The sequence below is a fragment of the Streptomyces sp. NPDC058674 genome, from assembly GCF_042716505.1.
Taxonomy (GTDB): domain Bacteria; phylum Actinomycetota; class Actinomycetes; order Streptomycetales; family Streptomycetaceae; genus Streptomyces.
In genome coordinates, this window is the sequence record NZ_JBHXSC010000008.1 from 1 (window position 1) to 57,234 (window position 57,234).

The following is a 57,234-nucleotide window of genomic DNA, read 5'->3' on the forward strand; positions in this document are numbered from 1 at the left end:
CCGCGGGGCACGCGGGGCCGGCCACCCCACCTCCCCGCGTGGTCGGGCGGCCCGAGTACGTCCAGTACTCGGGCGCCCCTCCGCCTTGCGATGCACGGCGCCGGACACCGCGGGCCTGACCGGCGCTACTTCGACGACAGGACCCAGGAGGCCGTTCTCAGCCGAGGCGGGGCAGGACTTCGGTGCCGAGGCGCCGAACGTTCTCCTCCGTCGCGGCGAGATCGCCCGACCCCTCCGTCAGGAGGGCGAAGCGGGTGATGCCGGTCCGTTCCGAGGTGGCCGCCAGCCGGTCCGCCGCCAAGGCCGGCGTGCCCACCGGGTGCAGGTCGCACAGCAGCTCCGTGTACGCCACCGGGTCCCGCATCGGGCGCGTGCGGCCGTCCACCGTCACGTGCGCGTCGAGACCCTGCCTGAACCAGCCCGGCATCGCCTTGAGCAGGGCCTCGCGGGCGTCCGCCGTGCGGTCCGCCAGCTGGCACACCCCGGCGGAGACGTGCCCCGCCCCCGCCACGTCCTGCGGGGGGTGTCCCGCCGCCAGCGCCGTGCGGCGCCACAGGCCGACCATCTCCGCCTTCTCCTCGTCCCCGCAGTGCATCCCCAGGAGCATCGGCAGCCCCCGCTCCGCGGCGGTCCGCACCGACGAGGGCGACGTGCAGGCCACGATCACCTCCGGGCCCGGCCCGTCCCCGTCCAGGGCCTCCGACGGCCGCGGTACGACGGCCACCTCGCGGAAGCCGTAGCGCTCGCCGGCCGCGCCGACCCGCGCCCGGCTCAGCCAGCTGCGCAGCAGGTCGAGCCCCTCCGGGAAGCCGTTCTCGTACGCGTCCAGACCGCCCCCGAACACCTCCAGGTCGACCCACGGCCCGCCGCGGCCCACCCCGAGGGTGAAGCGGCCCCCCGACGTGAGGTGGAGCAGCGCCGTCTGCTCCCCGAGGGCCACCGGATGCGTGCTCGGCAGCACGCTCACCGCGGTGCCCACCCGCAGCCGCCGGGTCCGGCCCAGCAGCAGGGCCGCCAGGGTCACCGCCGAGGGGCACACCCCGTACGGGACGAAGTGGTGCTCGGCGAGCCAGACCGAGTCGAGCCCGGCCTCCTCCGCCACCTCCGCCGTGCGCACCGCCCGGTGCAGTGCCTCGCCCGCTCCCTGGCCCGGGAACTGGGCCGCCAGTACAAATGCTCCTACGCGCATCGCCTTTAGCCTCCTCGCGGCTGACGCGGCCTCCCCCAGGTGGACCGGTTCTTCCTATGGCAACAACGTCCGACACGTGCCAAAGGCACGGGCTGACACGAAAGTTATTGGGATTGTCGGGCCAGTCGCCGCAGTGCCGTCCGCCGTCGTCAGCAACCCTGCGGGTACCCGTGGCCGCGGCGCGTAGTCTGGAGGAAAGTCACTGCCGACCGCCCTTCCGTGAGGTATACGTGTCACCGCGCCACAACCGCCCCAGAGGCGGCGAGACTCCGGGCGAACGCCCCGCCACCAACCTCGACCGGTACGGGCTGGAGCGCACGGAGGAGTACCAGGGCGAGGAGTGGAGGATCCGGCACGTCGCGGGCGCGAGCGCGGCGGGCAAGCGCTACCGCTGCCCCGGCTGCGACCAGGAGATCCCCTCCGGCATCCCGCACCTCGTGGCCTGGCCGGAGTACGGCGGGGTGGACGACCGGCGGCACTGGCACAAGGCCTGCTGGAACGCGAAGGACCGCCGCACCACGAAGGTGCAGCGGTCCCGGAACGCCCCCAGGTACTAGCCCGTTCCCCCCTACCGGCCCGTCCCCCGCCGGACCGGACCGTGAACGGGTCCGCCGTCACACGTCCCGGCGCCCGACCACCACGTACGAGGCGGCCACGGCGGCGCCGGTGACCACCACGATGATCAGCATGTGGGTCAGCGACGAGGGCATCGCGGAGCCGCTGCCGCTCTGCTCCATGCCGAACAGCGTCATCAGGGCCACCGGGGCGTTGTGCTCCAGGACCAGCCTCCCGGCGGGGGCGGCCGCCTCCCAGATGCCGAGCATCGCGCCCGTCACGGGCGGCAGCGTCACCACCCCGAGCATGACGGCGATCGCCCCGGCGGAGTGCCGGATCAGCGCGCCGACGGCGAGCGCGAGCACGCCGAGCAGGGTGACGTACACGCAGCCGAGCAGCGCGCCGTTCCACTCGCCCGCCGGGTGCCTCCCGGCGGCGCTCCCGCCGTGCAGGATCTGCGCGACCAGCCCGATCACGAAGACGGAGCCGCTGGTGACGACGAAGGCAGAGGTGGCGAAGACGAGGTACTTGGCGGTCAGGACCCGGTGCCGCTCCGGGGCGGCGGTGAAGGTCGTGCGGACCAGCCCGGTGGCGTGCTCGGAGGTGATCGTCAGGACGCCGAGCACCAGCACCGCGATCTGCCCGATCAGCAGGCCGAAGAGGGCCGGGGTGGTGTAGGTGATCCCGGTGTACTCCTGGTCCGTGGTCTGGAGCACGAAGAGCATGCCGATGCCGACGACGGTCAGCACGAGCGACCCGAGCGTCCACAGGGTCGAGCGGACGGAGACCATCTTGGTCCACTCCGAGGCCAGGGCGTGGCCCAGGTGGGGGCGGCGGGCGGGCAGTGCGGAGCCGTGGTCCGCCGGCAGGGGCGCGGTCGTCGCGCCGAGGGGCGTGGGGCCGGTCATCGGGTGTCCTCGGGGTCGTTCCTCGCCGCCCCGGCGAGCTCGCCGGGGCTCGCGGGCATCAGGAAGGGCCGGCCGCCCGCTCCGGGCGGCGGAGGGGCGTAGAAGGCGGCCGCGGGGGCCTGCGGGGCCTCCTCCTCGTCCTCCCACGCCGGGACGCCCGGGGGTTCGGGCTCCCACAGCTCCGCGCGCGGGTCATCGGTGGAGGTGTACTCGACGGAGGACCGGGTCATCCGCATGTACGCCTCCTCCAGCGAGGCCCGGTGCGGCGACAGCTCCCACAGCCGTACGCCCGCCCCGTGCGCCAGGTCCGAGATGCGGGACAGCTCCAGCCCGGTCACGCGCAGTGCTCCGTCGGGCTCCTGGAGCACCCGGGCGCCCGCGCGGACGAGGGCGGCACCCAGTGCGTCCCGGCCATCCGGACGGGTGTCGGCCGTGCGGACCCGAGCGAATCCGGCCGAGTTGTGCGTGATGAACTCCTGGGTGCCCATTTCGGCCAGCAGCCGGCCCCGGCCGATCACGATCAGGTGGTCGGCGGTCAGGGCCATCTCGCTCATCAGGTGCGAGGAGACGAAGACGGTACGGCCTTCGGAGGCGAGCTGCCGCATGAGGTTGCGGACCCACAGGATGCCCTCGGGGTCGAGCCCGTTGACCGGTTCGTCGAAGAGGAGCACCTGCGGGTCGCCGAGCAGGGCGGTGGCGATGCCGAGCCGCTGCCCCATGCCGAGCGAGAAGCCCTTCGTGCGCTGCCGGGCCACGTCCTGGAGGCCGACCACGGCCAGCACCTCGTCCACCCGCTTCTCGGGGATGCCGGAGAGCTGGGCGACGGAGAGCAGGTGGGTGCGGGCCCGGCGGCCGCCGTGGACCGCCTTGGCGTCGAGCAGGGCGCCGACGTGCCGCTGGGCGTTCGGCAGGTCCCGGAAGGGGTGGCCGTTGATCGTGACGTGCCCGGACGTGGGCCGGTCCAGGCCCAGGATCATGCGCATGGTGGTGGACTTCCCGGAGCCGTTGGGCCCCAGGAATCCGGTGACGTGACCCGGCTTGACCTGGAAGGACAACTGGTCGACAGCGGTCTTCGCGCCGTAGCGCTTCGTCAGTCCGACTGCCTCGATCATCTTGCTGCCCCTTACCAGGCCGGGACGAATTTCGCCCGCGTAAGGATTAAGAGGATATCGAGTCCCGTGCGGTTCCGTCCCGGGTGTGATCCCTGAGCCGCCCCTGAGGCCGGCCCGGGGATCACCCGTAGTACGTCAGGAGGAGCCGGTGCTCACGCGTCCCTCTTCTTGAGGACGAGGTAGCCGCCGAGCACCGCGGCGGCCGCCCACAGGACCATGATGCCGAAGCCGCCCCACGGTCCGTAGGGGGCGGTGCCGCTGTCCATGGCGCCCGGGACCACCTGCATGATCTTCGAGCCCGCCTGGTCCGGGAAGTACTGGGCCACCTTCCGGGTGGCCTCGACCGCCCCGAGGATGTTGGAGACCAGGAAGAAGAACGGCATCAGGATGCCGAGCGCCAGGATCGAGCTGCGCAGGATCGCGGCGACGCCCATGGAGAACAGGGCGATCACGGCCATGTAGAGGCCGGCGCCGATCACCGCGCGCAGCACGTTGTCCGCGCCGATGCCGATGGACCGGTCGCCGAGGATGGCCTGCCCCAGGAAGAAGGACAGGAAGCTGGTGGCGAGGCCCACGACCAGCGCCAGCGCGGTGGCGACCGTCAGCTTGCCGAAGAGGAAGCCCGCACGGCCGGGCACGGCGGCCAGCGAGGTGCGGATCATGCCCGAGCTGTACTCGCTGCCGACCACCAGCACGCCGAAGACGATCATCGCGAGCTGGCCGAGGCTCATCCCGGCGAAGCTGGCGAGCGTGGGGTCGAAGGTGAGCCGCTGCTCCGCGGGCATGTCGTCGAAGGAGGCCTTGAAGAACGCGCACAGGGCGGCGCTCAGGCCGACCGTGACCACCAGGGCGGCGACCAGGGTCCAGATCGTGGAGGCGACCGTGCGGATCTTGGTCCACTCGGACTTGAGGACGGCGGGGAAGGAGGCCACGGTCACTCGCCGCCCTTGCGCGTCGCGTCGAAGCCGGCGCCCCAGGCGGGGACGTCGGCGGGCCGGGCCGGGTTGTCGAGGGCCGGGCCGGCCACCGCGGGTCCGCCGGGGAGGCCGGCGCCCGGGGCGTGGGCGTGGTACTCGACGGAGTCCGCCGTCATGCGCATGAACGCTTCCTCCAGTGAAGCCCGTTGCGGGCTGAGTTCGTGCAGGACGATCTGGTGCTGGGCGGCCAGTTCGCCGAGCCGCTCCGCTTCCACACCGTCGATCTCCAGCGCGCCGGTGGCCGGGACGCTGATGGCGTTGATCCCGGCCTCGTGCAGGACGTCCTTGAGCCGCTCCTGCTGCGGTGAGCGCAGCCGGACGAAACTGCGGGAGTTCTGCTGGATGAAATCGGCCATCGACAGGTCCGCCAGCAGCCTTCCCTGCCCGATGACCACCAAATGGTCTGCGGTCAAAGCCATTTCGCTCATCAGGTGGGAGGAGACGAAGATCGTCCTCCCCTCCGCGGCCAGCCCCTTCATCAGATTGCGGATCCAGAGAATTCCCTCGGGGTCCAGACCATTGACGGGTTCGTCGAACATCAGGATTTTCGGATCACCGAGCAGGGCGGAGGCGATTCCCAGCCGCTGTCCCATGCCGAGCGAAAATCCTTTCGACTTCTTTTTTGCCACGGCCGTCAGTCCGACCAGGTCCAGCACCTCGGCGACCCGCCGCTCCGGGATGCGGTTCGACTGGGCCAGGCAGAGCAGGTTGTTGTAGGCGCTGCGTCCGCCGTTCATGGCTTTCGCGTCCAGCAGCGCTCCGATGTACTTCAGCGGTTCCGGCAGTTCCCGGTAGCGCTTGCCGTCGATCCGCACCGAACCACTGGTCGGGTTGTCGAGGTCGAGCATCATGCGCATGGTCGTGGACTTCCCCGCCCCGTTGGGGCCGAGGAAGCCGGTCACCACCCCCGGTCTGACCTGGAAGCTGAGGTGGTCCACGGCGGTCTTCGCGCCGAATCGTTTCGTAAGGCCCTCAAGCTCGATCATGCGGGCCACGCTAGAGCGCCGAAGGGCCGTACGCCACCTCGAACAGGTGACATACGGCCCTGGACGGTACGTTTCGCTCCCGGACGGGCGGAGCCGTCGTCCTAGCGGCTCTGCTGCGCGGGGACGCCGCGCGAGACCGGCTCGTCGTCGACGATCGGGGTGGCCGCCGCGACGGCCGCACCGGTCAGCGTCGCCAGCATCTCGCGGACGTTGGTCAGCTGCGCGTTGATCGAGTCGCGGCGGTTGGTGAGCGCCGCCAGCTCGCGCTCGGACTCGCTGCGGATGCGGTCCGCCTTCGCGTTGGCGTCGGCCACGATGTCCTCGGCCTGGCGCTGCGCGGTCTCCACCGTCTGGCGGGCGCGGCGCTCGGCGTCCGTGCGGAGCTTCTCGGCCTCCAGGCGCAGCTGCTCCGCGCGGTGCTCGATCTCCGCGAGGCGCTTCTCGGCCTTGGCCTGACGGCCGGCGAGGTCGCGCTCGGACTGCTCGCGGCGCTTGGCCAGATTCGTCTCGAAGTCCGCGGCGGCCTGGGCCGCCTTGGCGCGGGTCTCCTCGAAGAGGGCGTCTGCCTCCTCGCGCTTGGAGGCCGCGTCCTTCTGGGCCTCGGCGCGCAGGGTGGAGGCGTCGCCCTTGGCCTTCTCGACGATGCGGACGCCCTCGTCCTCCGCCTTCGACTTGCGGTCGGAGGCGAACGACTCGGCGTCGTTGCGCACCTGCTGGGCCGCCGACTCGGCCAGCTCACGGTGCTGCTCGGCCGCGCGGCGGGCCTCCTCGCGCAGGTCCTTCGCCTCCTCCTCGGCCAGCCGCAGGATCTTCTCGACCCGGGCGCCGAGACCGGCGTACGACGGCTCGGCGTCGTTCACCTGGGCCTGGGCGTTCTGCGTCTCGAGGTGCAGCTCCTCGATGCGCTTTTCCAGAGAGTTGATGCGTCCAAGTGCGCTGTCGCGGTCGGAGACCAGCTTGGTAATGCGGTCGTCCACCTGACCGCGGTCGTAACCACGCCGCACGAGCTCGAAGCCGAAGGGGGAGGAAGTGTCGCTCATGGGGTTCCTGTCGAATGAGACCGATGAGGTGCTACGTGAGGTGTTAAGGGGAATCCTAGGCGCCCGGACGGCGTGTCATCGAGTCAATCCGCGTTTGATCCGGACAATGACACCCCTTTTGAGTGGCAAGGCGACAGAATGCTTGTCACCCGTTCGCCTGAACATCCATCAGGAGCACACATCACGGCGCCTTGGCTAGCCCTCTGACGCCTTGCCACCCGAACGAGTAGATCCCGCTGCCGCCCCGGCCTTCACGCCCCCCGCACCCTGGCCGCCGATCGCGGGCTTCACGCCGCCCGAAGGCGCCTCGAATGATTCCAACGCCTCGAGAACGTCCTGGACACGGGAGATCTCCGCCTGAATGTCCTCGCGCCGGCGCACCAGGACCTCCAGCTCACGACGGCCCTCCTCGACGAGCCGCTCGGCCTCCGCCTTCGCCTCCGCAAGGGCCTTTTCGGCCTCCCGCGCCAACTCGGCCTTCTTCTGCTCGGCCTCCTTCAGCAGAGCCTCCGCCTTGCGCACCGCGGCGATCCGGACCTTGCTCGCCTCGCTGCTCGCGTCCGACACCAGCTCCTTGGCCTTCGACTCGGCCTCGACGCTCTGCTCGGTCGCCGCCCGCACCAGCTTGTCCACCCGCTCACCGGCCGACTTCATCTGCTCGGCCGACTCCCGGCGGGCCCGCTCGTGCAGCTCCTCGACCTCCGCCTCGACCCGGGCGCGCAGCTCCTCCGCCCGCTCCCTTATGGCCGACGCGTCCGTGCGCGCGCCGACCAGCAGCTCGTCCGCGTCCGTACGGGCCTTCTCCACCAGGGAGTTGCCCTCGACGGTCGCCTCCGAAGCGATCCGCGCCGCCTCCTTGCGGGCCGCGTCCACCATCGCGTCGGCCTGCTCCTCGGCCGCCGTGGTGGCGGCGAGGGCCTGCTTCTGCGCGTCGGAGGTGAGCTTGTCCGCTTCCCCCACGGCCTCGGTGATGAGCCGGTCGACCTGCTCCGCGGCCTCGCTGCGGCGCTTGTTGGCCTCCTCGCGGGCCTCGTCCAGCAGCCGCTCGGACTCCGCCCGGGCCCGGGCCCGGGTGCGCTCCGCCTCCGTCGCCGCGTCCGCCTTGACCCGCTCGGCCTCGGACCGGGTACGGGTCGCGTGCTCCTGCGCCGAGGACAGCGCCTGTGCCGCCTCCGTACGCAGCCGCTCCGCCTCGCTGGCCGCCTCGCCGACGGTGCGCTCGTTGTCCTTGCGGGTCCGCTCGGTGAGCTTCGCCGACTCCGACGAGGCCTCCGCGACGAGCCGGTCCGCCTGCTCGGCGGCCTCGCTCCGCAGCCGGCCCGCCTCGGCGCGCGCCTCGTCCAGCGCCTGCTCGGACTCCCGCTCCGCGGTCGCCAGGGTCTCGTTCGCCGCAGCCGTGACGCGGTCCGCCTCCGCGGCGGCCTCGCCGATGATCCGGCCGCCCTCCGTCCGGGCCTCGTCCAGGACCCGGGCCGCCTCGGCCCGCAGCCGCTCGGCCTCGTCCGCCGCCTCGCCGACCGCCAGCGCGTTGGCCGCGCGGGTCTCTTCCACGAGCCGGTCGCCCTCGGTACGGGAGTCGACCAGGATGCGCGCCGCGTCGCGCTCGGCTCCGGCCAGCGTCGCCGCCGCCTGCGCCGTGAGCTTCTCGGCCTCCGACGCCGCCTCGCGGATGAGCCGGTCCGCCTGCTCGGCGGCCTCGCTCCGCAGCCGGTTCGCCTCCGCGCGGGCCTCGTCCAGGGACCCGGCCGCCTCGGCGCGCAGCGCCTCGGCCGCGGCCTCCGCCTCGGCGACCGCGGCGGCGTTCGCCGCGCGGGTCTCCTCGGTGATCCGCTCCGCCTCCGCCGCCGCCTCGGCGGTGATCAGCGCGCCCTCGCTGCGGGAGGTCTCCAGGGCCTCCGCCGCCTCGCCGCGGATGCGGTTGGCGTCGTCCCGGGCGTCCGCCCGGGTACGGGCCGCGTCCCGCTCGGAGGCCGCCAGCGCATCCGTGGCCTCCGTACGCAACCGCTGCGCGTACTCGGCGGTGTCGCCGCGCAACTGCTCCGCCTCGGCGATGGCGTCGCCGACGGTCCGCTCCGCCAGGGCCTTCGCCGCGTCCGTCTCGGCCCGCGCCTCGGTACGGATGCGGTTGGCGTCCTCGGCCGCCCGCTCCCGCTCCTCGTAGGCGTCCTTGCGGACGCGTGCGGCCTCCTCCTCGGCCTCGGTCCTCGTCCGCTGCGCCGCGTGCTCGGCGACGCTGCGCAGTCCGGCGACCTCCTCCTCGGCCTGCTCGTGCAGACCCGCCACGGAGTCCCGTACCTGCTGGGCGGTGGCCTCCGCCGCCGCCACGACCTCCGAGGCGCGCCGCTCGGCCTCCTCCGTCAGCCAGACCGCCTCGGCCTGTGCCTCCTCGGAGCGCTTGCGCGCCTGCGCCAGCAGTTCCTCGCTCTGCTCGCGGGCCTGCGCGCGCTCGCTCTCGGCCTCGGTCCGCGCCGACGCCAGGGTCTCCTCGGACTCCCGGCGGCGCCGGGCGGCCTCCTCCTGCGCGGCGGCCAGCGCCTCGGCGGCCTCCGCGGCGACCCGCTCGGCGGCGGCCTTCGCCTCCGCGCGCAGCCGGTCCGCGGTCTCCTGCGCCTCGGAGCGCACCCGCTCCGCCTCGGCCTCGGCCTCGCCGGTCAGCCGTACGGCGATCTGCTCGGCCTCCGCCCGCACCCGCCCGGCGTCCTGCGCCGCGTCCGTGCGCAGCTGGTCGGCCTCGGCCTCCGACTGCGCCTGGAGGGTGCGGATGCGCTCCGCCGCCTCGGCGCGCAGCCGCTCGGTCTCCTCGGAGGTCTCCCGGCGGACGCCCTCCGCGGCCGTCCGGGCGTCGCGCAGCGTCTGCTCGGCCGCGGAGAGCCGGCCCTCGGCCTCCGTGTGCAGCCGTACGAGCTCCTCGTCGGCCTCCGCCCGCTTCGCGGCCAGCGCCTGCTCGGTCTCCTCGCGCCGCACGCGGGCCGCCGCGTCCGCCTCGGCCCGCACGGCCTCCGCCTGCTCCTCGGCCTCGGCGCGCAGCCGTTCGGCCTCGGCGCGGGTGCGCTCCAGGGTGTCCTCGGCCTGCTTGCGCAAGGTGGTGGCACGCTCGACCGCCTCGCCGCGGACCCGCTCGCTCTCGGTGTTGGCGCTGCCGCGCAGCTCGTCCGCGTCGGACCGTGCCTTGCCGAGGAGCTCCTCGGCGGTCCGGGCCGCCTCCTCGATCTGCTGGACCGCCTCGCGGCGGGCCTCGCCGCGGATCCGCTCGCCCTCGGCGACGGCCTCCGCGCGCAACTGCTCGGCCTCGCCGCGCAGCCGCCGCGCCTCCTCCTGGAGCTCGACGGTACGGGCCCGGTACTCCTCGGTGTCGTCCTTCGCGGCGCCCTTGAGCTCGTCGGCCGTGGTCGCCGCCTGGAGGCGCAGCCGGTCCGCCTCCGCCTCGGCCTCCCGGCGGATGCGCTCGGCCTCCTCGGACGCGGCCCGGGTGGTGGCGCGGGCGTCCTCGGACGCCTTGTTCAGCACGTCCTCCGCGGTCCGCGCGGCCTTCGCCAGCTGCGCCGCGGTGTCCTCGGCGGCGGCGGTACGGGCCTGCTCGGCGGCCTCGGCGCGCAGCCGCTCGGCCTCGCCCCGGGCGTCGGCGAGCGCCTGCTCGGCCTCCGCCTTGAGGGCCTCGGACTCCTTGGTGGCCTCGCCGACGAGGCGGGCGACCTGCTCCTTGGCGGTGCGCGTGCGCTGCTCGTTGACGGACTCCGCGGACGCGAGCTGGCGGGCCGCGCTCTCCTTGGCCTCGGCGAGGACCTTCTCGGCGGCGGCACGGGCCTCGCGCAGCGCGTGGTCGGCCTCCTGCACGCGGGACTCGGCCACCCGGCCGAGGTCCATGGTCTGCTGCCGGGTCTGCTCGGCCTCGGCGGAGGTGGTGGAGCGCAGCCGCTCCGCGTGCTCGGTGGCCTCCTGGGCCTGGGCGGACGCGGCGGCGAGCAGCCGCTCGGCCTCCTTGCGGGCGCGCAGCAGCGTGGCCTCGGCCTCGGCGCGGCCGGCCTCGGACGCCTCCGCGAGCCTGCGGCGGGTCTCCTCGGCGACGCGCGCGGCTTCGGCGCGGGCGGCGTTGAGGGACTGCTCGGCCTCGGCGCGGGACTCCTCCAGGAGCCGGCGGGCCTGGGCCTCCGTACGGGCGCGCAGCTGCTCGGCCCAGGCCACGTTCTCGTTGACGTGGGCCTCAACCGTCTGGCGGCGCTCGTTGAGCTCCTGGTCCAGCCGTTGGCGGCGGTTGACGGCCTCGGCGTGCAGTTCCGCCTGGAGGCGCGACTGGTGCTCCGCGTGCTCCTGGAGGATGCGCTGGGTCTGGGCCCGGGCGTCACGCAGCTCGCGCTCGGCGTCGGAGCGCATCTGGTCGGCCTGGATCTGGGCATTGCGGAGCAGCTGCTCCGCCTGGTAGCCCATGTCCGCACCGTCGTAGGCGGGGCGGGACGCCAGAGACCGGCGTACCTCGTGGAGCTTGGCGCGCAGCACCTCGACCTGGTATCCCAGGTCCTCGGCGTGCTGGACGGCCTTCCCGCGTTCCTTCTTCAGCCGCTCCATCTCGGCCTCGAAGAGCGAGAGATGGTCGGCCTCGGCCTGATGGCTCTCCTGGCTTTCGTAGCCCCGCACAGCGCGGTCCCATCCGTCCCCTGGTCGCAAGCTCACTCCCAATTGAGCATCGTCCGCCCGCTGAACGACGCCCCCGGGGAATGGTGTCAGAACCGGGGCAGGGCTGAGAGGCCCCGACCCCGTCTCCGCACCGAAACCCCGGCCGAGCCACCGTCACTCTACCGGCCGGGGAATCGGGACATCAGTGCTCAGGGTTGGACGTGACGAGTTCGGTGAGTACGCCGTGGCAGTCCTTGGGGTGCAGGAAGGTGATCGAGGACCCCATGGAACCGGTGCGGGGCTGGTCGTACAGGACGCGGACGCCCTTGCCGCGGATGGCCTCGGAGTCCCCCAGCACGTCTTCGGTGCCGAAGGCGATGTGGTGGACCCCCTCGCCGTTCTTGGCCAGCCATTTGCCCACCGCGGAGTCCTCGCGGGTCGGTTCCAGGAGCTGGAGGTAGGAGGCGCCGCCGTCGGACGTCTCGTTGATCTTCAACATGGCCTCGCGAACGCCCTGCTCCTCGTTGACCTCGGTGTGGAACACCTCGAAGCCGTACGTGGCACGGTAGAACTCGACGGTCTTGTCGAGGTCGAAGCAGGCGATCCCGATGTGGTCGATTCTTGTCAGCATGGGACCAGTGCACCGCCGAGGAGGGGTGTCACGCAACGTGCCAGCGATCACACCGACAGCCCGGTGACGGAGCCGGTACCGCTCAGTACATTCAGGTAAACCCTCGTTCACTCCTCATCCTCAAGGGGCTGTGCCTCATGTCCGGATCGAACAACACCACCTCAGTGATCGTCGCCGGGGCCCGCACTCCCATGGGCCGACTGCTCGGCTCGCTGAAGTCCTTCTCGGGCGCCGACCTCGGCGGCTTCGCCATCAAGTCCGCGCTGGAACGGGCCGGGATCTCCGGCGACCAGGTGCAGTACGTGATCATGGGCCAGGTCCTCCAGGCCGGCGCGGGCCAGATCCCCGCCCGCCAGGCCGCCGTCAAGGCCGGAATCCCCATGAACGTGCCGGCGCTCACCATCAACAAGGTGTGCCTGTCGGGCCTGGACGCGATCGCGCTGGCCGACCAGCTGATCCGCGCGGGGGAGTTCGACATCGTGGTCGCGGGCGGTCAGGAGTCCATGACCAACGCGCCGCACCTGCTGCCCAAGTCCCGAGAGGGCTACAAGTACGGCGCCATCGAAATGCTGGACGCCATGGCCTACGACGGCCTGACGGACGCCTTCGAGAACATCGCCATGGGCGAGTCCACGGAGAAGCACAACACCCGCCTGGGCATCGAGCGCGCCCCGCAGGACGCGTTCGCCGCCACCTCGCACCAGCGGGCCGCGGCCGCGCAGAAGAACGGCGTCTTCGAGGCCGAGATCACCCCGGTGGAGATCCCGCAGCGCAAGGGCGAGCCGCTGGTCTTCTCGCAGGACGAGGGCATCCGCCCGGAGACCACCGCGGAGTCCCTCGGCAAGCTGCGCCCGGCCTTCGCGAAGGACGGCACCATCACCGCCGGCACCTCCTCGCAGATCAGCGACGGCGCGGCCGCCGTGGTCGTGATGAGCAAGGCCAAGGCGCAGGAGCTGGGCCTGGAGTGGCTCGCCGAGATCGGCGCCCACGGCAACGTGGCCGGTCCGGACAACTCGCTCCAGTCGCAGCCGTCCAGCGCGATCCTCCACGCCCTGGGGAAGGACGGCCTGGGCGTCGAGGACCTGGACCTCATCGAGATCAACGAGGCCTTCGCGGCGGTCGCCGTGCAGTCAATGAAGGACCTCGGGGTGACGCCGGAAAAGGTGAACGTGAACGGCGGCGCCATCGCGCTGGGCCACCCCATCGGCATGTCCGGCGCCCGCGTGGTGCTGCACCTGGCGCTGGAGCTCAAGCGCCGCGGCGGCGGGGTCGGCGCGGCCGCGCTGTGCGGGGGCGGCGGGCAGGGCGACGCGCTGATCGTGCGCGTTCCCCGGTAGGACGCGGTCCGGGCGGGCGGGGCCGGACCTTACGGCCCCGCACCGCCCGCACCCGTACCCGTACGCATCCGGACCCGGACCCGGACTTGAACCCGTACCCGTAGCGAGAACCGAGGAGCGCAGCACGTATGACGGCGGTGGACGTCCCCCAGCTGGTGGCCCAGGCGCGTGAGGGCAGGCCGAGGGCGGTGGCCCGGCTGATCTCGCTCGTCGAGGGGGCGTCCCCGCAGCTGCGCGAGGTGATGGCGGCGCTGGCGCCGCTGACGGGCGGGGCGTACGTGGTGGGCCTGACGGGCTCGCCCGGCGTCGGCAAGTCCACCTCGACCTCGGCGCTGGTGACCGCGTACCGCAAGGCCGGCAAGCGGGTCGGGGTCCTCGCCGTCGACCCGTCCTCGCCCTTCTCGGGCGGGGCGCTGCTCGGGGACCGGGTGAGGATGTCGGACCACGCGGGGGACCCGGGCGTGTACATCCGGTCCATGGCCACCCGGGGGCACCTGGGCGGCCTGGCCTGGGCCGCGCCGCAGGCCATCCGGGTCCTGGACGCCGCCGGCTGCGAGGTGGTCCTGGTCGAGACGGTCGGGGTCGGGCAGTCGGAGGTGGAGATCGCCTCGCAGGCGGACACCTCGGTGGTGCTGCTGGCCCCCGGCATGGGCGACGGCATCCAGGCCGCCAAGGCGGGGATTCTGGAGATCGGCGACGTGTACGTGGTGAACAAGGCGGACCGGGACGGCGCCGACGCCACCGCCCGGGAGCTGAACCACATGCTGGGTCTCGGCGAGGCCCGCGGCCGCGACGACTGGCGGCCGCCGATCGTCAAGACGGTCGCCGCTCGCGGCCAGGGCATCGACGAGCTGGTCGAGGCGCTGGAGAAGCACCGGGCGTGGATGGGCGAGCGGGGGGTGCTGGCGGAGCGGCGCACGGCGCGGGCCGCGCGCGAGGTCGAGACGATCGCCGTGACGGCGCTCCGGGCCAAGATCGCGGACCTGCGCGGTGACGCGCGGCTGGACGCGCTGGCCGCGCGGGTGGCCGCGGGCGAGCTGGACCCCTACACGGCGGCCGACGCCCTGCTGGCGACGCTGACGGAGGCCTGAGAGCCGACCGCCCCGAGCCGCCTGATCGGGGCCGGGCCCTCTGCCCGGGGGTGCGGCCTGACGGGGGGGGCGCTGCGCGGGCAGGGCCGGGCGCGGCGGAGCCGCCGGACCGGCCGGAGCGCCGGTCAGGGCGCGCGCTGCCTGACCCGGCCCGGAGCCGGCCGATCGGGGGCCGTGCGGGGCGGGCGCGGGGGCCGCACGTCCCGGACCCGCCCCGTACGCCTTCCCGCGGACCGGCGGCGTCGAGCCGCCGGCAGTCGTTGCTGCCAGGTGTCGTCGTCTGTCGTCAGGTGTCGTCGTCGTTGTCGTCCGCGTCGGAATTCGACGCAATGACCTTCCCCGAGGCGGGGTCGACGTGGACGTTCTGGGTCTTGCCGTCGGCGGTCTTGACCTCGACGTCCCAGTACCTCTTGCCGTTGTCGTCGTCGTCATCCCAGTTCACCGACCAGACCTGGCCGGCATGGGCGGCGAGGGCCGCCTTCGCCGCCTCGGCCGCGGTGACCTTCGCGGCGAGCAGCGGGGCGCGGTCGTCGCCGTCGTCGTCGTCCTGGTTCTCCTTGGAGACGGCGCCGCCGGCGGAGTCCACCTCCAGCTCGGCGTGCTTGCCGTCTTTGGAGATCACGTCCACGTGCCAGACGGACCCGTCGCGGTCGACGGACTCGACGACACCCGGGTGCGCCTTCAGGGCGGCCGCGATGGCCGCCTCGGCGGTCACGTCGACGCGGGCGGCCGCCGCGGGGGCGGTTCTCGCCGTGTCGGCGGTTGCCGCTGCCGCGGCCGCCACCGGACCTCCGAGCATCAGGACCACGGACGCGGCGCTCACGGCGTACAGGTTGCGCTTCATGGGCTGGACCTCCTCAGGCCGGCCGCGGCGCCTGAGGGTGCCCGGGGCCACGGCCGGCGGCGGGCGTACCGACCATTGTCGGGCCGTGCGCCCGGGGCGGCGCGGCGAGCCCGCCGGGGCTCAGCCCTTGCCGCGGTTCTCGCGCAGGTGCTCCGCGACCGGGCGCAGGGACGCGCGCAGCGCCGCCAGGGCCTCCGGCGGCAGCAGGTCGATGAAGTGCCGACGGACGGACGCCACGTGGTGCGGGGCGACCTTGCGCATGGTCTCCATGCCCTCGTCCGTGAGCACCGCGAACAGGCCGCGGCGGTCGGACTCGCAGTTCACCCGGCGGACCAGGCCGGCCGCCTCCATGCGCGTGATCTGGTGCGAGAGGCGGCTCTTGGACTGCAGCGTCGCGGTGGCGAGGTCGCTCATCCGCATCCGGTGCTCCTCGGACTCCGAGAGGTTCACGAGGATCTCGTAGTCGTTGTTGGTGAGTCCGAAGGGATGGAGATCCTTCTCCAACTGGTGCATCAGCAGCCGGCTGACGTCCAGGTGGGTGCGCCAGGCGCACTGCTCGGCGGCGGTCAGCCAGGGCGTGGCCGTCTCTGTCTCCATGGTCTCCATGAATGAACTCTACCTAAAATGTTGAATTGCGTACAAAGGTCGGGGGAGGGCGGGGCGGATCACAGACCGAGGCGGCGCTGGAGATCACCCAGCTGTCCCGGCATCCGCGGCACGCCCGCCTGCCCGACCGGGCCCTGGCCCGCGCCCGGGACGCCGTGTGCGTTGCCCGTGGCCGCCCCGGCGCCGACCGTGCCGACCGCCTGCTCGGCCATCAGCATCTCGGACGACTGGAGCAGCACCGTGCCGGCCCCAACGAACTCGAACTGGTGCTCCTCGCCCGAGGTGCCCCCGATCCCGGTCAGCGAGCGGAGTCCGCCCATCACGCCCGACATGTAGGCGTGGTCGTAGTGGTGGCAGGGGGAGGGGCAGTCCGCCCAGCCCACCAGGGCCTGCGGGTCCACGCGCAGCGGGGGCTCCATGAACACCACCGGCCCGTTCGACGCCGCCACGAACTTGCCGGTCCCGATCAGCGTCAGGAAGCCCGGGACGATCGACTGCTTGAGGGCGAGGGAGGGCTGGTACGCGAGCAGGTTGCCCGACCGGATCGTCAGGTTCCCGTTCTCCAGGTCGTACGAGTTCACATCGAAGGCCCGGTCCGCCAGCAGCATCTTGCCCTGGCCCTCGGCCACCACCCAGTCGGCCGCGTGCAGCGGCGAGTGGAAGCTGGTGCGCAGGAGCCGGTCGAAGCGGCCGTTGCCGATGCCGTTGAACTCGATGCTCCCGTAGTACGAGATCATCTTCCCCTTCTGCAGGAACCACTGGCTCCCCTTGAGCTCCACGCAGAAGGTGTACGCGTTCACGTTGTCGTCGGAGGGCAGGGTGTACGGGTCGAAGACCGTCGGCCCGCCGGGTCCGCCCGTCACGGGGCCAAAGTTCACAGCTTCTCCTCCGAGGCCTGTACGTACACCGCGCCCTGGCCGGACAGCTCCAGCTGGAACGCCTCGCCCGAGCCGCGTCCCACCATGTCGCGCCAGCCCAGCGCGGTCGACAGCTTGTTGCGCACGTCGCCGTGGTGGGCGACGTACGCCTGCGGGTCCACGTGGACCGGGCGCTGCGGCGTGATCGGCAGCTCGATGACCCCGCCGTGGGCCATCACGGCGACCGCCCCGTGCCCCTTGAGGGTCGTGGTGAAGAGGCCCTGGCCGGTCACCTGGCCGCGCACCATGCCCATGACCCCGCCCTGCGAGCCCATGAACATCGTGCCCTGCTGGAGGGTGCCGTCGAAGGCGAGCAGCCGGTCGGCCTCGACGTGGAGCGTCTCGCCCGACAGGTTGATCACCTGGATGTGGTGGCCGCCGTGGCCGAACATCACCGTGCCGCTGCCCTCGACCGTCATCAGCGGGGTCTGCTCGTTCGCCACCCGGCGCCCGATCATGCCCATCACCCCGCCCTGGCCGCCGGTCACGCTCGGCGTGAAGGAGACCTCGCCGCGGTAGGCGAGCATGGCGCCGCGCTGGCTGTAGAGCCTCTGCCCGGGCACGACCTGGGCCTCGACCATCTTCGAGTTGATCTCGCGGAACGGCATCAGACGTCGCCCCCGACGGTGTTGCGTTCGCTGGGCTGCACGTAGACCAGGCCCTCGCCCTCGAAGCGGATCTGGAACGCCTCGCCGGATCCCTCGCCGATCAGGGTGCGGAAGTTCACACCGGACTGGAAGGACTGCTGGAGGTTCCCGGTGTGCGCGATGTACGCCCCGGGGTCGACGGAGAGCGGGTACTGGGCGCTGACGCGGAGCACCACCGCCGGGCCGTCGGACATGATCGCCGCCTGGCCCGAGCCCTCGACGGTCGTGGTGAACAGGCCGTTGCCCGAGGTCGCACCGCGCAGGCCGGTGAAGGTCGTGCCGGTCCGCAGGCCCGCGTCGGTGCACAGCAGGTTGCTGGATTCGACGTAGAGCTTCTCGCCGCGCAGATTGACCAGATTGATCTCACTCGCGCGGTCGGCGAAGAAGCAGGTGCCGTGCCCCTGCACTTCCATCACGGTCATCTGCTCGCCGGTCAGCCGCCGGGCCACCATCCCGCGGAGGCCTTCGCCGCCGCCTGTCATCTTCTTGAAGGCCACTTGGCCGTCGTACGCGACCATGGAGCCGTTCTTCGCTTTGACGGCGTCCCCGGTCAGGTCGACGGCGAGCACCTTGCTGCCTTGGAGTCGGAACTGAGCCACGGGATGACGTTATCGGCAGCGGCCGTGCCCGAGAAGGGCCTGGTGGCCGATATACGCCACACTGCGGTCTTGGTACCGTCCGCCGCCGGGCACCCGGGTCAAGATCCCGCAAAGCGGCTGAGACACTGGGACGGACCCTGGCCTCCACCCCGAAGGTTCCACGTGGACATCAAGACCGCCTCCGCCCTGCACCGGCTGCGCCTCATCTCCGTACCGGAGGCGCTGTCGTTCCCGGCCCTGCTGATCTTCGGCTCGCTCCTGAAGCGGACGACGGACATCGACTACCTGATGCCGCCGCTCGGAGCCCTCCACGGAATCCTGTTCGTCATCTACGTGCTCTTCCTGCTGGACGTGTGGAACAAGGCGAAGTGGCCGCTGAAGAAGGTCGCGCTGTTCTTCGTCCTCGCGGTGATCCCCTTCGGCGGGCTCTACGGGGACAAGATCCTCAAGCGCGACGAGGCGGACAGCGTGCTGGCGGCCCGTGCGCGCGAGGCGGCCGGCGCATGATCGTCGCCTTCTCGGTGACCCCGCTCGGGGTGGGCGAGGAAGTCGGCGCGTACGTGGCCGACGCGGTCCGCGTGGTGCGCGAATCGGGGCTGCCCAACCGCACCGACGCCATGTTCACCACCGTCGAGGGCGAGTGGGACCAGGTGATGGACGTGGTCAGGCGCGCGGTGGCAGCCGTGGAGGCGCGGGCGCCGCGGGTCTCCTTCATCCTCAAGGCCGACATCCGTCCCGGCGTCAGCGACGGCATGACCTCGAAGGTCGAGACGGTGGAGCGCCACCTCGCCGAGGGCTGACCGGCCGCCCCGATCCACCCCGGCGCGCGCCCCGACCGTCCGGGGCGCCCCGACCCGTCCCCGGCGCGCGACCCGCACGCCCGAAGCGCCCCCGCGCCACCCGGCCGGGGGCCTGCCGCCCACCGTCCGCGGGCCGCGGGGCCTGCCGCTCACCGCCCGAACGCGTTCGCGGATCGCCGCCCCGCCCGCAACCCCCGTGCCCTGGCACCGGAGGGGGAACCGGCCGAAGCGTGAGACGGGGCCCGCCGTCAAATGACCGCCCGGTAGGGTCTGGTCCGTGCCCAAGCCGCTCAGCCTTCCCTTCGATCCCATCGCCCGCGCCGACGAGCTCTGGCAGCAGCGCTGGGGGCCGGTGCCCTCGATGGCGGCCATCACCTCGATCATGCGGGCGCACCAGATCCTGCTCGGCGAGGTGGACGCGGTGGTCAAGCCGTACGGACTGACCTTCGCCCGGTACGAGGCGCTCGTGCTGCTCACCTTCTCCAAGGCCGGCGAGCTGCCGATGTCGAAGATCGGCGAGCGCCTGATGGTCCACCCCACGTCGGTGACGAACACGGTGGACCGGCTGGTGAGGTCCGGGCTGGTCGACAAGCGGCCCAACCCGAACGACGGCCGCGGCACCCTCGCCTCCATCACCGACAAGGGCCGCGAGGTCGTCGAGGCCGCGACCAGGGACCTGATGGGGATCGACTTCGGACTCGGCGCCTACGACGCCGAGGAGTGCGCGGAGATCTTCGCCCTGCTCCGCCCCCTGCGGGTGGCCGCCGCCGACTTCGACGAGCGCTAGCGGACCAGCCGGCCTGGGACCCAGGGCTGCCGCCCCAGCCCCCGCCCCAGCCCCCGCCCCGGACCCGGCCCCGGTCAAGATCGCGCAAAGCGGACGGTTAGGCTCGACCGCATGAAACGCAGTGTGCTGACCCGCTACCGGGTGATGGCTTTCGCGACCGCCGTGATGCTGCTGGTGCTCTGCACCTGCATGGTCTTCAAGTACGGCTTCGACAAGGGCGCCGATCTGACCTTCGTGGTGTCCCAGGCCCACGGCGTGCTCTTCATGATCTACCTGGTCTTCGCCTTCGACCTGAGCTCCAAGGCCAAGTGGTCCTTCGGCAAGATGCTCTGGATCATGGTCAGCGGCACCATCCCCTTCGCCGCCTTCTTCGTCGAGCGCACGGTCCGTGCCGAGGTCGAGCCGCTGGTCGCGGGCGACCGGGCCACCGCCGCGGCCTGATCGCAACCACCCCCGGGCGACTCTCCGGGGGTTTGCCATCGACATTTACTAGGACGTCCTAGTAAATTCATGGGTATGGACGCTGACGCCATCGAGGAGGGCCGCCGCCGCTGGCAGGCCCGTTACGACAAGGCCCGCAAGCGCGAGGCCGATTTCACCACGCTCTCCGGCGATGAGGTCGATCCGGTCTACGGGCCCCGGCCCGGCGACGCGTACGAGGGATTCGAGCGCATCGGGTGGCCGGGTGAGTACCCGTACACCCGCGGGCTGCACGCCACCGGCTACCGGGGGCGGACCTGGACCATCCGGCAGTTCGCCGGCTTCGGGAACGCCCAGCAGACCAACGAGCGCTACAAGATGATCCTGGCCGCGGGCGGCGGCGGACTCTCCGTCGCCTTCGACATGCCCACCCTCATGGGGCGGGACTCCGACGACCCCCGCGCCCTCGGCGAGGTGGGGCACTGCGGGGTCGCCATCGACTCCGCCGCCGACATGGAGGTCCTGTTCAAGGACATCCCGCTCGGGGACGTCACCACCTCCATGACCATCTCCGGGCCGGCCGTGCCCGCCTTCTGCATGTACCTGGTCGCCGCCGAGCGGCAGGGCGTGGACCCCTCCGTCCTCAACGGCACGCTCCAGACCGACATCTTCAAGGAGTACATCGCCCAGAAGGAGTGGCTCTTCGAGCCCGAGCCGCACCTGCGCCTCATCGGCGACCTCATGGAGTACTGCGCCCGGGGCATCCCGGACTACAAGCCGCTGTCCGTCTCCGGCTACCACATCCGCGAGGCCGGGGCCACGGCCGCGCAGGAGCTCGCCTACACCCTCGCCGACGGCTTCGGGTACGTGGAGCTCGGGCTCTCCCGCGGCCTGGACGTGGACCACTTCGCCTCCGGGCTCTCCTTCTTCTTCGACGCGCACCTCGACTTCTTCGAGGAGATCGCCAAGTTCCGCGCGGCCCGCCGGATTTGGGCGCGCTGGATGAAGGAGGTCTACGGGGCCAAGAGCGAGAAGTCCATGTGGCTGCGCTTCCACACGCAGACCGCCGGTGTCTCGCTCACCGCGCAGCAGCCCTACAACAACGTCGTGCGCACCGCCGTGGAGGCCCTCTCGGCCGTCCTGGGCGGCACCAACTCCCTGCACACCAACGCGCTCGACGAGACCCTCGCCCTGCCGAGCGAGCAGGCGGCCGAGATCGCCCTGCGCACCCAGCAGGTGCTGATGGAGGAGACCGGGATCGCCAACGTGGCCGACCCCCTGGGCGGTTCCTGGTACGTGGAGCAGCTCACCGACCGCATCGAGGCCGACGCCGAGAAGATCTTCGACCAGATCAAGGAGCGCGGACTGCGCGCCCACCCCGACGGGCAGCACCCCATCGGACCCATCACCTCGGGCATCCTGCGGGGCATCGAGGACGGCTGGTTCACCGGCGAGATCGCCGAGTCGGCCTTCCAGTACCAGCGGGCACTGGAGAAGGGCGACAAGCGGGTCGTCGGCGTCAACGTCCACCACGGCTCGGTCACCGGGGACCTGGAGATCCTGCGGGTCAGCCACGAGGTGGAGACCGTCCAGGTGCGGGAGCTGGCCGCGCGCAAGGAGCGGCGCGACGACGCGGGGGTGACGGCCGCGCTGGACGCGATGCTGGCCGCCGCCCGGGACGGGTCGAACATGATCCCGGCCATGCTGGACGCCGTACGGGCCGAGGCCACCCTCGGCGAGATCTGCAACGTGCTGCGCGAGGAGTGGGGCGTCTACACCGAGCCGCCCGGCTTCTGACCCCCGGCTTCCGGCCCCCGGCTTCCGGCCCCCGGCTTCCGACCCCGCGCCGGCCCCTCCGGGCCGCGCACCACGGCCGGTCGCGGCGCCCGCACCAGGGCGCGGCGGCCGGCCGTCGTCCCGCCTGCCCGACGGTCCGTCGACCGGCCGTCCCAGGGGGCAGCCCTTAGGGTGACAGGGCAGGCGCGACGCCAGAGGAGCAGAGCAGAGGATGATCACCCAGATTCGGATCGACGGCTTCAAGTCGTTCCGCGACTTCACCCTCGACGTGCCGCCGACGCTCGTCATGCTGGGGTGCGGGACATTCGCCCGCTGCACGACCGGCGCCGGGACGAGTACGACTTCGAAGTCGAGTTCAGCAATACCGGCTGGATCAGCCCGCCCGCCCTCTCCGACGGGACCCTGCGGATGATCGCGCTGCTCGCCGCCGCCTCGGACCCGCTCTGGCCCGGCGGCATGAGCGTGGAGGAGATCGAGAACGGGATGCACCCCGGGCATGTCGCCGATCTCGTCCGCAGGCTCAGGCGGGGTACGGGGGTGACTCCGGGCGCCTCCAGCCCGTACCGGCAGCTGATCGCCACCACGCACTCCCCTGCCCTCCTGGCGGCCCTGCGCGACGACCTCTCCGGCAGCCTCGTCTTCATGGAGCAGGCCGACCGTGTGGATCCGCACGAGAAGACCGTTGCCCGCACGACGGTCGCCCGGCCGCTCCGGGCCTACGATCCGGAGCGGAACCCGGGGGAGACGGTCTCGCCGGAGCATGTGGAGCGGCTGCTGAGGAACCCCTTCCATACCTGTTTGGGGGTGAGCTGGTCCTTGCCGCCCTTCATCGCCACCCGGCCTTCCAACTCCGCGGGTGCGGCGTACGGGTAGCCCTTGAGGACCTCGTTCCCGACGAGGCGCCGCAGCGCGTCGCGGTCGGCCAGCATCCAGGACTCGGTCATCAGGACCGGGACCAGGGGGACGGCGACGGCCGCGAGGTGCTGAGCGACGGTGCGGAGCTGCTCGTCCTGCACACGGACCTCGACGTCCTGGAGCAGCTGCCCTCGTACCGGCAGTGGTGCGAGGACACCGTACGGGCCCTGCGGACCCTGCACTTCCTCTAGGTGTTGTCCGTGCCGGTGCGCGGCCGGCTGCCGGTCAGGCCTCGGCGGCGCCCAGGAGGCCGTGCATCAGCAGGGCCGTGAAGGTCGCGACCCAGAGTTCGTCCACCGGCTCGGAGCTCACCAGTGCGCGGTGCACCACCGTGCCCGCGATCACGTCGAAGATCAGGTCCGTGGTGCTGTCCGTGACGGACCCGTCCTCCTCGCGGGGGAGTTCGCCGCGGGCCTGGGCCCGTTCGCGCCCCAGCACGACGAGGCGTTTCTGCCGGTCCACGATGGCCGACCGGATCCGGTCGCGCAGGGCCCCGTCGCGGGTGGACTCCGCGACCACGGCCATCAGGGCCGTACGGGCCTCCGGCCGCCGCAGCAGCTCGGCGAACTGCAGGACCACGTACTCGATGTCGGCTTCCAGGGAGCCCCGGTCGGGCAGTTCGAGCGCGTCGAAGAGCTCCGCCACCGCGTCCACGACCAGTTCGTTCTTCCCGGCCCAGCGCCGGTACAGGGTGGTCTTGGCGACACCGGCCCGGGCCGAGACGTCGCCCATCGTCAGCTTCGACCAGCCCAGCTCGACCAGCGCGTCCCGTGTCGCGGCGAGGATGGCGGCATCCGCGGCGGCGCTGCGGGGACGCCCGGTGCGGCCGTGCGTCGGGCCGGAACCGGTGCCGGCGCCGGGGCTGGGATTGCGCATGGCCGAGACCATACCCGTGAGTAGCCAAGCGGCCGGGTCCCCCGGAGGTGTGGTTCAGATCACGGGGCACGGGGGGTCGGGAAGGAGTTACGCTACGGCTCGTAGCGTAAGAGCGACAACCACGCGAAGAGCTACTGGCGCCCGGTGGGGACCCGGCGCCGCCCGCACGGTACCGCGGGGATCCACGAATTCACGCGATCTTTTTCGTCGGCGCGCGCACACGGGGGAGGATGTACGCATGCAGCCCAGAAACATGTCCATGAGCGGCGTCGTCGACCTCGCCGCGGTGAAGGCGGCCGGCGAGGCCAAGGCCAAGGCCGAGCAGGCCCGCGCCGAATCCGCGCGGCAGGCCGGCCAAGGCGGCGCCACGGGCCCGTCCGCCGGCGCCCTGCCGCCGTCCGCCCTCGTCATCGACGTCGACGAGGCCGGTTTCGAACGCGACGTCATCCAGCTCTCCGCCGAGGTCCCGGTCGTCCTGGACTTCTGGGCCGAGTGGTGCGAGCCGTGCAAGCAGCTCAGCCCGCTCCTGGAGCGGCTGACCCTGGAGGCGAACGGCCGCCTGGTACTGGCCAAGGTCGACGTCGACGCCAACCAGATGCTGATGCAGCAGTTCGGCATCCAGGGCATTCCGGCCGTCTTCGCGGTGGTCGCGGGCCAGGCGCTGCCCCTGTTCCAGGGCGCGGCCCCCGAGCAGCAGATCCGCGAGACCCTCGCCCAGCTGGTCCAGGTCGCCGAGGAGCGCTTCGGCATCATCGGCGTCGAGGTGGACCCGAACGCCGCGGGCGCGCCCCCGGTGGCCGTCTCCGACGAGGTGCCGGCCGGTCCGTACGACGCCCTGCTGGAGGCGGCCGTCGTCGCGCTCGACGCGGGCGACCTGGGCGGTGCGGTGCAGGCGTACAAGAACGTGCTCTCCGACGACCCGGGCAACAGCGAGGCCAAGCTGGGCCTGGCCCAGGCGGAACTGCTCGTCCGCGTCCAGGACATGAACCCGCAGGCGGTGCGCTCCGCGGCGGCCGAGAACCCGCGCGACCCGGCGGCGCAGATCGCCGCGGCCGACCTCGACCTGGTCGGCGGACACGTGGAGGACGCCTTCGGGCGCCTGGTGGACACCGTGCGGGTGACGTTCGGTGAGGACCGGGACGCCGTGCGGCTGCGGCTGCTGGAGCTGTTCGAGGTCATCGGCGCGGACGACCCCCGGGTGTCCGCGGCCCGCACGGCGCTGGCCCGGGTGCTCTTCTAGAGCGGCCCCGGCGCGGGCTCCCGTGCCTGCTCCGGGACCGGCCCGGGTGGTCGCCCGGGCGCCGGTGCTCCACCGGCGATTGTTGACACGTAGATAAACAGCGGCCGCGCTTTGCCAAAACTTGGCAATCGCGGCCGCTGTTACTCGCAGTAAATCGAACCCCGTGTTCTGTCCGGAGTGTTCCTACATCCGCCGGTCTGTCGTGGCCATGGGTAACACCCTGTGTTGCTGCCCGACGGCGGCGGGTCGCATGCAGGTTATCTGGCCGTTACCCGCCAGTAACGAACCCCCTTGTGCCCCGGCCGGGAATGGACCACGATCGGCGACGCTCGGTCCTTCCCGCAGAGCCGCTCATCCGGAGCCGCGGTGCAGGGTCCCCACCGAGCCGGCCGGTGGCAGTGGCACCGTCCGTGGGACAGGGGGGTCCCTGCCGTACGGCAGGGCCTGTCCCCCAGGTTGCGCGAACGCGTGGCCCAGTGGTTGTCGCTCGGGGGTGATCGCCGGTGCATCGGACGTGGCTCAGCCGCGGCCCGGCCGCCTGCGCTCCTTCCCGAGGACGTAGCACTTCTCCCATCCCAGGACGGGTACGGCCCGGACCGGAGATGTACGTCCGAGAAGGAGGAACAAAATGAGTTCTCAGGTTCGTGGTGGTACCAGATGGAAGCGCTTCGCGCTCGTCATGGTGCCGAGCATCGCGGCAACGGCAGCGGTCGGCGTGGGTCTGGCGCAGGGCGCCCTCGCGGCGTCCTTCAGCGTCTCCGGCCAGGACTTCAAGGTCTCGGCCGACTCACTCGTCGGTGAAGACCTGATCCAGTACGGCAGCCTTTCCAAGGGCAAAGAGCTGCACACCGGCAAGGACGTCTACCACCCGGTCACGATCTCGGGCTTCAGCAAGGCCACCATCACCAACATGTGCCAGTCGCTGGTGACGCCGACTCCGCTCGGCAACATCACCTTGCAGCTGCGCACGGGCAACAAGTGCGAAGCGGCCGTCGCCAAGAACATCTACCTCGACGTCGCCGAACTGGACGCGGACGCCGAGTTCACGGACCTCGACATCGGTGTCGCGGTCAACGACGGCAGTCACACCACCAAGCCGAAGCCCGGCACGGTGGCCGACGGCGCGATGTTCTCGCAGCGCGCCAAGACCGCGAAGCTGACCAACGTGAAGCAGAAGGCCTGGGCGACGACGGCGGGAACCTTCACGCTGCCGGACCTCAAGCTGCGTCTGCTCGGCGGCGACAAGCCGTGCTACGAGGACTCCGAGGTCAAGTAGTCGGGCCCCGGCGCGTGACCGGGAGGGCGGGCGGCTGCCGTCGCCGGCCCTCCCGGGCGCCACACAGTTTTCCGTACCACCGTTTCCAGGGAGCTGTTGTCCATGAACGCCGAGGCCCCGGTTCGCTCCGAAGGCGACCACTGGCTCACCGTGGTCCGCCACCGCTTCCGCGACTGGAGGGGAAACCGCCCCTTCTGGGCCGGACTCCTCATCGTCTTCGGGGGCTTCCCGATCGCGTACTTCCCTTACGCGGACCTCCGGTTGGGCAACGTCACCCTCGCCATGGCGACCACCGCCGGGGCGGGTTCGCTGATCATCGGCGTCCTGCTGATGACGCTCGGCGTCACCCTCTGGTTCCAGCAGAACATGCGGGTCTTCGCCGGGGTCGCCTCGATCCTGCTGGCCCTGGTGTCCCTGCCGGTCTCCAACCTCGGCGGCTTCTTCATCGGCTTCCTCTTCTCCCTGCTGGGCGGCGCCCTCGCGCTCGCCTGGGTCCCCGGTCAGCCGGTGGAGGAGGACCCGGTGGTCGAACAGCCCGTCTCCCTGGGCAAGGCGGAGGCGATGGCGGGTCCCCAGGACATTCCGGGCCCCCGCGAGACGGAAACGGCACACGCGAGCGAGACGACTGCCCACGCCGATGGCGGGAGGAACAGTGCGGGGTGACGAGACGCAGCGGGGTGTGGCCCCAGGCGCAGAGTCCCGTGAGAGCAAGGGGCCGCGCCACGCGGCACCCAGGAAGTCGCTGCTGAACAAGCTCCAGATACCCGTCGGCAAGACGATGGCGCTGGCGGCCATGCCGACGGCCGTGTTCGTCGGGATGGGCATGGCGCCGAAGCTGGCCGTGGCCGACGACAAGGAGATCCCCTTCGCTCCCGGGCCGTGCGTGACGCGGTCCGACGAGCCCGCGGAGTCGGCTTCCCCGACCCCCTCGAAGACGCCTTCGCCGAGTACGTCGCCGACCGCGACTCCCTCGCCCTCCGCGTCCGGGAAGCAGAAGCCCGAGCCGGGCGCGAGTCCGAGCACGAGCCCGAGCCCCTCGGCGACGGCCGCCAAACCGGCCGGACCCACGACCGCCCCGAAGCAGTCGGCGCCTGCCGCACCGGCCACCACGCCGTCGGCGACCAGGACCCCGAACCCGCTGGACCCGCTGGGTGTCGGAGACAAGATCGACGAACTCTTCGACGAGCTCGGCAAGCCCCTCAGGGACGCGCAGGAGAAGGCGGCGGCGACCCCGGCGCCCGCACCCACGCCGAGCACGGCCAAGACCCCGGACCCGGCCGCGGACGCGATCCGCGAAGCGGCCAAGAAGGCGGGCGCCTCCGTCGAAGAGCTGTCCGACGAGGTCAAGGACACCGCGAAGACCCCGAAGGACGAGACGGGCAAGGCAACCGGCGCGAACAAGGCCGGCCAGGACAAGGCCGACAAGGCCGACGAGGACGGGAAGACGGAGGACGAGGGCAAGGCCTCGACGTCCCCCTCTCCCTCGGCCTCGGCGACCAAGGATCCGGACGGGAAGGAACCCTTCCCCTGCCCGACCTACGACGCCAAGGCCCTGGCCGACGCCAAGCTGGAGCCGGGCATCCCGCTCCTGCCCGACCAGCCCTGGTACCTCGACAGCTCCCTGCTGACCCTCTACGGCCTGGACTACCACGGCATCGTCGAGGTGAAGACGGCGAGCGGCAAGATCAAGAAGGTCCTGAAGTTCACGGCGGACTCGCTGGACATCAAGGACCTGTACCAGACGGTCGGCAAGGAGGGGAACGTCGCCCACCTGAAGTCCCGCTCCGGTTCCACGTCCAAGATCCGCGGCGGCACGGTGACGATGTACACCGAGAGCCTCAAGGGGAACCTGTTCGGGCTGATCCCGATCGAGTTCACCCCGAACAGCCCGCCGCCGCTGAACGTCCCGTTCGCGTTCTTCACGGACGTCAAGGTCGTCCAGGCCGGCCAGTTCGGCGGCACGCTCACCGTGCCGGGCCTCAAGAACTACATCGGCCCGCCGGAGTAGTCCTGAGCGGTCCCCGTGCGGACCGGAACGCGCCGAGGGCGGCACCCCGACCGGTCGGGGTGCCGCCCTCGGCCGCCGTGCGGCGGAGTCCGGTCGGTGCGAGCGGGGATCAGGCGCCCGCGTCGCCGCCCAGGTGGTGGACCCGGACCATGTTGGTCGTGCCCGGGACGCCGGGGGGCGAGCCGGCCGTGATGATCATCGTGTCGCCCTTGCCGTAGCGCCCGAGCTTGAGCAGCTCGGCGTCCACGAGGTCGACCATCGCGTCGGTGTTGTCCACGTGCGGGACGACGTACGAGTCGACGCCCCAGCTCAGCGTGAGCTGGTTGCGGGTGCCCTGGTCGGTGGTGAAGGCCAGGATCGGCTGGGTCGCGCGGTAGCGCGAGAGCCGGCGGGCGGTGTCGCCGGACTGGGTGAAGGCGACCAGGGACTTCGCATCGAGGAAGTCCGCGATCTCGCACGCGGCGCGGGCGACGGCGCCGCCCTGCGTACGGGGCTTCTTGCCGGGGACCAGCGGCTGCAGGCCCTTGGAGAGGAGCTCCTCCTCGGCCGCCGTGACGATCTTCGACATCGTCTTGACGGTCTCGATCGGGTACGCGCCCACGGAGGACTCGGCGGACAGCATGACCGCGTCCGCACCGTCGAGGATCGCGTTCGCGACGTCGGACGCCTCGGCGCGCGTCGGACGGGAGTTGGTGATCATCGACTCCATCATCTGGGTCGCGACGATCACCGGCTTGGCGTTGCGGCGGCACATCTCGATGAGCCGCTTCTGGACCATCGGGACCTTTTCGAGCGGGTACTCGACGGCCAGGTCGCCGCGGGCCACCATGACCGCGTCGAAGGCGTGGACCACGGCCTCCATGTTGGCGACGGCCTGCGGCTTCTCGACCTTGGCGATGACGGGGACCCGGCGGCCCTCCTCGTCCATCACCTTGTGGACGTCCTTGACGTCGTCGGCGTCGCGGACGAAGGACAGGGCGACCATGTCGCAGCCCATCCGCAGGGCGAAGCGGAGGTCGTCGACGTCCTTCTCCGACAGCGCGGGGACGTTCACGGCGGCGCCCGGCAGGTTGATGCCCTTGTGGTCCGAGATGACACCGCCCTCGATGACGATGGTCTTGACCCGCGAGCCGTCGACCTCCGTCACGCGGAGCTCGACGTTGCCGTCGTTGATCAGGATCTGGTCGCCCTTGGAGACGTCCCCCGGCAGGCCCTTGTAGGTGGTGCCGCAGACGGACTTGTCACCCGGGACGTCCTCGGTGGTGATGGTGAACTCGTCACCGCGCACCAGCTCGACGGGGCCCTCGGCGAAGGTCTCCAGACGGATCTTCGGGCCCTGGAGGTCGGCGAGGACGCCCACGGCGCGGCCGGTGTCCTCGGACACCTTCCGGACGCGGTCGTACCGCTCCTGGTGCTCTGCCTGGGTCCCGTGGCTGAAGTTGAACCGGGCCACGTTCATACCTGCCTCGATGAGCAGCTTCAGCTGGTCATACGAGTCGACGGCGGGGCCCAGCGTGCAGACGATTTTGGAACGGCGCATGAAGCAGATCCTATCGGTTTGTTTCGTAGCGGAATATTCCGTCTGGTGGAAAGTCCAAGTGACTACCGGGTAACCAGCGCGTACGCCTGGGTGGCGATCTCCAGTTCCTCATCCGTCGGAACCACGGCGACCGCCACCCGGGCGTACTCCGCCGAGACCAGCCGCGGCTCGGGAGAGCGCGCGGCATTGGCCTCGAGGTCCAGCGCCAGGCCCAGCTCGGCCAGGCCGTCCACCGCAGCTTCGCGGACCTGGTGGGCGTTCTCGCCGACCCCGGCCGTGAACGCCACCGCGTCCACCCGCCCGAGCACCGCCGAATAGGCCCCGATGTACTTCTTCAGCCGGTGGACGTAGGCCGCGAAGGCGAGGCCCGCCGCCTCGTCGCCCTCGCCCGCCCGTCGCAGCACCTCGCGCATGTCGTTGTCCCCGCACATGCCCAGCAGACCGCTCTTCTTGTTCAGGAGCGAATCGATCTCATCCACCGAGAGGCCGCCCACCCTGGCCAGGTGGAAGACGACCGCCGGGTCGAGGTCGCCCGAGCGGGTCCCCATGACCAGACCCTCCAGCGGCGTCAGGCCCATCGAGGTCTCCACGCACACCCCGCCCCGCACGGCCGACGCGGAGGCGCCGTTGCCCAGGTGCAGCACGATCACGTTGACCTCCTCCGGGGCCTTGCCGAGCAGCCCGGCCGTGGCCCGCGAGACGTACGCGTGGGACGTCCCGTGGAAGCCGTAGCGCCGGACGGCGTACTTCTCGGCGGTCGCGGCGTCGATCGCGTACCGCGCCGCGTACTCCGGCATCGTCGAGTGGAAGGCCGTGTCGAAGACGGCGACCTGCGCGATGTCCGGGCGCAGCTCGCGCGCCACCTCGATGCCCGTCACGTTCGCCGGGTTGTGCAGCGGGGCCAGCGGGATCAGGTTCCGGATCTCCGCCAGCACCGCCTCGTCGATGACGGTGGGCCGGGTGAACTTCGTCCCGCCGTGCACCACCCGGTGCCCCACGGCGGCCAGTTCGGGGGAGTCCAGGCCCAGCCCGTCCGCGGCCAGCTCCTCGGCCACGGCCCGCAGCGCGGCCCCGTGGTCGGCGATCGGGCCGGGCCGCTCGCGCCTGCCGCCCGCGGCGCCGGGTCCGGCCAGCGGTTCGTGGACGAGACGGGAGGTCTCCTCGCCGATCCGCTCCACCAGGCCGGCGGCGAGGCGGGACCGGTCTGCCATGTCGAGGAGCTGGTACTTGACCGACGAGGAGCCGGAGTTCAGGACGAGTACGCGCGTTGCGGTCACGGTGGGGGGTCTCTCCTTGTCGCGGAAGGGGTCGGGAGGTCAGGCGGTGGGCGCCGGCGCACCCTGCGCCTGGATCGCGGTGATGGCCACGGTGGTGACGATGTCCTGCACGAGCGCGCCGCGCGAGAGGTCGTTGACCGGCTTGCGCAGGCCCTGCAGCACCGGGCCGACCGCGACGGCGCCGGCCGAGCGCTGCACGGCCTTGTACGTGTTGTTGCCCGTGTTGAGGTCGGGGAAGATCAGCACCGTCGCACGGCCGGCCACGTCGGACCCGGGCAGCTTGGTCGCCGCGACCGAGGGCTCCACGGCCGCGTCGTACTGGATCGGCCCCTCGACGGCCAGGTCGGGGCGCTGCGCGCGGACGAGCTCGGTGGCCTTGCGGACCTTGTCCACGTCGGCGCCCGAGCCGGAGGTGCCGGTCGAGTACGAGAGCATCGCGATCCGCGCCTCGACTCCGAAGGCGGCGGCCGTGGCGGCCGACTGTACGGCGATGTCCGCGAGCTGTTCGGCGCCCGGGTCCGGGTTGACCGCGCAGTCGCCGTACACGAGGACCTTGTCGGCCAGGCACATGAAGAAGACCGAGGAGACGATGGACGCCTCCGGCTTCGTCTTGATGATCTCGAAGGCCGGGCGGATGGTCGCGGCGGTGGAGTGCACCGCCCCCGAGACCATGCCGTCGGCGAGTCCCTCCTGCACCATCAGGGTGCCGAAGTAGTTCACGTCGGTGACCACGTCGCCGGCCAGCTCGACCGTCATGCCCTTGTGGGCGCGGACCGCGGCGTAGTACTCGGCGAACCGTTCCCGCAGCGGGGAGGACGCCGGGTCGATGAGCTGCGCGGCGGAGATGTCGAGGCCGAGGTCGCCGGCCTTCTTCAGGATCGCCTGCTCGTCGCCCAGCAGGGTCAGGTCGCAGACCCCGCGGCGCAGCACCACGTCCGCGGCCCGCAGCACGCGCTCCTCGGTGCCCTCGGGGAGGACCACGCGCCGGCGCTCGGAGCGGGCCCGCTCCAGCAGTTCGTGCTCGAACATCATCGGCGTGACGCGCTCCGAGCGGGCCACCGACAGCAGGTCGCGCAGCTCGCCGGTGTCGACGTGCCGCTCGAAGAGGCCGAGCGCGGTCTCCAGCTTGCGCGGGGTCGCCGAGTTCAACCGGCTCTGGAGCGAGAAGAGTTCGGCCGCCGTCGGGAAGCTGTTCCCGGCGACCGAGACGACCGGGGTGCCCGGGGCCAGCTTGGCGGCGAGGGTGAGGATGTCCTTGCCCGGGCGCTCGTTCAGGGTCAGCAGCACTCCGGCGATCGGCGGGGTGCCGGAGGCGTGGGCGGCCAGCGCGCCGATGACCAGGTCGGCGCGGTCCCCAGGGGTGACGACCAGGCAGCCGGGCGTCAGCGCGTTCAGGAAGTTCGGCAGCATGGCGCCGCCGAAGACGAAGTCCACCGCGTCGCGGGCCAGCCCGGCCTCGTCGCCGAGGAGGACCTCGCCGCCGAGAGCCCGGGTGATCTGGGCGACGGTCGGGGCCGACAGCGACTTGTCGTCGGGCAGGACGTAGCACGGCACGGGGAGCCGGGCGGCCAGGCGCTCCGCCACGCCCTCGCGGTCCTCGGGGGCCACCCGGTTGACGATCATCGCGACGACGTGGCAGCCCAGGCTCTCGTACGCCCGGTAGGCGTTGCGGGTCTCCGCGCGGACGGCCTCGGCGGGGTGCTTGGTGCCGCCCACGACGGGGACGACCACCGCGCCCAGCTCATTGGCGAGGCGGGCGTTCAGCGCGAGCTCGTCGGGCAGGTTCGTGTCGGCGTAGTCCGTGCCGAGGACCAGCATGACCTCGTAGTCCCGCGCCACCCGGTGGTAGCGGTCCACCAGCCGGGAGACCAGCTCGTCGGTCCCCCTCTCGGCCAGGACCGCCGACGCCTCCTGGTACTCCATGCCGTAGGCCGTCGAGGCGTCCTGGTCGATCCGGTACCGCGCCTTGAGCAGCTCGAAGAGCCGGTCGGGTGCGTCGTGGAGCAGCGGGCGGTACACGCCGACCCGGCCCGTCTGCCGGGTGAGGAGCTCCATGACCCCCAGCTCCACGACCTGGCGGCCGTCGCCCCGCTCGATACCGGTCACGTACACGCTGCGCGTCACGCGTGCTCTCCGTCCGTGGATGGTTCCGGCTGTTCCAGCCGGCTCGTCTGGTTCTCGTCTGGATGTGGATGCGGGCGTCGCCCCCACCGCGGCGGCGGGCGGATCTCCGAGCCGATTGACCCGGTTGACATGGGGTTGCCCCCTTGACAATACCTCTGCGGATGGATAGGACGCCCGCCGGGAAAAGGGCCTGTCCGGGCAGGTCGAAAGGCCCCCGGGGCGGTGCGGCGCACAACGCGCGCCACCCCCGGACCGTGGAACAATCGGACAGGAATCACCCGCGGGCCCTTCATCTGTACCGCCGCCCGCCCGCACGCGTACGGCCGCGTACGACCAGGAGCAGGAGACACAGCACGATGCGTATCGGAGTTCTCACCGCAGGCGGCGACTGCCCGGGCCTCAACGCCGTCATCCGGTCGGTCGTCCACCGTGCCGTGGTCGGGCACGGGGACGAGGTCATCGGTTTCGAGGACGGGTTCAAGGGCCTCCTCGACGGAAGCTTCCGCCCCCTCGACATCAATGCCGTCAGCGGCATCCTCGCCCGCGGCGGCACCATCCTGGGCTCGGCCCGCATGGAGCGGGCGCGCCTCCACGAAGCGGCGGAGAACGCCGGTGAACTGGCCAGGCGCTACGGCATCGACGCCCTCATCCCGATCGGCGGCGAAGGCACCCTGACCGCCTCCCGGATGCTGTCCGACGCCGGGATGCCGGTCGTCGGGGTGCCCAAGACCATCGACAACGACATCTCCTCCACCGACCGCACCTTCGGCTTCGACACGGCCGTGATGGTCGCCACCGAGGCCATCGACCGCCTCAAGACCACCGCAGAGTCCCACCAGCGGGTCATGGTCGTCGAGGTCATGGGCCGCCACGCCGGCTGGATCGCCCTGGAGTCCGGCATGGCCGGCGGCGCCCACGGGATCTGCCTGCCCGAGCGCCCCTTCGAGGTCGAGGCCCTGGTCAAAATGGTCGAGGAACGCTTCGCCCGCGGCAAGAAGTTCGCCGTCGTCTGCATCGCCGAGGGCGCGCACCCGGCCGAGGGTTCGATGCCGTACGAGAAGGGCGCCATCGACCAGTACGGCCACGAGCGCTTCGCCGGCATCGGCAACCGCCTCGCCGTCGAGCTGGAGCGGCGCCTGGGCAAGGAGGCCCGCCCGGTCATCCTCGGCCACGTCCAGCGCGGCGGCACCCCCACCGCCTACGACCGCGTCCTCGCGACCCGCTTCGGCTGGCACGCCGTCGAGGCCGTGCACCGCGGCGACTTCGGCAACATGACCGCCCTGCGCGGCACCGAGATCGTGATGGCGCCGCTGGCCGAGGCCGTCACCGCGCTGAAGACCGTCCCCGAGGACCGGATGTACGAGGCCGAGTCCGTCTTCTAGCGCCGCGGTGAGTCCTACGCCGCACCCACGGCGAGGGTCCAGAACCGGTCGACGATCCCGGCCAGGAACTCCCGGCCCGCGTCGCCGCGCCCGGCTGCGCCCTCGCCGCCGCCCCAGCTCAGGGTCGCCACCATGCGCGACTGGTACTCCCCGTGCAGCTGCTCCAGTACCCGTTCGAGGTGGGGCTTGGGGATCGGCAGCAGCTTGGACAGCGGTTTCGTGTACGCCTGCCAGCGCGTGGTGACCGCGCTGCGCAGGACCTCGGCGAGCTCCTCCTCCTTGCCGGTCGCCGTCACGAACTGGGCCAGGGTCAGCCCCAGCAGCAGGGCGAGCGCGGCGGACTGCCGCTCGTTGCCCCGCCAGCGGCCGGTGTCCTCCATCTTCTGGTAGGCGTTCGGCTCCAAGCCGACGCGCCGGGCCACATCCTCCGCGGCCAGCCCCCTCGCGACCCGGTGTTCCCGCAGGGTGACCGGCTCGGCCAGCAGCTCCCCCGGGGAACACCACAGGACACCCGCGAGCGCCGTCAGCTCGACGGAGGTGGGTGAGATCTCGCCACGCTCCCAGGCCATCACGGTCTCGGGTGTGACGAGCAGTCCGTACTGGGCGCGCAGGCCGTAGGCAACGTGGCCGGGCGCCATGCCCAGGGCCGCGCGGAGACGACGCGCGGCGGGGGCATTGAATGGTGGGCTGGAGTGCACACGGCACACCGTAGAAGTGGCCAGGCCATGGCGACTACAGACCAAACAAACAAGCCCATAACTCGTAGGAACGTCCTATGAACTTAGGGGCATTCGCCGGGTTTCCGAGCGACTGTCCGGTAATCGGTGCAGCATAAGATCCACTCCCACCACAAGGTTCCAGCCAACGCCCTCCGGCGCAACCCCTTGCCTTCACGTCGGCGTCAAGGAATACGGTCGCGCCATGCGCATCGGCGAACTGGCGGAGCGGGCCGGGACCAGCACCCGGACCCTGCGGTACTACGAGTCGCGGGGACTGCTGCCCGCCCGGCGGTCGGACAACGGCTACCGCACCTACGACGAGGACGACCTGCGGCTGCTGCGCCAGATCCGCACCCTCCAGGACGTCGGCTTCGAGCTGGAGGAGACCCGGCCGTTCGTCGACTGCCTGCGGGCCGGACACCCCGCCGGGGACTCCTGTCCCGCCTCGCTGGAGGTCTACCGCCGCAAGCTCGCCGAGCTGGACGGCCTGCTCGGCGAGCTGTCCGGCGTACGGGACCAGGTGGCCCGCCAGCTGGCCGCCGCCGAGCGGGCGACCGCCGGGGAGGAGCCGCCGGCCCCGCGCTGCCAGATGACCGGGTGACCGGACGGCCGGACGGCCGGACGGCCGGACGACGACAGGAAAGAGGAACGGGACATGAAGGCCCACGGAGTGGACCAGGTGACCGACGCGGACTTCGAGACCGCGGTGCTCGGCGAGCGCGGCAGGCCGGTCCTGGTGGAGTTCACGGCGGACTGGTGCGGCCCCTGCCGCCAGCTCGCCCCCGTGCTCTCCGCGATCGCCGCGCAGGAGGCGGACCGGCTCAAGGTCGTACAGGTCGACGCGGACAGCAGCCCCGGCGCCGTCAGCCGGTACGGGGTGCTCTCGATGCCGACCCTGATCGTCTTCCGCGACGGCGAGCCCGTACGGCAGATGGTCGGGGCCCGGGCCAAGCGGCGCCTCCTGCAGGAACTGGAGGAGCACCTGGCCGGGGCCCCGGCCCCTACGGCCTGAACCAGAGGGTGGCCAGCGGCGGCAGGGTCAGCCGCAGGCTGGCCCCCCGCCCCTGGGCCGGCACGGGCTCCGGGCGCAGCGGCGCGGTGTGGTGGACGCCGCTGCCCCCGTAGGTCTCCAGGTCGGTGTTGAGGACCTCCCGCCACAGCGGGACCTCCTCCGGCACCCCGATCCGGTAACCGTGCCGGACCACCGGGGAGAAGTTCGACACCGCCAGCAGCTGCGAGCCGTCCTGCGCGTACCGCAGGAATGCGAAGACGTTGTCGTCCGCCGCGTCGGCCTCCACCCAGGCGAAGCCCTCCGGGACGCTGTCGCGCTCCCACAGGGCGGGCGCCGCCGCGTACGTGCGGTTCAGGTCGCCCACCAGGCGGCGCACCCCCTGGTGGTCGCCGGCCGCCGGGTAGGAGCTGTCCAGCAGCCACCAGTCCGGCCCGTACGCCTCCGACCACTCCGAGCCCTGCGCGAACTCCTGCCCCATGAAGAGCAGCTGCTTGCCCGGGTGGGCCCACATGAACCCGAGGTAGGCCCGGTGCGCGGCACGCTTCTGCCACCAGTCCCCGCCCGGCATCTTCGACACCAGCGAGGACTTGCCGTGCACCACCTCGTCGTGCGAGATCGGCAGCACGTAGTTCTCGCTGAACGCGTAGACCATCGCGAAGGTCATGTCGTTGTGGTGGTACTTGCGGTGCACCGGCTCCTTCGACATGTAGCGCAGGGTGTCGTTCATCCAGCCCATGTTCCACTTCAGCCCGAAGCCCAGCCCGCCCGCGTCGGTGGGCCGCGTCACGCCCTCCCAGGCCGTCGACTCCTCCGCGATCGTCACCACGCCCGGGCAGCGCCGGTACACCGTCGCGTTCATCTCCTGGAGCAGCGCCACCGCGTCCAGGTTCTCCCGGCCGCCGTGCTCGTTGGGAGACCACTCGCCCTCCTCGCGCGAGTAGTCCAGGTAGAGCATCGAGGCCACCGCGTCCACGCGGAGCCCGTCCACGTGGAACTGCTCGCACCAGTACACGGCGTTGGCGACGAGGAAGTTGCGGACCTCCTTGCGGCCGTAGTCGAACTCCAGCGTCCCCCAGTCCGGGTGCGCGGCGCGCCGCGGGTCCTGGTGCTCGTACAGCGGCCTGCCGTCGAACTGGGCCAGCGCCCACTCGTCGCGCGGGAAGTGCGCGGGCACCCAGTCGACGATGACCCCGATCCCGGCCTGGTGCAGCGCGTCCACCAGGAGGCGGAAGTCGTCCGGCGGGCCCATCCGCGAGGTCGGCGCGTAGAAGCCCGTCACCTGGTAGCCCCACGAGCCGCCGAAGGGGTGCTCGGCCACCGGCATCAGCTCCACGTGCGTGAAGCCGAGCTCCTTGACGTACGCCGGCAGCTGCTCCGCGAGCTGGCGGTACGAGAGCCCCGGCCGCCAGGAGGCCAGGTGCACCTCGTACACCGAGAAGGGGGCCTGGTGCGGCGGACGGGCGCCGCGCTGCGCCATCCACTGCGCGTCGTGCCACTCGTACCGCGAGGTGGTCACCACCGAGGCGGTGGCCGGGGGGACCTCCGCGGCCCGGGCCATCGGGTCGGCGCGCACGGTGTGGCTGCCGTCCGGGCGCGTGATGTCGTACTTGTACAGCGCCCCCGGGCCCACGCCCGGCAGGAACAGCTCCCACACGCCGCTCGAACCGAGCGAGCGCATCGGGTACGCGACCGAGTCCCAGTAGGAGAAGTCCCCCGACACCCGCACCCCCTGGGCGTTCGGCGCCCACACGGTGAAGCGGGTGCCGTCCACCCCCTGGTGCTGCATCGGCTCGGAGCCCAGCGCCGTCCACAGCTGCTCGTGGCGGCCCTCGCCGATCAGGTGGAGGTCCAGCTCGCCCAGGGCCGGCAGGAACCGGTACGGGTCGTGCACCTCGATCTCGTCGCTGTCGTAGGCCACCAGCAGGCGGTAGTCCGGCACCTCGGAGAGCGGCAGCAGTCCGGAGAACAGCCCGTCCCCGTCGTCGTGCAGCTCGGCCCGCAGCCCCTTGGCGACGACGGTGACCGTCTTCGCGTACGGGCGCAGCACCCGGAAGGACACCCCGCCCCGCTGGGCGCGGGCGCCCAGCACGCCGTGCGGGTCGTGGTGGCGGCCCTCCAGCAGCCGGGCCCGCTCCTCACCTCCCAGCGGAGGGGCCGGCCGGGCCCCGTGCGCGGGGGCGCCGCGCCGGGCGCGGGGGGTGCGGGGCTTCCTCGCGGCCGCGGCGGGGACCCCGGCTTCGTCGCGGACGGTCGGTGACGGCTGTCGTGCGGCGCTCACGCGAGCGGCCTCCTCGGGGGCTTCTGATGGGAGTGCGGGGAGATGGGGCCCGGTACGGGCGGTGCCGGCGGCATGCGGTGGGCGGGCCGGACGGGCTCCGACAGCCGTCGGATCGCGGCCATCGGGACGTGCAGCCAGTCGGGGCGGTGGCGGAACTCGTAACGGGCCTCGTACACCGCCTTGTCGGTCTCGTACGCCCGCAGCAGCACCGGGTCCTCGCGCGGGTCCCGGCCGGTCGTGCGGGCGTAGCCCTCGCAGAAGGCCGCCCGGCAGTCGTCCGCCCAGGCGGGGGCGAACGGCCGGTGCGAGCGGGCGGCGTAGTCGAAGGAGCGCAGTATGCCGGCGATGTCGCGCACCGCCGGTTCGGGTCGGCGCCGGTCGGCCAGCGGCCGGGCCGGCTCGCCCTCGAAGTCGATCAACGACCAGGAGCCGTCGAGGGTGCGCAGGGTCTGGCCCAGGTGGAGGTCCCCGTGGATGCGCTGGGCGGACACCCCCGCCCCGCGGGAGGCGGCCAGCGCGTCGAAGGCGCCCCGCAGCCCCGCCTCGAAGGGCCGCAGCGCCGGTACCTCCCGGGCGGTCGCGGCGAGCCGCGCCGTCATCCCGGCGGCCAGCCGCGCGGTCTGCTCCGGCCCGAGCGCGACGGTCGGCAGCGCCGCGGCGAGGGCGCTGTGCACCTCGGCGGTGGCCCGGCCCAGGGCGTGCGCCTCGGCGGTGAAGTCGGCCCCGGCGCCCAGTCTGCGCAGGGCGAGCTGCCAGCCGTCGTGGGAGCCGCGCAGGTACGGCTGGAGCACGCCCAGGGTCAGCGGCTCGCTGCCGGGCAGCTCGGCCTCGTACCAGGCGACGGGCGCCGGGACGCGGGCGCACCCGGCGGCGGCCAGCGCCCTGGGCAGCTCCAGGTCGGGATTGACCCCGGGGCCGACCCGGCGGAAGACCTTCAGGATGTACGAATCCCCGTACACGAGCGAGGAGTTGGTCTGCTCGCCGGCCAGCGGGCGAGGTGCCAGGCCGGCCGGGATCGGCGCCTGCGGGTCCCGGTCGAAGCGCAGCGGACCGAGGGTGCCGGGGGCGCGCAATCGTTCCAGCAGCATCGCGGCGAGCCGGGGGTCGCCCAGTGCCTCGTACACCGCCTTGCCCGCATAGGGCCCTTCCTCGGCGTGGCCGATCAGCGCGGGCGCCAGGGCGCCCGGCAGGGACGGCCTGACACCGAGCAGGAGTTGGTAGCAGTCCCCGTCGACGTCGAGGAGCAGGTGCAGCAGTCCGGGCGTGGAGCCCGGTGGCAGCAGCTCGGCCGCCGAGACGGTCCTGAGCCTGGTGATGGTGCGCCCCTTGCCCGCGAACCAGCGCTGAGCGGGCAGCCAGGCCCGCAGCATCGGTTCCAGCGGAGCGAGCCCCGCGGCCCTATCGGCCGTCAGCCGGCTTCGGGCGGATGCAGCCTCCGACATGGCGTCGCGTCCTTTCCCCGGGCCGTCACAGAATGCGCAGAGTGTCCCGGATGTGCGTCAGTTGCTTCTCCGGTATGTGCGAGTGTCGGGTCAGGATGATCCGTACAGGGGCGGGCGATTGACCCATTCGCGCTGCCCGCCCCCCTTTCTCGGGTCCGCTTCGACGGTCGGCTACTGCTCGGCGCGCAGCTCGGTTCGCTTTTCGGTGCGCGTCTCGTTGCGGAGCCGGAACCAGTAGAAGCCGTGCCCCGCCAGGGTCAGCAGGTACGGCCACTCGCCGATCGGCGGGAAGCGCACGTCGCCCGTGAGCTCCACCGGTACCCGTCCGTTGAACGACCGCAGGTCCAGCTCGGTGGGCTGCGCGAAGCGCGAGAAGTTGTGCACGCACAGCACCAGGTCGTCCCCGTGCTCACGGAGGAATGCCAGTACCGCCGGGTTCGACGACGGCAGTTCCGTGTACGAGCCCAGTCCGAAGGCGGGGTTCGCCTTGCGGACTTCGATCATCCGGCGGGTCCAGTGCAGCAGCGAGGAGGGCGACGCCATGGCCGCCTCGACGTTGGTGACCTGGTACCCGTGGACCGGGTCCATGATGACCGGCAGGTTCAGCCTGCCCGGATCGCAGGAGGAGAAACCGGCGTTGCGGTCCGGGGTCCACTGCATGGGCGTGCGCACGCCGTCGCGGTCGCCGAGCCAGATGTTGTCGCCCATGCCGATCTCGTCGCCGTAGTACAGGACCGGCGAGCCGGGCAGCGACAGCAGGAGGGCGGTGAACAGCTCCATCTGGTTGCGGTCGTTGTCCAGGAGCGGGGCGAGCCGGCGCCGGATGCCGATGTTGGCCCGCATCCGCGGGTCCTTGGCGTACTCGGCGTACATGTAGTCGCGCTCTTCGTCCGTGACCATCTCGAGGGTGAGCTCGTCGTGGTTGCGCAGGAAGATGCCCCACTGGCAGCGCTCCGGGATCGCCGGGGTCTTGGCCAGGATCTCGGAGACGGGGTAGCGGGACTCCCTCCGCACGGCCATGAAGATGCGCGGCATGACGGGGAAGTGGAAGGCCATGTGGCATTCGTCCCCGCCCTTCGAGAAGTCGCCGAAGTAGTCGACGACGTCCTCGGGCCACTGGTTGGCCTCGGCGAGCAGGACGGTGTCCGGGTAGTGCGCGTCGATCTCGGCGCGGACCCGCTTGAGGAGGGCGTGGGTGCGCGGCAGGTTCTCGCAGTTGGTGCCCTCCTCGGCGTACAGGTAGGGCACGGCGTCGAGGCGGAAGCCGTCGATGCCGAGGTCCAGCCAGAAGCGCAGCGCCGAGACGATCTCCTCCACCACGGCCGGGTTCTCGTAGTTGAGGTCCGGCTGGTGGGAGAAGAAGCGGTGCCAGTAGTACTGCTTGCGCAGCGGGTCGTACGTCCAGTTCGAGGTCTCGGTGTCGACGAAGATGATGCGGGCGTCCTGGTACTGCTTGTCGTTGTCGGCCCACATGTAGTAGTCGCCGTACGGGCCCTCGGGGTCCTTGCGCGACTGCTGGAACCACTCGTGCTGGTCGCTCGTGTGGTTCATGACGAAGTCGATGATCACTCGCATGCCGCGCTGGTGCGCGGCGTCCACGAACTCCACGAAGTCGGCGAGGTCGCCGAATTCGGGGAGCACGGAGGTGTAGTCGGAGACGTCGTAGCCCCCGTCGCGGAGGGGCGAGGCGAAGAACGGCGGGAGCCAGAGGCAGTCGACGCCGAGCCACTGGAGGTAGTCCAGCTTGGCGGTGAGCCCCTGGAGGTCTCCCACGCCGTCGCCGTTGGTGTCGTGGAAGGAGCGGACGAGGACCTCGTAGAAGACCGCCCGCTTGAACCAGTCGGGATCGCGGTCCTTGGCGGGGGTGTTCTCGAAGGTGTCGTGGACGGGATCGTTGATCATCATGTGGTGGGTGACCCTCCGGTGGGCGGGGACGGTCGCAGAGCGGCCAGAACGTGCGCGGGCGTACGGCCCGGCTCTAGACGCACGTAGTTCGCCCTGCCCCAGTGATAGGTCTCGCCGGTGAGCTCGTCGCGCACCGCGAGGGACCCGTGCCAGTCGAGGCCGAGTACCGGCATGTCCAACGAGACCGTCGCCTCCTGGGTGTGGTGCGGATCGAGGTTGACGACCACCAGTACGGAATTGGCTCCGGCGTGCTTCGAATAGGCGATCACCTGTTCGTTGTCGGTCGGATGGAAGTGGATGTCGCGCAGCTGCTGGAGGGCGGGATTGCGGCGGCGCAGTTGGTTCAGCGCCGTGATCAGCGGGGCGATGGTGGTGCCGTCGCGCTCGGCGGCGGCCCAGTCGCGTGGCCGGAACTCGTACTTCTCGGAGTTCAGGTACTCCTCGCTGCCCTCCCGCACCGGGGTGTTCTCGCAGAGTTCGTACCCGGCGTAGACGCCCCAGGCGGGGGAGAGGGTGGCGGCGAGGACCGCGCGCACCTCGAAGGCCGGCCGGCCGCCGTGCTGAAGGTACGCGTGCAGGATGTCCGGGGTGTTGACGAAGAAATTCGGCCGCATGACGGAGGCCGACCGGGTGCCGGACAGCTCGGTCAGGTACTCCGTCAGCTCGGCCTTGGTGTTGCGCCAGGTGAAGTACGTATACGACTGCTGGAAGCCGACGGCGGCGAGCGCGCGCATCATCGCGGGGCGGGTGAAGGCCTCGGCGAGGAAGATCACGTCAGGGTCGGACTTGTTGATGTCCGCGATCACCTTCTGCCAGAAGACGACAGGCTTGGTGTGCGGATTGTCGACCCGGAAGATCCGTACGCCGTGGTCCATCCAGTGCCGCAGGATACGCACCGTCTCCTGAACGATCCCGGCCATGTCGGTGTCGAAGTGGATCGGATAGATGTCCTGGTACTTCTTCGGCGGGTTCTCGGCGTACGCGATCGTCCCGTCGGCGCGGTGGCGGAACCACTCCGGGTGCTTCTCCACCCAGGGATGGTCCGGGGAGCACTGGAGGGCGAAGTCCAGCGCGATCTCCATGCCCAGCTCGCGGGCGCGCGCGACGAAGGCGTCGAAGTCCTCCATGGTGCCGAGCTCGGGGTGGACGGCGTCGTGCCCGCCCTCCGTGGAACCGATGGCCCAGGGCACGCCGGGATCCCAACTGCCCGCCGACAGGGTGTTGTTCGGACCCTTGCGGTACGTGGAGCCGATGGGGTGGATCGGAGGCAGGTACACCACGTCGAAGCCCATCCCGGCGACCGCGGGCAGCCGCTCCGCGGCCGTCCGGAAGGTCCCGCCGACCGGCGCCGCGCCCGGTTCGAGCACGGCCCCCTCCGACCGGGGGAACATCTCGTACCAGGAGCCGAAGAGGGCCCGCTTGCGCTCGACCAGCAGGGACATCGGCTTGGCGGCGCTCACCAGCTCCCGGTACGGGCGCCTCGCGAGCGCGGCGTCCACGGCGGGGTCGAGGGCGGCCGCGTACCGCTCGGCGACCGGCCGGTCCTCGTCCCGCAGGATTCCGGCGGCGCCCAGCACGGCCGCACGGCCGTCCCGCTTGGGAATCTTGGCGCCGGCCCGGGCGAGCAGCTCGGCTCCCTCCAGCAGCACCAGCCCGGTGTCGATCCCGGCCGGGATCTTGATCGCCGCGTGCGCCCGCCAGGTGGCCACCGGATCGCTCCAGGCCTCGACGGTGTACGTCCACCTCCCCTCGGTGTCGGCGGACACGCGGGCGCCCCACCGGTCGGTACCGGGGGCGAGCTCGCGCAGGGGCACGGGGGGCCGCAGCCGCCCGCTCGGATCTCGTAGGACCACGTGGGCGGCGACGGCGTCGTGTCCCTCGCGGAACACGGTGGCCGAGACCTCGAAGACCTCGTCCACCACCGCCTTGGCGGGTCTGGCGCCGCAGTCGACGGCGGGGCGGACGTCCAGCACGGGAATGCGACCGATCATGATGGGATCACCTGGGGGCAGTTCGCGGGGCTCGGTGACAACAGGCCAGCCGGCATCACGGCTGGTAGTGCACGCTCTGTTCGCTCTGTTTCTAGCCGCTCGGAAGACGGCTGGGCTGCGGGCATGGCCGCTCCTGTCCGCGTTCACTCGGGTGGCGGGGAGAGGTCGGGGGCGGGTGCGCCGTGCGTGCACCACGCGTACCCGGGGAGCCCTTCCCACTCTCACCCCGCCCAACCCGGCTCGCTGGTTAACTACTCGTACGTAGGTGCAGGGGTGACATCCGGCACCGGAAACGACGTCCGCCGACGCTCCGTCAGGTCGGGGCGGGCGGTCGACGTGCGGTGCGGCACCCTCCGTCAGGCCTGGCTCACGGGCCCCACGGGCCTTGCGCGCCCCGGGTACGGGCGGGGTGACGGGACTGTGATCGCCGTTCTCGTGGGCCGGATCGTGAGCGCCCTCCTCCCGGACCCGGTGGCCCCGCGCCGTGAACGGCGCGAGCGGCGGGCGTGGGCGCCGGGGGACGGGGACGGCCTGCTCGGCCCGCGTGCTCGGCGAGCGGCCCACCGGCGCGACGGCGCCCTGGTCCCCCTCTCGGTTTCCCTGCGGCCGCCCCCGCATGCGCGGCCCGCCGCGGCCGCCCCCCGGACCGGTGCTTCCCGGCCACCCCCCGATCCGCCTCCCGCCGGCCCGGGACACCCCCGCACGGGGCGGCGCGCTCGCCGGTACGTGGTGCTCCGGGCCCCGCCGCGGGCGGAGCGGGGCCCGGTCGCGGACCGCCGGCGGCTCCGTGGGTGCGCTCCAGCTCGACCGGATACCGCACGCAGCCGCGGGCCGGGGCCCGCGGCTGCGTGCGGTCCCGCCCCCGGGGCGGGCGCGCGGTGGGGCCGGGCGCCGGACCGACGGGCCGGCGGGCCGTCAAGAGGGGGCGTCGAGGGGCACTCGAGGCGCCATGGCCGGGAGGCGGCCGGCTCGCTAGCCTTCCGGGGGTGATGCGCGGGTGCACAGCGTGGTGCGGCCGCTCCGATCCGCAATCCCCTGCGAAGGTGGAACGTGTGAAGGCTATCCGTCGATTCACCGTGCGCCCCGTCCTCCCGGAGACCCTGCTGCCGCTGACCGACCTCGCGCGCAATCTGCGCTGGTCGTGGCATGCCGAGACCCGCGAACTCTTCCAATCCGTCGACCCCGAGGGCTGGCAGGCCGCCGGCGGCGACCCCGTCCGCCTGCTCGGCGCCGTCTCAGCCGCCCGGCTCGCCGAGCTGGCCGCCGACCGGCGGTTCCTGCGGCGGCTCGCCGTCGTCGCCGCCGACCTCGACGACTACGTCAACGGCGGGAGGTGGTACCAGGGCCAGGGACAGGAGTCCGCGGGCACGCTGCCCGCCGGCATCGCCTACTTCTCGCCCGAGTTCGGTATCACCGCCGCCCTGCCCCAGTACTCCGGCGGCCTCGGCATCCTGGCCGGAGACCACCTCAAGGCCGCCAGCGACCTCGGCGTCCCCCTCATCGGAGTGGGCCTCCTCTACCGCCACGGCTACTTCCGCCAGTCGCTCTCCCGCGACGGCTGGCAGCAGGAGCACTATCCGGTGCTCGACCCCAACGAACTGCCGCTCGACCTGCTGCGCCAGGAGGACGGCACCCCGGCCCGGGTCTCGCTGACCCTCCCCGGCGGCCGGGCCCTGCACGCGCACATCTGGCAGGCCCGCGTCGGCCGCGTGCCGCTGCTGCTCCTGGACTCCGACGTCGAGGACAACGACGTGCCGGCCCGCGAGGTGACCGACCGCCTCTACGGCGGCGGCAGCGACCACCGGCTGCTCCAGGAGATGCTGCTGGGCATCGGCGGCGTCCGCGCCGTCCGCGCGTACTGCGCCATCACCGGCCACCCCGACCCGGAGGTGTTCCACACCAATGAGGGCCACGCCGGCTTCCTCGGGCTGGAGCGCATAAGGGAACTGGAGCGGGAGCCCGGCCTGGACTTCGACGCCGCCGTCGAGGCGGTCCGCGCCGGCACCGTGTTCACCACGCACACCCCCGTCCCCGCCGGGATCGACCGCTTCGAGCGCGCCCTGGTCGCCCGGCACTTCGGGGACGGCGGGGAGCTGCCCGGCGTCCCGGTCGACCGAATCCTTGAGCTGGGCGCCGAGTCCTACCCCGGGGGCGATCCCGGGGTGTTCAACATGGCGGTCATGGGGCTGCGCCTGGCCCAGCGGGCCAACGGGGTGTCCACCCTGCACGGCGCCGTCAGCCGGGAGATGTTCGCCGGCCTGTGGCCCGGCTTCGACCCGGCCGACGTGCCCATCACCTCCGTCACCAACGGGGTGCACGCCCCGACCTGGGTGGCCCCCGAGGTGGTCCGGCTCGGCGCCCGCCAGATCGGCGCGGGCCGTACCGAGGACGCGCTGTCCGTCGGCGGCTCCGCCCGCTGGGACGCGGTCGCCGACATCCCCGACCAGGACGTGTGGGACCTGCGCCGGGTGCTGCGCGAACAACTGGTGCAGGAGGTGCGGGACCGGCTGCGGGCGTCATGGCGCCAGCGCGGGGCGGCCGAGGCCGAGCTGGGCTGGGTGGACTCCGTCCTCGACCCGGACGTGCTGACCATCGGCTTCGCCCGGCGCGTGCCCTCGTACAAGCGGCTGACGCTGATGCTGCGCGACCCGGACCGGCTGCGCAGGCTGCTGCTGGACCCGGACCGGCCCGTGCAGATCGTGGTCGCGGGCAAGGCGCACCCGGCGGACGACGGCGGCAAGCGCCTCGTCCAGGAGCTGGTGCGGTTCGCGGACGACCCGAAGGTGCGCCACCGGATCGTCTTCCTGCCCGACTACGGCATGGCCATGGCACAGAAGCTCTACCCCGGCTGCGACGTCTGGCTGAACAACCCCCTGCGCCCCTTGGAGGCCTGCGGCACCAGCGGGATGAAGGCCGCCCTGAACGGCTGCCTCAACCTGTCCGTGCTGGACGGCTGGTGGGACGAGTGGTTCGAGCCCGACTTCGGCTGGGCCATCCCGACCGCGGACGGGCTCGGCGCGGACGAGGACCGCCGCGACCACCTGGAGGCGAACGCCCTCTACGACCTGATCGAGGGCCGGGTCGCGCCCCGCTTCTACGACCGGGTCGGGCGCAGCGGGCTCCCCGTGCGGTGGATCGAGATGGTCCGGCGCACGCTGGCCTCACTGGGGCCGAAGGTCCTCGCCGGCCGGATGGTGCGGGAGTACGTGGAGCGGCTGTACGCCCCGGCCGCGCTCGCCCACCGGGCGCTGACCGCCGACGCGGCGCGCGGCCTGGCCGGGTGGAAGGCGCAGGTCCGCGCCGCTTGGCCGCGGATCGCCGTCGAGCACGTGGAGGCCGTCGCCGCGGCCCCGGTGAACGGCACGGCCGAGCTCGGGGCGACGCTGACCCTGCGCGTGCGGGTGGCACTCGACGCGCTCACCCCGGAGGACGTGGAGGTGCAGGCCGTCGCCGGGCGGGTGGACCCGCAGGACGTCATCCGCGACGGGCGGGCCTTCCCGCTCAAGCCCGCCGGCGGACCCGACCTGGAGAACCGCTGGGTGTACGAGGGCCCGCTCGCCCTCGACCGCACCGGGCCCTTCGGCTACACCGTGCGGATTCTGCCCGCCCACCCGCTGCTGGCCGTCCCGGCCGAGCTGGGGCTGGTCTCCGGGCCGGTGGACGCGGACGCGGGCGGCGGGGTGCTGCTGCGCTGATCCGCCGGGGGCGTCCCGTCGGCCGGGTCCGTCCCGAGCGGCGGGGCCGGTGGACCGTCCCATGGAACAGGGCCGCCCGGGGAGGTTTCCTCCCGGGCGGCCCCGTGGTCTTTGCTTCGGCTCCGGCCGTTCAGCGGTGGCCGTCGTCAGCCCCGTGGGGTCAGAACGTGAGCTTCCAGCTGTCGATCTTGCCGACGTCGGCGCTGGCCAGGTCCGCGACCCGCAGCTTCCAGACCCCGTTGGCGACCTCGGAGGAGGCGTTCACGGTGAAGGACTGGACGATGTTGTCCGCGCTGCCGCCGGTGCGGTTGCGCAGGTTGTACAGGGTGCCGTCGGGGGCGACGAGGTCGACCTTCAGGTCACCGACGTACGTGTGCAGGATGTTGACGTCCACCTTGAGGGTGCTCGGGGCGTTGCCCGAGCGGTTCACGGTGATCGGGGAATCGACCGTCGCGTTGTCGGCGATGGCGTAGTCGGTGGTGTTCTCGAAGACGCTCGGCTGGGAGGTGCCGACGGTCCAGGTGAAGGACGCCGTACCCGTCTTGCCCGCCGAGTCGGTCACCGTGACGGTCACGTTGGACGTGCCCGCCGTGGAGGCCGTGCCCGAGATCAGACCGGTGGAGGAGTTGATCGACAGACCGGCCGGCAGGCCGCTCGCCGCGTAGCTCAGCGCGCCCGGGTTGGTGCTGGTGGCCTGGACCTGCAGGCTCACCGCGCCGCCCACCTGGGTGTTCTGGTTGGCGATCGGGTTGACGGTGACGCCGGAGACGATCCGGGGACCGACGTTGACGCCGGCCCAGGCGTTGGCCACGTTGTTGTAGATGGTCGAGCCCTGGCCGTACAGGTCGGCCGCGGCCTTCAACGTCTGGACGCGGGCGTCCGCGTAGTTGGTGTTCGACTTGAAGTAGCCGACCGTCAGCGCGCGGAACCAGATCTTCGAGGCGGCGTCCCGGCCGATCGCGGTGACCGGCAGGCCGTCGGAGGTCGGCGAGTCGTAGCTCACGCCGTTGACGACCTTGGCGCCCGAGCCCTCGGAGGCCAGGTAGTACCAGTGGTTGGCCGGACCCGAGGAGTAGTGGACGTCGATCGAGCCGATGCCCGAGTACCACGCGTCCTTGGACGAGCCGTCCTTGCTCGGCTTGTCCATGTAGCGCAGCGGGGTGCCGTTGCCGCGGATGTCGATCTTCTCGCCGACGTTGTAGTCGCCGACGTCCTGCGGGTTGTTGGCGTGGAACTCGACGGCCGCCGCCATGATGTCGGAGGTCGCCTCGTTGAGGCCGCCGGGCTCGCCGCTGTAGGTCATGTTGCCGGTGACCGAGGTCAGGCCGTGCGTCATCTCGTGCGCGGCCACGTCGGTGGAGGTGAGGGGCTTGGCGTTGCCGTCACCGTCGCCGTACGTCATGCAGAAGCAGGAGTCCTGCCAGAAGGCGTTCACGTAGTTGTTGCCGTAGTGGACCCGGGTGTACGGGGCCACGCCGTCGTTGCGCAGGCCGTTGCGGCCGTGCACGTTCTTGTAGTAGTCCCACGTGACCGCGGCGCCGTAGTGGGCGTCGGCGCCGGCTGTCTCGAGGTTGGCCGGCAGTCCGTTGCCCCAGACGTCGTCCGGGCCGGAGAAGAGCGTGCCGGTGCCCGAGGAGCCCCGGTTGAGGTTGTACGTCTTGTGGTTGCCGCGCGCGGCGTCGGTGAGCGTGTAGGTGCTGCCCGACTGCGAGGTGCCCAGCGTGACCTGGCCGCTGTACATGGTGTTGCCGGTGCCGGTCTCGACGGCCTGCCACTCGGTGATCTTGGCGCCGGTCTTGGCGTTGGTGACCACGTGCAGCTCGTTCGGAGTCCCGTCGTGCTGGAGGCCGCCGACGACCGTCTCGAACGCGAGCACCGGAGCGCCCTCGGCCGCCCAGATCACCTTCCGGGGGGCCTTGGAGGCCTTGGCATCCTTGGAGCCCTCGGCGTTGGCGGCGGCGACCGCCTGGCCCTCGGCCGCGGCCGGGGTGACGGCGGCGCTGGTGTCCGCGACCTTGATCTCGTGGTTGGTCGCCCTGGTCACGCTCTTGGTGACGCCGTCCTTCGCGTGGACGGTGAGGTCACCGCCGAGCACCGGCAGACCGTCGTAGGTGCGTTCGTACGAGGTGTGCGTGGTTCCGTCCGCGTCCTTGACGACGTCGCGGACGACCAGCTTCTCGCCGCTGCCGAGGCCGAGGGCCCTGGCCGCCTGCGCGGTGGTCGAGTTGGCCTCGGCGAGGAGCGTCGCACGCTCCGAAGCGCTGAGTTTGGCATTGGCCGCGCCCGGGTTGGGCTGGGTGGCCGAGCGTGCCTGGGACGCGGTCGCGTCGGCGGTGGCGGTACCGGACTGTATGCCGACGGCGAGCAGGGCTGCCGCGGCTACGAGAGCGCCGGCCGCGGTGGCACGCCTCTGGGGGGTGGACCTCAACGCAGACTCCTTCTGCAAGGGGGGTTCCGGGCGGCTGGGTGGGCCTCCGGGCAGATCAGGGCTGGTGCGATGAACGGTCGAAGAGTGCCAGCTGCGCGGCGCGATGTCAGGGTCGCGTCAAAAGGTTGGCTGGAAACGGTCCGTTGTCCGAAGAGACGTATCCGGTATCCGAACCATTCACCTTCGCGTGGGCGGAAAATGCGCCCGGCATTCGGAGCGGTTGGTACCGGTTGCTAACGCTTGGGCAACAAGAGGTCTCGTTGCGGCAAACGGCATTTACCGTACTGGCGTTTGTCGTACTGTTTCCCGGTGCGGCAGATGTCCGGTGCCAGGGGAAGCCAAGGACACCCGCCGCCGTCATAGACCACGTGCCAGGGGGGCCCATGAGGCATGTCCATTTTCCTGCGCAAAGAGTGGCCAGAACGGCCCTGGAGTCCGCTGTGCCCGCACGGCGGCTCGGCGACAAGGCCCGCTGGTACCTGCCCGCCGCAGTCTCCGCCGACGTCCTGGGCGCAGCCCTTCCCGTAGGGCTCGTCTTCGCGGCCGCCCAGCAGGTCAGGCCGCTCTACTGCGCCATCGGCGCCGCGCTCGCCTGGACCGGCGTGCAGGCCCTGCGGCGCCGCTACACGTCCCGGGCGCTCGGTGAATCGCGCGGTGTCCTGCCGGTCGTACACGACTGGCTGATTCTCATCGGCGTGCTCGCCGTGGCGCGCGTGGTCACCGAGGAGGACACCCCCCGGCTGTCCGCGCTCGGGGCCCTGGTGCCCGCTCTGCTCATCACCGTCGCCAGCCGCAAACTGACCTACCGTCACCTCTCCGCGGCCCGCCGGGAGGCCCAGGCCGTCAGCCGGGTCCTGGTCGTCGGCGAGCCCGACGCCGCCGAGGACGTCATCGCCCACCTGGCCGCGCGCACCGACCACCCGTACGTGGTCGTCGGCGTGGTCCCGGTCGGATCCGGGCCCCTCACCAGCGGCGTCCCCGTCGCCGCCCGGCTCGGCGAGGTGATGCCGCAGGAGTCCCACGGCGACTCCTCGGCCGTGCTCGGCGCCGTCCGCAGCCACCACGCCGACCTGGTGCTGGTCGCCCCCGGCGCGCGGTTCGCGGGGGAGCGGCTGCGCCGCGTCGCCTGGGCCCTGCACGACGCCAACCTGGAACTGGCCGTCTTCCCCGGACTGGTGGAGGTATCCGTCAAGCGGCTGGAGACCCTGTCCGCGGGCGGGCTCGCCATGCTGCGCGTCGTGCCGCCCGTCAGCCGGGGCGTGCAGACCTTCCTCAAGTCCGCCCTCGACCGGGCGGGCGCGGCGATCGGGCTGGTGCTGCTCTCCCCGTTCTTCCTCGCGATCGTCCTGGCGATACGGATCGGCTCGCGCGGCCCCGCCTTCTACCGGCAGCGCCGCATCGGCCGGGGCGGCGAGCCGTTCGTCATGTGGAAGTTCCGCACGATGGTCGTGGACGCCGACGCGCGCAAGGCGGAGCTGGCCGGGGCCAACGAGAACGACGGCCTGATGTTCAAGATGCGCCGCGACCCCCGCGTGACCCGGATCGGCCGGCTGCTGCGCCGCACCTCGATGGACGAGCTGCCGCAGCTGTTCAACGTGCTCACCGGCCACATGTCGCTGGTCGGCCCGCGCCCGCCGCTGCCGGAGGAGGTGGCGGAGTACGACGACGTCGAGCTGCGCCGACTCACCGTGCGGCCGGGGATGACGGGACTGTGGCAGATCAGCGGAAGGTCCGACCTGTCCTGGGATGAAACGATTCAGCTCGACTTGCAGTACGTGGACAACTGGTCCTTCACCAGTGACGTCGACGTCATGGGCCGCACGCTCCGCGCCGTCGTCGACGGTCGCGGCGCGTACTGAGGGGCCGCCGCTGTGGGATCAGCCCTGCTCGCGCCACCACCGGTAGGTGGCGGCGATGCCGTCCCGCAGCGGGATGCCGGGCTTCCAGCCGAGCGAGGTCAGGCGGGACACGTCCAGCAGCTTGCGGGGCGTCCCGTCCGGCTTGGAGGTGTCCCAGGCCAGGCGGCCGCGGAAGCCGGTCACCTCGGCGACCGTCTCGGCCAGTTCCCTGATGGTCAGGTCCTCACCGCAGCCGATGTTGACCGGCTCGTCGCCGTCGTAGCCGTTCAGCAGCACCGTGCAGGCGGCGGCCAGGTCGTCGACGTGCAGGAACTCGCGGCGGGGGGTGCCGGAACCCCACAGGGTGACTTCGTCCCGCCCCTCGGCGGCGGCCTCGTGGAAGCGCCGCACGAGGGCCGGCAGGACGTGCGAGGACTCCAGGTCGAAGTTGTCCCCCGGGCCGTAGAGGTTCGTCGGCATCGCCGAGATGTACGAGGCGCCGTACTGCTTGCGGTACGACTGGACCTGGACGATGCCGGCGATCTTCGCCAGGGCGTAGGCCTCGTTCGTCGGCTCCAGCGGGCCGGTCAGCAGCGCGTCCTCGCTGATCGGCTGCGGGGCCAGCTTCGGGTAGATGCAGGAGGAGCCCAGGAACAGCAGGCGGTGCACGCCGGCGGAGTGCGCGCCGGCGATGACGCTGAGCTGGATCTTGAGGTTGTCCTCCAGGAACTGCACCGGGTAGGTGCTGTTGGCCATGATGCCCCCGACCTTGGCGGCGGCCAGCACGACGGCGTCCGGGCGGACGTCCTTCAGGTACGCCCCGGTTGCGGCGGCGTCGCGAAGGTCGAGGTCGGCGCGGCCCCGGGTGAGCACCTCGTGGCCGTCGGCGGTCAGCCGCCGGGCGACGGCGGACCCCACGAGGCCGCGGTGGCCGGCGACGAAGACGCGGGCGTTCGGGGGCAGGAGCGGCAACGAACTTGTCATACCGCCGATGATGCCAGTCCGCTCCGGCGGGAGCCGGGCCGGTCCACGCCCCGGGGCCCCGCGCCCGCACCCGCCGTGCCCGCACCGGTCGAGGCCGGAATCCCCTGCAAAGACGTCCCGAACGGACGTGTACGGTACCCATCCAGCCCCCGGGCCGTGGCCCGTACGCGCGGCGCGCCCCCCTGCCGGGGCCTGCCGCACGCGCACCGAGGCACCGCCTCACCACAACGAACAGCACCGACCACCACCAAGGGGACCCCATGGGCAAGACCGCACTGATCACCGGCGTCACCGGGCAGGACGGCTCGTACCTCGCCGAGCTCCTGCTCTCCAAGGGCTACACGGTGCACGGGCTCGTGCGGCGCTCCTCCAGCTTCAACACGGAGCGGATCGACCACGTCTACCAGGACCCGCAGACCGCGAACCGGTCCTTCGTCCTGCACCACGCCGACCTCTCCGACGGCGTCGCCCTGGTGAACCTGCTGCGCGAGATACGGCCCGACGAGGTCTACAACCTCGGCGCGCAGTCCCACGTCCGCGTCTCCTTCGACGCGCCCCTCTACACCGGTGACGTGACCGGCCTCGGCGCCCTGCGGCTGCTGGAGGCGATCCGGGCCAGCGGCATCGACACGCGCATCTACCAGGCCTCCTCCTCCGAGATGTTCGGTGCCACCCCGCCCCCGCAGAACGAGGGCACGCCGTTCCACCCGCGCAGCCCGTACGGCGCCGCCAAGGTGTTCGCGTACTGGACCACGGTGAACTACCGCGAGGCCTACGGCATGTTCGCCGTCAACGGGATCCTCTTCAACCACGAGTCCCCGCGCCGCGGCGAGACCTTCGTAACCCGCAAGATCACCCGCGCGGTCGCCCGGATCAAGGCCGGACTCCAGGAGAAGCTCTACCTCGGCAACCTCGACGCCGTCCGCGACTGGGGCTACGCCCCGGAGTACGTGGACGCGATGTGGCGGATGCTCCAGCAGGACGAGCCGACCGACTACGTGGTCGCCACCGGCGTGGCCGCCACGGTCCGCGAGTTCGTCGAGGCCTCCTTCTCCCACGCCGGTCTCGACTGGAACGAGCACGTGCGCTACGACCCCAAGTACGAGCGCCCCAGCGAGGTCGACGCCCTCATCGGCGACGCCTCCAAGGCCCAGGAGCTGCTCGGCTGGAAGCCGACGGTCCTGGTGGCGGATCTGGCCAAGATCATGGTGGACGCCGACATCCGCCAGGTGGAGGACCAGTTGGCCGGCGTGACGGTCCGCATCGACCGCTGAGGCCCCGCCCTTCCCCTACCCTGTGTCGTGTCCCGGTCATCCGCGCCGTCTCGTGCGCGCGTGACCGGGGCAAACCTGCCGTATGTCCGTAGTGCACCCTCCTTGCGGAACCCTGTTGATTCCAATTTGGTATGCAAGGGGTCAAGTGAGGTGACCGGGCCCTGCGCGAGCCCTAGTCTGCGCCCAGTACATATGGCTGTTCGGACAATTTCAGCCATCAAACCGGGCGATTGCCCTGGGGGGCTCATGCGTAGATCCAGAGGGCTGACTGCTGCCCTCGTCCTGTCACTGGCCGGTGCCGGCGCCGGCATAGGGCTGGTGCTGATGCCTCAGGCGTCCGCCATCACCCAGCCCGTGGCATTCACCGCCGACAACCTGCCGACCTGGCAGACGAACGGCGTCGTCTGGGCGATGGCCCAGGCGAACGGCACCGTCTTCGCCGGCGGGACCTTCTCGGCGGTGCGTCCGCCCGAGGGCGCCGCGGGCGCCGAGCAGGACGCCGTGAACTTCGTCGCGCTCGACGCCGCGACGGGCAACCCGACCGCCTGCAAGCTCTCCTTCACCGTCGGCGAGGGATCGGCGACGGTCCGGGCGCTGGTCGTCTCGAAGGACGGCAAGACCCTGTACGCGGGCGGGTACTTCGGCGCCGTCAACGGCACCCCGGTCTCCAGCGTCGCCGCGATCGACATCGCGAGCTGCACCCCCAAGGCCTCGTTCCACCCGAGCTTCGCCGCCACCGTGCGCGGGCTCGCCGTGACCGACGACACCCTGTACGCGGCCGGCGACTTCTTCAGCGTGGAGGGCGCGACCCGCGAGCGGTTCGCCGCGGTCGACGCCTCCTCCGGCGCGCTGAAGCCCTTCGTCGCCAACGCCGACGAGCCGGGCCGCGCCGTCGAGGTCACCCCCGACGGCAAGAACGTGCTGCTCGGCGGCGACTTCTTCTCCGTCAACGGGTCCAACACGCACGCGCTGGCCGTGGTCAACTCCGCCACCGGCGCGCTCACCAAGACCTACACCAACATCCCGTCGAACTCGGTCGTCAAGGACATCTCCACCGACGACACCGGCTTCTACACGGGCAACGAGGGCTCCGGCGGCGGCGTCTTCGACGGCCGCATCGGCCTGAAGCTCAGCGACTTCACCGAGAAGTGGCGCGACCGCTGCCTCGGCGCCACCCAGTTCGTCCTGCCCTACGACGGAGTGCTCTACAGCTCCTCGCACGCGCACGACTGCTCCACCGAGCAGGAGTTCCCCGACGGCAAGCGGCACTTCCTGCTGGCCCAGCCGACCGACCACGACGGCGCCGCCCCCGCGCCCGTGGACGGCTTCGTGCGCGGTCCGGGCAAGCTCGGGTGGCACCCCACGGCCAACGACGGCATGGAGCTGACCGAGGGCATCGGCCCGCGCGTCATGGCCGTGGCCGAGAAGAACGACGTCAGGTACATGTGGGTCGGCGGCGAGTTCACCCTCATCAACGGCAAGCCGCAGTGGGGCCTGACCCGCTTCGCCTCCACCGGCGACGTCGGCGCGCCGACCACCCCGGTGGCCAGCGCCGCCAGTGTCAAGCCCGGTGAGGCCCAGGTCCGCTGGCGCACCAGCTACGACGCGGACGACAGCAAGCTGACGTACCGCATCTACCGCAACGGCTCGGTCTCGCCGATCCACACCATGACCGCCGACTCCCTGGAGTGGCGGCGTCCCCAGGCCTCCTGGAACGACACCACGGTCAAGGCCGGCCAGTCGTACACCTACCGCGTGACCGCGACCGACGCCGCCGGCAACACCAGCGCGCTGTCGGCCACCGCCGCGGTGACGGTCCCGGCCTCGGTCCAGCCGTACCCGAACCAGGTCCGCGCGGACGGCGCCCAGCTGTACTGGCGCTACGACGACGCGGTCAGCCCGTACGTCGCCGACTCCTCCAACGGCGGCAACACCAGCGGCATCCAGCTGAACGCCCCGGCCCTGCGCCAGAGCCCCGGCGCCGTCACCGGCGCCAGCACGGCCATGGGCTTCAACGGCACCAGCCAGCAGGTCCACAGCGACCGCCGCCAGACGGTCGGCGCCGCCTTCACCATCGAGACCTGGTTCAAGACGAACACCAACCGCGGCGGCAAGCTGGTCGGCTTCGGCAACAACACCGACCGCAACAGCGGCACCTACGACCGCCAGGTCTACATGACCAACACGGGCCGGCTGATCTTCGGCACCTACAACGGCTCCAGCAGGACCATCTCCACCGGCCTGTTCGACACGTACAACGACAACAAGTGGCACCACGTGGTCGCCACCCAGGGCCCCGGCGGCATGGCGCTGTACGTGGACGGCCAGAGCAAGGGCACGCTCAACGCAGCCAGCACGCAGAACTTCGCGGGCTTCTGGCACGTCGGCGGCGACAGCCTGGCCGGCTGGCCCAACCGTCCGACGAGCAACTTCTTCGCCGGACAGATCGACGAGACGGCCGTCTACCCCACGGCGCTCACCCAGGCCCAGGTCAAGAACCACTTCGAGCTGGCCAAGGCGCCCGCCGAGTCGGTCTCCGAGGTCACCGCGACCGAGGACACCTACATCAACCAGGGCGCTCCGAGCACCGCCTACGGCGCGTCCACCTCGCTCGCCGTGCGCGGCACCTCGGCGTACGAGACGTACCTGCGCTTCAGCCTCCCGGCCGCCCCGGCCGGACAGGTCCTGAAGTCCGCGTCCCTCCAGGTCAAGACCACCACGCAGACGGGCGCCGGCACCGCCGACACCGTGTCCGTGGTCCCGGTCACCGGCACCTGGAGCGGGGCGGGCACCACCTTCAAGACCAAGCCCACCCTCGGCACCACCCCGCTCGGCACCATCGCGGGCGTGCCGGACGGCTCGGCGGCCCACACCGTCGAGCTGGACACGGCCGCGGTCTCCGCGGTCCTGGGCAGCAGCTACAGCCTGGGCCTGACGAGCACGGGCACCGACCCGCTGTGGATCTGGTCCGCGGAGTCGACCGCGGCGGAGGGCACTCCCAAGCTGGTCCTCACCTTCGGCCCGAAGTAACCGTCTGACGGCGTGCGGGGGCCGGCCGGGCCCGCCGGGCCCCCCCCCCCCGGGCCCCCCCCCCAGGAAGGGGGGCCCACCCGGGGCCGAACCCCCCCCCCCGGGGGGGGTTTGGGGGGCGCCGCCCCCACGCAGACCCCCCGCCG

The 57,234-nt window shown here is 71.8% G+C and carries 45 protein-coding genes; 21 read left to right on the top strand and 24 right to left on the bottom strand.

Features of this window, described 5'->3' with window-relative positions:
* Nucleotides 1-157: 157 nt before the first annotated feature.
* Nucleotides 158-1,189, bottom strand: a complete 1,032-nt coding sequence (locus ACFWU6_RS06460; RefSeq protein ID WP_383809507.1) for an LLM class flavin-dependent oxidoreductase — start codon at nucleotides 1,187-1,189, stop codon at nucleotides 158-160.
* A 230-nt stretch (nucleotides 1,190-1,419) separates the two neighbouring features.
* On the opposite strand from ACFWU6_RS06460, the gene ACFWU6_RS06465 reads away from it, so the two are divergent.
* Nucleotides 1,420-1,746, top strand: a complete 327-nt coding sequence (locus ACFWU6_RS06465) for an ATP/GTP-binding protein (RefSeq protein WP_383978895.1) — start codon at nucleotides 1,420-1,422, stop codon at nucleotides 1,744-1,746.
* A gap of 57 nt (nucleotides 1,747-1,803) precedes the next feature.
* On the opposite strand, the gene ACFWU6_RS06470 is transcribed toward ACFWU6_RS06465, so the two are convergent.
* The 7 genes from ACFWU6_RS06470 to mce all read right to left on the bottom strand — a co-directional run bounded on the left by ACFWU6_RS06470 (nucleotide 1,804) and on the right by mce (nucleotide 12,009).
* Nucleotides 1,804-2,652, bottom strand: a complete 849-nt coding sequence (locus tag ACFWU6_RS06470) for an ABC transporter permease (protein WP_383809502.1) — start codon at nucleotides 2,650-2,652, stop codon at nucleotides 1,804-1,806.
* Nucleotides 2,649-3,764 (bottom strand): ABC transporter ATP-binding protein, encoded by a 1,116-nt coding sequence (locus ACFWU6_RS06475; protein WP_383978898.1) that lies wholly within the window; start codon nucleotides 3,762-3,764, stop codon nucleotides 2,649-2,651. Before ACFWU6_RS06475 ends, ACFWU6_RS06470 begins: the two co-directional genes overlap by 4 nt.
* A gap of 152 nt (nucleotides 3,765-3,916) precedes the next feature.
* Nucleotides 3,917-4,696, bottom strand: a complete 780-nt coding sequence (locus tag ACFWU6_RS06480; protein WP_383809515.1) for an ABC transporter permease subunit — start codon at nucleotides 4,694-4,696, stop codon at nucleotides 3,917-3,919.
* 2 nt (nucleotides 4,697-4,698) lie between these two features.
* On the bottom strand, nucleotides 4,699-5,727 hold the full coding sequence (locus ACFWU6_RS06485; RefSeq protein ID WP_383809495.1) for an ABC transporter ATP-binding protein: 1,029 nt from the start codon (nucleotides 5,725-5,727) through the stop codon (nucleotides 4,699-4,701).
* 101 nt (nucleotides 5,728-5,828) lie between these two features.
* Nucleotides 5,829-6,767 carry a cellulose-binding protein gene (locus ACFWU6_RS06490; protein WP_383809492.1) on the bottom strand — a complete coding sequence of 313 codons (939 nt, stop codon included), beginning with the start codon at nucleotides 6,765-6,767 and terminating at the stop codon, nucleotides 5,829-5,831.
* 195 nt (nucleotides 6,768-6,962) lie between these two features.
* On the bottom strand, nucleotides 6,963-11,399 hold the full coding sequence (scy, locus tag ACFWU6_RS06495) for a polarized growth protein Scy (protein WP_383978903.1): 4,437 nt from the start codon (nucleotides 11,397-11,399) through the stop codon (nucleotides 6,963-6,965).
* Nucleotides 11,400-11,580: 181 nt separating this feature from the next.
* On the bottom strand, nucleotides 11,581-12,009 hold the full coding sequence (gene mce, locus ACFWU6_RS06500) for a methylmalonyl-CoA epimerase (protein WP_383809486.1): 429 nt from the start codon (nucleotides 12,007-12,009) through the stop codon (nucleotides 11,581-11,583).
* Between the two features lie 137 nt (nucleotides 12,010-12,146).
* Here mce and ACFWU6_RS06505 point away from each other — a divergent pair, with 137 nt between their 5' ends.
* Together ACFWU6_RS06505 and meaB are read left to right on the top strand one after the other, a co-directional pair.
* Nucleotides 12,147-13,346: an acetyl-CoA C-acetyltransferase gene (locus tag ACFWU6_RS06505; RefSeq protein ID WP_383978905.1), complete on the top strand. Its 1,200-nt coding sequence runs from the start codon at nucleotides 12,147-12,149 to the stop codon at nucleotides 13,344-13,346.
* Between the two features lie 128 nt (nucleotides 13,347-13,474).
* Complete coding sequence (gene meaB / locus ACFWU6_RS06510; protein WP_383978908.1) at nucleotides 13,475-14,437, top strand: methylmalonyl Co-A mutase-associated GTPase MeaB; 963 nt, start codon at nucleotides 13,475-13,477, stop codon at nucleotides 14,435-14,437.
* A 286-nt stretch (nucleotides 14,438-14,723) separates the two neighbouring features.
* On the opposite strand, the gene ACFWU6_RS06515 is transcribed toward meaB, so the two are convergent.
* The 5 genes from ACFWU6_RS06515 to ACFWU6_RS06535 form a co-directional block, all read right to left on the bottom strand.
* The gene (locus ACFWU6_RS06515) at nucleotides 14,724-15,281 is read right to left on the bottom strand and encodes a PepSY domain-containing protein (protein WP_383978911.1); all 558 of its coding nucleotides are present in this window, start codon (nucleotides 15,279-15,281) and stop codon (nucleotides 14,724-14,726) included.
* Between the two features lie 120 nt (nucleotides 15,282-15,401).
* Nucleotides 15,402-15,878: a MarR family winged helix-turn-helix transcriptional regulator gene (locus ACFWU6_RS06520; RefSeq protein ID WP_383809512.1), complete on the bottom strand. Its 477-nt coding sequence runs from the start codon at nucleotides 15,876-15,878 to the stop codon at nucleotides 15,402-15,404.
* 68 nt (nucleotides 15,879-15,946) lie between these two features.
* Nucleotides 15,947-16,750: an AIM24 family protein gene (locus ACFWU6_RS06525; protein WP_383979065.1), complete on the bottom strand. Its 804-nt coding sequence runs from the start codon at nucleotides 16,748-16,750 to the stop codon at nucleotides 15,947-15,949.
* An 11-nt stretch (nucleotides 16,751-16,761) separates the two neighbouring features.
* Nucleotides 16,762-17,412: an AIM24 family protein gene (locus ACFWU6_RS06530; protein ID WP_383809474.1), complete on the bottom strand. Its 651-nt coding sequence runs from the start codon at nucleotides 17,410-17,412 to the stop codon at nucleotides 16,762-16,764.
* Nucleotides 17,412-18,050: an AIM24 family protein gene (locus tag ACFWU6_RS06535; RefSeq protein ID WP_383809472.1), complete on the bottom strand. Its 639-nt coding sequence runs from the start codon at nucleotides 18,048-18,050 to the stop codon at nucleotides 17,412-17,414. The genes ACFWU6_RS06530 and ACFWU6_RS06535 overlap by 1 nt, the downstream gene beginning before the upstream one ends.
* Nucleotides 18,051-18,212: 162 nt before the next feature.
* On the opposite strand from ACFWU6_RS06535, the gene ACFWU6_RS06540 reads away from it, so the two are divergent.
* The 7 genes from ACFWU6_RS06540 to ACFWU6_RS06570 all read left to right on the top strand — a co-directional run bounded on the left by ACFWU6_RS06540 (nucleotide 18,213) and on the right by ACFWU6_RS06570 (nucleotide 22,960).
* Nucleotides 18,213-18,557 (top strand): DUF3817 domain-containing protein, encoded by a 345-nt coding sequence (locus ACFWU6_RS06540; RefSeq protein ID WP_383809469.1) that lies wholly within the window; start codon nucleotides 18,213-18,215, stop codon nucleotides 18,555-18,557.
* Entirely contained in the window at nucleotides 18,554-18,850 is a 297-nt protein-coding gene (locus ACFWU6_RS06545; RefSeq protein WP_383809466.1) for an MTH1187 family thiamine-binding protein, read from the top strand. Before ACFWU6_RS06540 ends, ACFWU6_RS06545 begins: the two co-directional genes overlap by 4 nt.
* A gap of 277 nt (nucleotides 18,851-19,127) precedes the next feature.
* On the top strand, nucleotides 19,128-19,637 hold the full coding sequence (locus tag ACFWU6_RS06550; RefSeq protein WP_383809463.1) for a MarR family winged helix-turn-helix transcriptional regulator: 510 nt from the start codon (nucleotides 19,128-19,130) through the stop codon (nucleotides 19,635-19,637).
* Nucleotides 19,638-19,748: 111 nt separating this feature from the next.
* A complete protein-coding gene (locus tag ACFWU6_RS06555) occupies nucleotides 19,749-20,078 on the top strand; it encodes a DUF3817 domain-containing protein (protein ID WP_383809460.1) in 330 nt (109 codons plus the stop codon).
* Between the two features lie 75 nt (nucleotides 20,079-20,153).
* Nucleotides 20,154-21,854, top strand: coding sequence for a methylmalonyl-CoA mutase (locus ACFWU6_RS06560; RefSeq protein ID WP_383978914.1), 1,701 nt, complete (start codon nucleotides 20,154-20,156; stop codon nucleotides 21,852-21,854).
* Between the two features lie 171 nt (nucleotides 21,855-22,025).
* Nucleotides 22,026-22,727, top strand: a complete 702-nt coding sequence (locus ACFWU6_RS06565) for an AAA family ATPase (protein ID WP_383978916.1) — start codon at nucleotides 22,026-22,028, stop codon at nucleotides 22,725-22,727.
* Between the two features lie 107 nt (nucleotides 22,728-22,834).
* A complete protein-coding gene (locus ACFWU6_RS06570) occupies nucleotides 22,835-22,960 on the top strand; it encodes a hypothetical protein (protein WP_383809452.1) in 126 nt (41 codons plus the stop codon).
* A 34-nt stretch (nucleotides 22,961-22,994) separates the two neighbouring features.
* Here the strand turns inward: ACFWU6_RS06570 and ACFWU6_RS06575 are convergent, their stop codons facing one another.
* Complete coding sequence (locus ACFWU6_RS06575; RefSeq protein WP_383978919.1) at nucleotides 22,995-23,645, bottom strand: TetR/AcrR family transcriptional regulator; 651 nt, start codon at nucleotides 23,643-23,645, stop codon at nucleotides 22,995-22,997.
* Between the two features lie 238 nt (nucleotides 23,646-23,883).
* Between ACFWU6_RS06575 and ACFWU6_RS06580 the strand changes: the two genes are divergently transcribed.
* The 4 genes from ACFWU6_RS06580 to ACFWU6_RS06595 all read left to right on the top strand — a co-directional run bounded on the left by ACFWU6_RS06580 (nucleotide 23,884) and on the right by ACFWU6_RS06595 (nucleotide 28,169).
* The gene (locus ACFWU6_RS06580; RefSeq protein WP_383978922.1) at nucleotides 23,884-24,885 is read left to right on the top strand and encodes a tetratricopeptide repeat protein; all 1,002 of its coding nucleotides are present in this window, start codon (nucleotides 23,884-23,886) and stop codon (nucleotides 24,883-24,885) included.
* Between the two features lie 628 nt (nucleotides 24,886-25,513).
* Nucleotides 25,514-26,161 carry a DUF6230 family protein gene (locus ACFWU6_RS06585; protein WP_383978925.1) on the top strand — a complete coding sequence of 216 codons (648 nt, stop codon included), beginning with the start codon at nucleotides 25,514-25,516 and terminating at the stop codon, nucleotides 26,159-26,161.
* Nucleotides 26,162-26,263: 102 nt separating this feature from the next.
* Entirely contained in the window at nucleotides 26,264-26,824 is a 561-nt protein-coding gene (locus ACFWU6_RS06590; RefSeq protein WP_383978928.1) for a DUF6114 domain-containing protein, read from the top strand.
* Nucleotides 26,814-28,169 (top strand): hypothetical protein, encoded by a 1,356-nt coding sequence (locus ACFWU6_RS06595; protein WP_383978931.1) that lies wholly within the window; start codon nucleotides 26,814-26,816, stop codon nucleotides 28,167-28,169. Before ACFWU6_RS06590 ends, ACFWU6_RS06595 begins: the two co-directional genes overlap by 11 nt.
* 109 nt (nucleotides 28,170-28,278) lie before the next feature.
* Here ACFWU6_RS06595 and pyk read toward each other — a convergent pair whose 3' ends face one another.
* From pyk to pta, 3 genes are all read right to left on the bottom strand, one after another.
* The gene (gene pyk / locus ACFWU6_RS06600) at nucleotides 28,279-29,709 is read right to left on the bottom strand and encodes a pyruvate kinase (RefSeq protein ID WP_383809393.1); all 1,431 of its coding nucleotides are present in this window, start codon (nucleotides 29,707-29,709) and stop codon (nucleotides 28,279-28,281) included.
* Nucleotides 29,710-29,771: 62 nt separating this feature from the next.
* The gene (locus ACFWU6_RS06605; protein WP_383809396.1) at nucleotides 29,772-30,986 is read right to left on the bottom strand and encodes an acetate/propionate family kinase; all 1,215 of its coding nucleotides are present in this window, start codon (nucleotides 30,984-30,986) and stop codon (nucleotides 29,772-29,774) included.
* A 39-nt stretch (nucleotides 30,987-31,025) separates the two neighbouring features.
* Nucleotides 31,026-33,110: a phosphate acetyltransferase gene (pta, locus tag ACFWU6_RS06610; protein WP_383809399.1), complete on the bottom strand. Its 2,085-nt coding sequence runs from the start codon at nucleotides 33,108-33,110 to the stop codon at nucleotides 31,026-31,028.
* A gap of 356 nt (nucleotides 33,111-33,466) precedes the next feature.
* On the opposite strand from pta, the gene ACFWU6_RS06615 reads away from it, so the two are divergent.
* Nucleotides 33,467-34,492, top strand: a complete 1,026-nt coding sequence (locus ACFWU6_RS06615; RefSeq protein ID WP_383809402.1) for an ATP-dependent 6-phosphofructokinase — start codon at nucleotides 33,467-33,469, stop codon at nucleotides 34,490-34,492.
* A gap of 14 nt (nucleotides 34,493-34,506) precedes the next feature.
* On the opposite strand, the gene ACFWU6_RS06620 is transcribed toward ACFWU6_RS06615, so the two are convergent.
* On the bottom strand, nucleotides 34,507-35,199 hold the full coding sequence (locus tag ACFWU6_RS06620; RefSeq protein WP_383809405.1) for a helix-turn-helix domain-containing protein: 693 nt from the start codon (nucleotides 35,197-35,199) through the stop codon (nucleotides 34,507-34,509).
* Between the two features lie 214 nt (nucleotides 35,200-35,413).
* Here ACFWU6_RS06620 and ACFWU6_RS06625 point away from each other — a divergent pair, with 214 nt between their 5' ends.
* Nucleotides 35,414-35,812 (top strand): MerR family transcriptional regulator, encoded by a 399-nt coding sequence (locus ACFWU6_RS06625; RefSeq protein WP_383978934.1) that lies wholly within the window; start codon nucleotides 35,414-35,416, stop codon nucleotides 35,810-35,812.
* A gap of 54 nt (nucleotides 35,813-35,866) precedes the next feature.
* Entirely contained in the window at nucleotides 35,867-36,223 is a 357-nt protein-coding gene (locus ACFWU6_RS06630) for a thioredoxin family protein (protein WP_383809410.1), read from the top strand.
* Here ACFWU6_RS06630 and glgB read toward each other — a convergent pair.
* The 4 genes from glgB to ACFWU6_RS06650 all read right to left on the bottom strand — a co-directional run bounded on the left by glgB (nucleotide 36,213) and on the right by ACFWU6_RS06650 (nucleotide 43,839).
* Complete coding sequence (gene glgB, locus ACFWU6_RS06635) at nucleotides 36,213-38,501, bottom strand: 1,4-alpha-glucan branching enzyme (RefSeq protein ID WP_383978937.1); 2,289 nt, start codon at nucleotides 38,499-38,501, stop codon at nucleotides 36,213-36,215. The two genes, ACFWU6_RS06630 and glgB, sit on opposite strands and share 11 nt — an antisense overlap.
* On the bottom strand, nucleotides 38,498-39,943 hold the full coding sequence (locus ACFWU6_RS06640; RefSeq protein WP_383809415.1) for a maltokinase: 1,446 nt from the start codon (nucleotides 39,941-39,943) through the stop codon (nucleotides 38,498-38,500). The genes glgB and ACFWU6_RS06640 overlap by 4 nt, the downstream gene beginning before the upstream one ends.
* Before the next feature lie 171 nt (nucleotides 39,944-40,114).
* On the bottom strand, nucleotides 40,115-41,848 hold the full coding sequence (gene treS / locus ACFWU6_RS06645; protein ID WP_383978941.1) for a maltose alpha-D-glucosyltransferase: 1,734 nt from the start codon (nucleotides 41,846-41,848) through the stop codon (nucleotides 40,115-40,117).
* Entirely contained in the window at nucleotides 41,845-43,839 is a 1,995-nt protein-coding gene (locus ACFWU6_RS06650) for a maltotransferase domain-containing protein (protein ID WP_383978944.1), read from the bottom strand. The genes treS and ACFWU6_RS06650 overlap by 4 nt, the downstream gene beginning before the upstream one ends.
* Before the next feature lie 1,052 nt (nucleotides 43,840-44,891).
* On the opposite strand from ACFWU6_RS06650, the gene glgP reads away from it, so the two are divergent.
* On the top strand, nucleotides 44,892-47,534 hold the full coding sequence (gene glgP, locus ACFWU6_RS06655) for an alpha-glucan family phosphorylase (protein WP_383978947.1): 2,643 nt from the start codon (nucleotides 44,892-44,894) through the stop codon (nucleotides 47,532-47,534).
* A 160-nt stretch (nucleotides 47,535-47,694) separates the two neighbouring features.
* On the opposite strand, the gene ACFWU6_RS06660 is transcribed toward glgP, so the two are convergent.
* Nucleotides 47,695-49,962 carry a M4 family metallopeptidase gene (locus tag ACFWU6_RS06660; RefSeq protein WP_383809426.1) on the bottom strand — a complete coding sequence of 756 codons (2,268 nt, stop codon included), beginning with the start codon at nucleotides 49,960-49,962 and terminating at the stop codon, nucleotides 47,695-47,697.
* 383 nt (nucleotides 49,963-50,345) lie between these two features.
* Here ACFWU6_RS06660 and ACFWU6_RS06665 point away from each other — a divergent pair, with 383 nt between their 5' ends.
* Nucleotides 50,346-51,821 (top strand): sugar transferase, encoded by a 1,476-nt coding sequence (locus ACFWU6_RS06665; RefSeq protein ID WP_383978950.1) that lies wholly within the window; start codon nucleotides 50,346-50,348, stop codon nucleotides 51,819-51,821.
* 18 nt (nucleotides 51,822-51,839) lie between these two features.
* Here ACFWU6_RS06665 and ACFWU6_RS06670 read toward each other — a convergent pair whose 3' ends face one another.
* Complete coding sequence (locus tag ACFWU6_RS06670; protein ID WP_383809432.1) at nucleotides 51,840-52,784, bottom strand: GDP-L-fucose synthase family protein; 945 nt, start codon at nucleotides 52,782-52,784, stop codon at nucleotides 51,840-51,842.
* 260 nt (nucleotides 52,785-53,044) lie between these two features.
* On the opposite strand from ACFWU6_RS06670, the gene gmd reads away from it, so the two are divergent.
* Together gmd and ACFWU6_RS06680 are read left to right on the top strand one after the other, a co-directional pair.
* Nucleotides 53,045-54,058 carry a GDP-mannose 4,6-dehydratase gene (gene gmd, locus ACFWU6_RS06675; protein WP_383809434.1) on the top strand — a complete coding sequence of 338 codons (1,014 nt, stop codon included), beginning with the start codon at nucleotides 53,045-53,047 and terminating at the stop codon, nucleotides 54,056-54,058.
* Between the two features lie 246 nt (nucleotides 54,059-54,304).
* A complete protein-coding gene (locus tag ACFWU6_RS06680) occupies nucleotides 54,305-57,088 on the top strand; it encodes a DNRLRE domain-containing protein (protein WP_383809436.1) in 2,784 nt (927 codons plus the stop codon).
* Nucleotides 57,089-57,234: the final 146 nt, after the last annotated feature.

Coding starts and splice junctions, on each gene's coding strand:
- ACFWU6_RS06470 (WP_383809502.1), bottom strand. CDS start 2,652: ATGACCGGCCCCACGCCCCTCGGCGCGACGACCGCGCCCCTGCCGGCG.
- pyk (WP_383809393.1), bottom strand. CDS start 29,709: ATGCGCCGTTCCAAAATCGTCTGCACGCTGGGCCCCGCCGTCGACTCG.
- ACFWU6_RS06585 (WP_383978925.1), top strand. CDS start 25,514: ATGAGTTCTCAGGTTCGTGGTGGTACCAGATGGAAGCGCTTCGCGCTC.
- ACFWU6_RS06530 (WP_383809474.1), bottom strand. CDS start 17,412: ATGCCGTTCCGCGAGATCAACTCGAAGATGGTCGAGGCCCAGGTCGTG.
- ACFWU6_RS06680 (WP_383809436.1), top strand. CDS start 54,305: ATGCGTAGATCCAGAGGGCTGACTGCTGCCCTCGTCCTGTCACTGGCC.
- ACFWU6_RS06650 (WP_383978944.1), bottom strand. CDS start 43,839: ATGATCGGTCGCATTCCCGTGCTGGACGTCCGCCCCGCCGTCGACTGC.
- ACFWU6_RS06575 (WP_383978919.1), bottom strand. CDS start 23,645: ATGCGCAATCCCAGCCCCGGCGCCGGCACCGGTTCCGGCCCGACGCAC.
- ACFWU6_RS06460 (WP_383809507.1), bottom strand. CDS start 1,189: ATGCGCGTAGGAGCATTTGTACTGGCGGCCCAGTTCCCGGGCCAGGGA.
- ACFWU6_RS06490 (WP_383809492.1), bottom strand. CDS start 6,767: ATGAGCGACACTTCCTCCCCCTTCGGCTTCGAGCTCGTGCGGCGTGGT.
- ACFWU6_RS06545 (WP_383809466.1), top strand. CDS start 18,554: ATGATCGTCGCCTTCTCGGTGACCCCGCTCGGGGTGGGCGAGGAAGTC.
- gmd (WP_383809434.1), top strand. CDS start 53,045: ATGGGCAAGACCGCACTGATCACCGGCGTCACCGGGCAGGACGGCTCG.
- mce (WP_383809486.1), bottom strand. CDS start 12,009: ATGCTGACAAGAATCGACCACATCGGGATCGCCTGCTTCGACCTCGAC.
- ACFWU6_RS06670 (WP_383809432.1), bottom strand. CDS start 52,784: ATGACAAGTTCGTTGCCGCTCCTGCCCCCGAACGCCCGCGTCTTCGTC.
- ACFWU6_RS06485 (WP_383809495.1), bottom strand. CDS start 5,727: ATGATCGAGCTTGAGGGCCTTACGAAACGATTCGGCGCGAAGACCGCC.
- treS (WP_383978941.1), bottom strand. CDS start 41,848: ATGATGATCAACGATCCCGTCCACGACACCTTCGAGAACACCCCCGCC.
- ACFWU6_RS06505 (WP_383978905.1), top strand. CDS start 12,147: ATGTCCGGATCGAACAACACCACCTCAGTGATCGTCGCCGGGGCCCGC.
- ACFWU6_RS06640 (WP_383809415.1), bottom strand. CDS start 39,943: ATGTCGGAGGCTGCATCCGCCCGAAGCCGGCTGACGGCCGATAGGGCC.
- ACFWU6_RS06555 (WP_383809460.1), top strand. CDS start 19,749: ATGAAACGCAGTGTGCTGACCCGCTACCGGGTGATGGCTTTCGCGACC.
- ACFWU6_RS06580 (WP_383978922.1), top strand. CDS start 23,884: ATGCAGCCCAGAAACATGTCCATGAGCGGCGTCGTCGACCTCGCCGCG.
- ACFWU6_RS06515 (WP_383978911.1), bottom strand. CDS start 15,281: ATGAAGCGCAACCTGTACGCCGTGAGCGCCGCGTCCGTGGTCCTGATG.
- meaB (WP_383978908.1), top strand. CDS start 13,475: ATGACGGCGGTGGACGTCCCCCAGCTGGTGGCCCAGGCGCGTGAGGGC.
- ACFWU6_RS06615 (WP_383809402.1), top strand. CDS start 33,467: ATGCGTATCGGAGTTCTCACCGCAGGCGGCGACTGCCCGGGCCTCAAC.
- ACFWU6_RS06520 (WP_383809512.1), bottom strand. CDS start 15,878: ATGGAGACAGAGACGGCCACGCCCTGGCTGACCGCCGCCGAGCAGTGC.
- ACFWU6_RS06560 (WP_383978914.1), top strand. CDS start 20,154: ATGGACGCTGACGCCATCGAGGAGGGCCGCCGCCGCTGGCAGGCCCGT.
- ACFWU6_RS06475 (WP_383978898.1), bottom strand. CDS start 3,764: ATGATCGAGGCAGTCGGACTGACGAAGCGCTACGGCGCGAAGACCGCT.
- ACFWU6_RS06665 (WP_383978950.1), top strand. CDS start 50,346: ATGAGGCATGTCCATTTTCCTGCGCAAAGAGTGGCCAGAACGGCCCTG.
- ACFWU6_RS06625 (WP_383978934.1), top strand. CDS start 35,414: ATGCGCATCGGCGAACTGGCGGAGCGGGCCGGGACCAGCACCCGGACC.
- ACFWU6_RS06590 (WP_383978928.1), top strand. CDS start 26,264: ATGAACGCCGAGGCCCCGGTTCGCTCCGAAGGCGACCACTGGCTCACC.
- ACFWU6_RS06630 (WP_383809410.1), top strand. CDS start 35,867: ATGAAGGCCCACGGAGTGGACCAGGTGACCGACGCGGACTTCGAGACC.